Source organism: Anabaena subtropica FACHB-260 (assembly GCF_014697105.1).
Lineage (GTDB): Bacteria > Cyanobacteriota > Cyanobacteriia > Cyanobacteriales > Nostocaceae > Trichormus > Trichormus subtropicus.
The window spans coordinates 1-57,671 of record NZ_JACJRF010000024.1 but is presented as its reverse complement, the minus strand read 5'-3'; the positions used below and the strand labels follow the sequence as shown (position 1 = coordinate 57,671).

The window sequence follows — 57,671 nt, the reverse complement described above, 5'->3', positions numbered from 1 at the left end:
GGAACTTGGCTTCACTGCGTTGTAACGCAGCAGTTCGTTCTGCGACCTGTTGCTCTAAAGTGCAGTTGTAGTCGGCTAGGAGTTTCTCGGCTTGTTTGCGCTCTGTAATGTCCTGAAAGGTAGCGATCGCATAAGTGATATTGCCCTGTCGATCAAAAACTGGTGTTCCCCGTGCCTCAATTAGAATTGTGACATGATCTCGACGAATTTCTATATCTTCAGTCCTAATGCGTTCGCCCCTTAATGCCCGCACAATAGGCAAGCTCTCCGCTGGATAGATTTGATCCGTTCCCGCTACATAAAGCTGATAAGCCTCTGATATCTGCTCCGGTGCGATGGAAGTATCAGTTTCTTTGCCCGTGAGTTGATTGCCGCATTGGTTGGTATAGTAAGGGCGACCCGCCGCATCCACGATCGCAATTCCCACCGGAATCGCTTCGAGGAACTGGGTGATCTTGCTTTCCTTAGCCCGCAGTTCTGAGTAAAGGTTGGCATTTTCGATGGCGATCGCTGCTTGAGTCGATAATAGCTGCAAGACCTGCGATCGCTCTGGTGTAAATACTCCAGCTGCTAACCGATTTTCTAGATACAATACACCGACCAGTTTGGCTTGATTCAGCAGCGGCAAACAGAAAATAGATTGAGGCTGGTTCTGTTGAATGTATAGCTCATTAATAAAAGCACCTTCACGAGTCGCATCATTTAAGATGACAGGCTTCAGAGTCCGAATCACATATTGAATGATTGATTCTGGCAATTGCTCGGCAATTGGAATAGACTGTAACACCTGAGTCGCACAAGCATTCTCATCGGTATTGAGTTCACAAGCCGCTTCAATCGACCATTCTCCTGAGTTTTCTAAAATCAGATATCCGGTTTGTGCGCCAGCATTCTCAATTAAAATTTGCATCAGCGATCGCAGCAATTGCTTCAGTTCAATTTCACGAGAAATCGCCTGTGAAGCTTTCATCACTGCTGCTAAATCGAAAGCAGTATGTAAGGGATTAGTGATAGTTTCAGCAGTAATAGGAACTGATGCGGAAGCGGCTCTAGACGACGGAGAAAAGAACTGTGGATAGCGTTGTTCTAAGTCTTTAACTTTAGCGATCGCGCCCCAGCGATCGTAGCAATAGTGCGCCTCTTTCATGTAGGTTTGAGCAATTTTTTCTCGACCTCGCGCCAGATAATGTTTAGCCGCTAATTCATACGCGAGTGCTTCTTCCTGGATCAACTCATGCTCAGTAGCACCTGCGATCGCTCGTTCATAAAACTCTTCAGCCTCAAAAAATTGCCCTAAGACTCGTGCTTTCTCTGCCTCGACTAGATAAAATTCATGTAGATAATTCATTGGGGCGTGTTCTGCCCATTTCTTCACCTTTTCTTGGTTGGAGCTAACACAGTTTAGCCAGGCTGTTTTTTCAGAGTTTGAAGCATCAAGCAATAAGCTCAAAAGCGCTAGAGAATGATAGAAACAGAATACAGGTAAAAGCTTTATTGCCGACGCTTCTTCAAAATGTCGCCTTGCCAAAATAGCAGTCTTTACAGCTTGATGGTGTTCTTCAAATAGATAACACAACATGACTTTGTGCAAATAGAGTATTTGAATTGCAATTCCATCTTTAACTGCAATAGCGTGTGGTAACGCCTCCTCTTCATTAAACACCCGACCAACTAAGTGACTGGGATTAAGAGACCTATCTAACAAATTAAGAATGGTCTGCCACACTATCGCAATCCAAGTCGAGGGGCTTTCCCGTCTGATTCGATCAACCGCTTTGCTGTAGGTTGCCATTTTCTGTTCCAGTTGGGTGAGTGACTCACCGACGAAAAACGAGTGGTGGCACACGGTATATGCAACATAACTAGCGATTTCAAAGTCTCCGGTTTCCACTCCTTCCTGATAAACCTCAACCAGCAGTGGTATCGTCTCCTTAAGATGTACTTTCCATTGCATAACATGGTAACTAAATACGTGTAATGCTTTAACCTTGCCTTTTTTGGTATTCAATCGTTCCGCTAAGCTAAGAGCCAATTGACCAAATTTATAGCCGAGTTCAATGTCTTGAACAACTCCACATAGAACAAACCCGTAGCCAGCATAATTCAGTGGTGACCAGGTAGCATTGCCGTAGTTGATTGATAAATTCACCATTTTGCAAGCAATCAGTATCACCAGTGCTGGTAACGTTATAAATGCAGCAGACCCTATATTCGCTAGGATTGACATTGCTGCTAGCGGTTCTGGTGCAGTCATCTCTGGTAAATTAATCAAGTTTTCGATTTCTCGTTGGGCGAGTAATGCAGCCGTTGACTCCAATTCCCTTTGAATATCTGCCTGACTTGGATTTTCTATTAAATCTATTCCCAAGAGCTTTAACGCTTCCAATCCAGTTTTTAGTGCTTCTTTCAGGTTGCCCTGTGACAAATATCTTTGAATGCTGCTATCGTAAGCCTGCACTTTGTCAACCACTGTCTTAGCACGAGCGAGTACCACTTCCACCAACTGTTCCATCTCATCAAAGCGACCCTGGAGATACGCCGCTTCTGCTGCTTCTGAGTACAGCGCTAAGGTGAGGTCATATTCACTTTGCCAACTCTCTGAATTGAGGAGTTTAAGCCCTGTAGTGAAATACTTAAAAGCTGCTTCATAAGCCGTTGCTGCCTTTGCTTTCTGACCTGCCATTAAATTCAATCTGGCAATTTCAGTTCGTTCTGATCGAGCAGTGACTAGCTCAAGTCCTTGATTGAGATGATCGATGATTTCAAACAACCGATCAGATCGTTGCTCTGGTGAAGTTTTTTCGAGCAAATTGCGACCGATTTGGAGATGAACAACCTGTTTGTGCGATTCATCAATCAGAGCATAAGCCGCTTGCTGAACGCGATCGTGCAGAAACTTATACTCTTGAACTAACAAATCTTCGTCCAATTCAGACAGAGGTTGAATTAATCCCGCTTGTATTACTGCTAGTAGATCCTGGAAAATTGCTTTTGGTGATTTTTCGCAAACGATCGCCAACGTTTCTAAATCAAACTCAGACCCAACACAAGCCGCTATGCAGAGAGTTTGCTGTGTTGCTTCCGGTAATTTTTGCAATTGACGCAGCAGTAACTCCACCACATTATCAGTGATATCTTGAGCTTCAATCTCAGTTAAGTTCCACTGCCAACTCAACTGTTGGGCATCAAAGGTTAACAGGTTTTCGCTATGCAGCAGCTTCAAAAATTCACCAACAAAGAAAGGGTTGCCCTCGGTTTTACGCAACACGACTTGGGCTAAGGAACGAACGGTATCAGGATTGCGATGTAATGTCTCAGCCACCAGTTGAGTCAACGGTTCCAGTGTTAAAGGAGTCAGGGTAATTTCTTGAAGCGCTGCCCCCTGCTTTCGCAAGCTCTCCAGCATCAAAATTAATGAATGCGTTGGAGATACTTCATGATCTCGATAGGCTCCGATCAAAAACAGAGATTGAGTTTGCTCGTCAAGCAATATGAGTTCAATTAACTTCAGCGTCGCAGAATCGATCCACTGTAGATCGTCTAAAAAGACGACCAGGGGATGCTCTTTTGCACAAAACGCCCGCACAAACCTTTGAAACGTGAGATTGAAGCGATTGTGTGATTCTGTTGCTCCAACTTCGGGCACAGGTGGCTGCTTGCCAATAATGAACTCAACTTCGGGAATGACATCTACGATAATTTGTCCGTTGCTTCCCAAAGCAGTGAGTAGACGTGATCGCCACTGTTGCACTTGCTCATCCGGTTCCCCCAGAAGTTGCTGCACCAACTTTTGCAGGGCATCCACAATGGCGCTGTAGGGAATATTGCGCCTGAATTGGTCAAATTTACCCGATATGAAATAGCCGTGCTTTGCTGTGATGGGTTTATAGAGTTCTTGCACCAATGCTGTTTTGCCAACGCCAGCGTAACCAGCAACGAGCATGAGTTCGACATTGAATTGAGCATTTTCTATGCCTGACTCTAGTTGACAAATTTCGCCAAACGTCTGTTTTCTAACCACTGTGTCAAACGCCGCCAATAATGCTTTAGTCTCCGCTTCTCGCCCATACAGTTTCTGAGGAATGCAAAACTGTTCTGAAACATCTTGTAGTCCCAACGACATGGCGTTGATCTGACCCATTTCTGCCAGTTGCCCGGCGCAGTGTTCTAGATCCGCTTTGATGCCCCAGGCACTTTGATAGCGATCCTCCGCATTTTTCGCCATCAACTTCAAAATTATGCCTGAAATGGGTTTGGGAATTGTAGCGTTCAATTTATGCACAGGAATCGACGGTTTGGCAATATGACAATGAACTAGCTCCAGGATGTCTTGAGTGGGGAACGGTAGCTGTCCAGTTAACAGTTCGTAGAAGGTTACGCCTAGCGAGTAGAAATCGGTGCGATAGTCGAGCATCCGGTTCATTCGCCCGGTTTGCTCTGGCGACAGATAGGCAAGCGTGCCTTCTAACACATGGGGACTTTTGAACGTCGGATTCGTGCGGTTAAATTGGGTTGCAATCCCAAAGTCAATAATTTTGACAACGCCAGTATCTAGATTAAAGACTATGTTTCCAGGGTTGATATCTTTATGAATGACATTGGCTGCATGGATTCTGCCTAGAATGTCTGTGAGGGCGATCGCAAGTCCTAGAAAAGTGGATAAAGGCATGGGGCAAAAGATATCTGGGCGCTTATGCATCCATTGCTCTAGGGACTCTCCCCCAAAATCTTCTAAGATAATCACCAGAGTGCGTTGATAGTCTTGCTGGCTGTATGCCTTGACAACTCCTTCCAGATTGAGGGAACGAATAATTTTATATTCCTGTCTGTAGCGAGTCAGTTCTTGAGGTGAGGGATAATCAAACTTTAGCATTTTTACGATGATCCCTACTCCATCCTCTCTAATGCCTCGATAAACCAGAGAATTAGAACTTTCGTATATCTTGTCTTGGATGGCAATACCAGTTAGAGCAATCATAGAGCAACTCTTGGGAGTATAATCTGGCATAACTCAAACTATACAGCAATCCAGCTATCTACATTTCTCATTTTTTGAGGTTCTATTTGGTTTTGTTCATTTCTAGCCAGTTGTAGAGCCTTAACTGAACTCTGTTGAGCGCTGTATCAATCATGTAGAGGGGTTCTACAGCACTCAATTAAACAACTGGCATAGCTGGATGTCAAGAAGCGGGAAGTGAAGTTTTATCTTTTCCCTCGTACAACTTCTTCACTGTCCCGTTGTGTTGGTATCTCCATTGGAACTGCAACCAAAAGACATTAGTTGCCAAATTGCCAAAATTGCTTAGGGTGTTATCTCTCTGCCATATTCAGACTCCAGAACACTCAACAATTTTTCTTCCACCGCCGTAAGATAAGGGCGATTCAGCTTACCCAACGACTGCAACAGACTTTTGACTGTTTCCTCTAGTGATTCTGAGTATATTCGAGCGATGCGATCGCAAATCACCCGCATCTGCTCACACTCGGCAGGCAAGCAGAGAGCGCCTTCCTCGCCTCAAAAAACGCCCGTTCTACTTTGCGTTCTAGGTGAAGGCGATCGCGTTCTTCTTCCTCACTCAGTTCGGGAACCTCAACAGCAGATACATCAATAGTTACTGAAGCTGGATCGCCTGGGTTTACTGGTCGCTGTAAATTACTGGATGCGGCAGAGACGGCTTTGTTGCGCTTGTGGGATGGTGATCTGCTCATGATTCCACCTATTTTGGTTCAATGGTGTTTGCTCAAAGGCAATCACAAGTGGATTCTTGGTTTTGTGGATAGTTGCGATCACTTGCTCAGAGAAATATAAGAAAGTCTATTAAAGCTTATGGCAGCAGGATCAATCATCAAACTGCACCCCTAAGTTCATACCCAGAGCTTGTTCAATTCCACGCAAGGTTTCTTCAGATATCCATTGCCTTTTATCTTGTTCTATTTGATACCAATAAGCAGTAGAAATTCCTGCAAGTGTTGCTAGCACTTGAACTGATCGTAAGGATTCAGGTCTAATATTGCGGAAGCAAAGAAGGGCTAGACTGATAATTATTAGAGCCAGCAATTAGAGCTTGTGCAAAAAAATCAATGACAGATCTGCCTTGACGGCGACAAGTCTGCACCACTGTCAACAAATTGGCAGTGTGTTGAAACCGCTCCATCGAACGGGAACCACCGCTAACTTTGCGTTTCGTGACAGCCAAACGTAGCGAACGTTCAGCCTGATTGTTATCAGGGGGAACTTCAGGGTTTTCAAGGAAATACCACCATTGATGGGCACAGCACTCACACTGGCACGTATGGCGTTGATACTCAACTATTTCAATGGGACGCTCCACTAGTTGCGCTACAGACTGTTTTTTTACTTTTACTGCCGTGTGAGCAAATGCTTTTTGACCACAACAGGCACACTCAGTCGGTCGTAAGATTTCATAGCGATCTACTCTACCAAAACCCTTACGAGTCTTACCTTGATGTCCTGGCTGCCCACCTGGTTTCTTTTTCGGCTGGTTTGATTCCTCTTGGGGAGGAACTTTTTTGTTTTCGCTCTTTTTGTGAATGTCTCCAGATGGTGGCTTTGATGAGTTAGAACTGTCTAAATCTCTACTGACTTTTAAACGTTCTATTTCTTGCTGTAGTTCGTAGATGATTTTCTGTAACTTACGTATTACTTTGCTCTGCTCAATGATTATCTCTACCAGTTCTTCCTTCGACAGCTGGTTCAAGCTTTCTCTATCTAGTTCTTGAGGCAGGTTTTGGTTCATATTTGTGATACTCTACCTCCAATGTCCCCTTTGTCAATACTCTTTTACCTGAATCCTTACAAATTACCATTGAGTTGCTGAAGCAATAAAATTCATCACCAAGTTTTGGGGAATGGGTTTAGAAAACAGATATCCTTGAGCAAAATCACATTTTAAAGTTTTCAGTTGTTCTAATTGCTCTTGGGTTTCTACTCCTTCTGCGATCGCCGCCATTCCCATAGATCCTGCAATGCTAATCATTGCAGGCACTAAACCCATATTTTCTTGATTGTCCAACATCCTATTGACAAATGATTTATCAATTTTCAAGGCATTAAAAGGGAATATGTGTAAGTAACTTAAAGATGAATAACCTGTGCCAAAATCATCCATAATTAGTTTAATGCCACGCTCTTTTAATTGCTGAAGAATTATTTTGATTTCATTATTGTTTTCCATAATTACAGTTTCTGTAATTTCCAGTTCTAAGCTCGATGGATTTATATTAGTTTCATGAATAATTTGGTCGATTTGTGATATAAAGTTAGACTGCAAAAATAATTTGGCACTTAAATTGACACTAATAGTTAAATTTTTGGGAGTTGCTGGATGAGATTGCCAGATGCGTAGTTGCTGACAAGCTGACCGCAATACCCATGTGTTAATAGCATTAATTAAACCTGTTTCTTCTGCTACAGGAATAAATTCTGTAGGAGAAATTAAACCATTAGTTGGATGTTGCCAGCGAACAAGTGCTTCAAATCCAGCAATTTTCCCGGTAATTAAAGAAATAATTGGCTGATAATAAATGACAAATTCTTGCTTTTCAACAGACCTCCGCAAATCATTTTCCATTTCTAAAGCTTTGATAACTTCCTGGTGCATTACTGGATCAAAAACATGATATCTAGCTCTTCCTAAGTCTTTAGCTCGATACATAGCAGTATCGGCATCTCGTAACAAATATTCTGGTTGTTCATAGCCGCTATGACCCCAATTAATGCCAATACTGACATTCATAAAAACTTCGTATCTGGACAATTTAAAAGTTATAGATAATTGTTGTAAGATACGGTCTGCTATTTGAATTACCATGCGGATATCTTTCATGTCTTCTAGCAAAATACCAAATTCATCACCACCCAATCTTGCTAGAGTAGCGTCTGGTGTAAGGCAGGCTTGGAGACGTTGAGCAACGGCAATCAGTAATTCATCTCCTACTAAATGTCCTAAAGAATCATTGACAAATTTGAAGCGATCGCAGTCTAAAAAAAGCACTGCAAACTGATAATTAAATTCTTGTTTAGCACGATTTAAAGCTTTTTCTAATCGCCTAATGAACAAAATTCTGTTCGGTAAACCAGTAAGAGCATCATGCAGCGCCATCTCTAGCAGTTTATTTTGCAATTTTTGACGCGCATTAACTTCTATTTGCAGTGTTTGTAAAGCTTTTTCTAACTCCCAAGTTCGCTGTTTTACCCGTTGCTCTAATTCAGCATTGAGAGTTAATATTTCTAGTCTTGCCGTTCGCAATTCTATTTGATTTTTGACACGTACTAATACCTCACCCAATTCAAAAGGTTTAGTGATGTAATCTACTCCACCAACTTTAAAAGCCTTAACTTTATCAAAAACATCATCTAAAGCACTAATAAAAATCACTGGGATATCAGCAGTCAGTTCCCAAGCTTTGAATTTTTGACAAACTTCATAACCATCCACCTCTGGCATCATGATATCAAGTAAAATTAAATCTGGTAATAATGTTTGACAAGCAGTGTAAGCCATTTGCCAGTTTAAAGCTTTGCGGACGTTGTATCCTTCCCTAGTAAGAATTGACGATAATACACGCAGATTATCTGCCATATCATCAATAATTAAAATATCTTTTTTGTATGGGTCTAACTGCTTATAATTCATTCTGGATTTGTTCTAGTTAGTGCCATAATCTTCTCAAACTGATAGTTATTGGCTAAATCCTTAAAAAAATGGAAAATCAGATTTTTCTCTGGAGAAATTTGCTGGATTAACTCTACAATTAGGTCATCACTACAGCTTGCTACAGGATAGTATATATTTTTACGCTAATCTACGGACATTTGCTATACATACCATAGAACTTCGGCTTCACTGGGTAATGCTGGGATTTTTGAATCCATATCTGTATTTTTAGCAATAGCTTCTTGGCATACATATTTTACGCCTAGATGTTGTTGGATTTTATTTAGTAATACCTCCTGTACAAACGGTTTGCAAATATAATCGTCACAACAAGTTGGAAGCATTGCCTGGCGTTGTTCTTCAAAAGCGTGAGCAGTTAAAGCATGGGGATTGGAAATTGAGAGATGAGTTTTTTTCTCTCCTCTGTTCCCTCTTTTGGATTCGCGTAGCGTCTCCGATAGGAGAATTTGCTCCTCTTGGGTGGCATTGAAGACCGCACGCACCTCGCGCTGCTCCCTGGCCTCCTACCTCTTGAGACTCCCCTGCTCCCAATTTAACCCGTAATGTCACACTGCCAGTTTCGGTAAACTTAATGGAATTGCCTAAAATATTGAGCAAGACTTGACGTAGTTTACTTTCGTCTGTTTGGATGTATTTTGGCAAATTGGCTAATCTGAGTTCTTTGGTATGCCTATTAACTTGAGTTTTTAAGATATGATCATATTGTGCTACTAAATGCTCTGTTTGCTCGCATTTGGTGATGTCACTAAAATTAGCGATCGCCAAGACAATATTGCCAGAATCATCATAAATGGGAATTTTTAAGAGTTTCACAAGTATATTCTTTCTGGAGAATCCCATTTCTAATTCATTATTGCTAATTTGCATTTTTGGCAATAGTTTTAATCTCTTTAGCTGTGAGCGATCGCTACAGATAAATTCAATTTTCTTGTTTATTTCAGTATTGAATAATCTTTGTAAATCTCTAGATATAATATTAAATGAATTAGCAAATATTCCCAGTTCATCATAGTATTTGATTAATATTTCCTGTTCATTTTTCAACACTAGATATCTCACTAGTTCCACTGCCAAACACATTTGCAACGCAAATGGCATAATAAAAACTAATCTGAGGGATATTCTGGCAAAGTTTTTGCCAATTGAGTAGTAGCAGAAGTTGATGGACGGCAGTTTGGCGAACATGATTTATAAAAATTTCCCCAATGCTAATTTCAGGGAATCTACGATATATCAGCTACCTTCAAATTAAAGGTTAGTACTATTTACAATAGCAAAAAGCATCAAGCAAATAGCTGATACTTATATAAAAAACACTAGAGTATGTATAAATATATTCCTATTTCTGGGGTATTTATTCCTGATATAAAGGCTTAGACTTTGTTATAACACCATAATTTGTTCTATTTCATCTGACAATACATGAATATGTATTATTGAATGAAGTCCAAGATATGTTTACACTGATTAATCGAAAACTTCCGTACTAAAAAATTGTCTTTATTATCACTAAATAGCAGTCAGTAAACAACGATGAAAATTTCTCTAAATCTGGACTCTTACTCTAGAGAGAAATTCATTATGAATAATATTGTAGTTTTATGTTTTTTTTTAAAGAAAAAGCTGATTACTATAAGCTAATTTCAACTTTTTCACCAATTCTGATAAATTTTCCTGCTTCTGATTTGGGTAATTGTGTATTGACGCTTAAATTATAAAAATGCTTAAACCGAGATGAAGCAGCCCACTGTGGCAAAGTAGCTTGTCGCTTTTGGACAAATATTTTTTGAAAATTTGGATAAGCGATACCTGAAAAAGAATCTCTTGTTGGAACTACACAACGCTGACAGGGGTTAACTCCAAAAAATTGCACATCTCCAACCCTAAAGGAAATCATCTCACCTGATTCGCTAAATAATTGGTCTTCCCAAAAAGCTGGTACGCCGCCAATTTCCAGATTGGCACGCATTCGACGGCGTATTTCATCGACGCTGACACCGGGAAACCAAGAAGCTACTTCTGACAAAGTTGCAGTGCTAATTACTGTTGGACCTGGTGATTTTAAATCATCAGGGAATCCTGTCAGAGAATTCTGCTCTAAGGTGACAGTAAAACCAAAAAAATCACTCAATATGGACGTTAGTGCTGTTCTTTCCCTATGTAAATCAAATATATATTCTGAATCTTTACCAGGAATTTGCAGGGAGAAGGTTTGACAGGAGATGTTAAAGTATGAGCGCAATTGGTGAATTGATTGATGGCGTTTTCCATTCACCACCCTGGAATGTTCGTCAAAAATAGCCAATTCCCGGTCATACTCTAGTGCGCCACTGGCAAGGATTCGCGTTTGCTCTACTGCTACCCCATCTAAGGATTTAATTGGGTAGATGAAAATTTTGGCTAAGTAAGGCATTTAATTTTTTAGTCAGTAGTCAATAGTTATTAGTTATTAAACAAGAATTCCCGACTATGGACTATTGACTACTGCTTTGTTTTATTTTTTCATTGTGGATATAGCGGTGATTTATCAATTTCTCCTACATTGTTGAGTGGCCAAAAGCGAAGCACTGCACGACCAATGATATTCTGACGAGGGACAATACCCCAACAACGGCTGTCGTAACTGCTATTACGGTTATCTCCTAGCACTAGATAGGAGTCGGGCGGTATGGTTTGGGGTTTTGCTAAGAAAGCCGGCTGTTGACCTGATGTACAGACATCAACGAGGGTAGCTTGTTTTGAACCTAAATATTTCTCTTCATTGAGGGGTTTTTGGTTGATGTAAACTTTACCGTTTCTCAGTTCTACTGTTTCTTCAGGTAAGGCAATCACCCGCTTAATGAAGGCATCTTCATATTGTTCTTTGCGTAACTCTTCTGTAGGGGAAAAAACTACAATATCTCCCCTCTGCGGTTGAGAAAATCTATACTTCAATTTATCAACAATAATCTTGTCTGCTTCCCACTGATTTGGAGTACCGTGGAGAGTTGGTTCCATCGAGCCAGAAGGAATCCAGCGTGCTTCAGCCACAAAGGTACGGATACCTAAGGCGAGAACAATACTTAATACAACTGTTCTACCTAGCTCTGCGATCCAAGAATTATCAGGTTGTTTACTTGAGTTGTTGTCAGACACTTGATTTTGCATGAAATTACTGAAGTAAGAAAAGTGTAAGTAATTAACTCACCGAGGGAGACTATATTTGTTAATCTTAACGGGAGAAACTAGGTTAGGTGATCTTTGGTTAATGATTATGAGTCATTAGTTATTGCTTTCTACTCTGGATTGTTGAGTTTTGACTCAGCAAAATAGCGTGATTCATAAGATAAAAATAATCTTTTTTGTAAAGAAGTGCAAAAAAATATTACAAAAAATGCTGCTGAGATTGACCTAAAAGCATAGTTTTTTATAGTCTACAGTTCCTCTTTGGAAAATCGTTAACCTCATGTCATCCCCGTTAAGTTTACTAATTCGCCGCGCTGGCATCATCTTACCGAATGGTGAATCTATGGTAGGAGATGTGTTGACACGCGATCGCCAAATCGTTGAAGTAGCCCCGGAAATTGTCAGCACTACACCAGTTATAGAGATTGACGCTGAAGGGTTAACTTTGTTGCCAGGAGTCATAGACCCGCAGGTGCATTTCCGTGAACCAGGACTAGAACATAAGGAAGATTTATTCACGGCCAGTTGTGCTTGTGCCAAAGGTGGGGTGACTTCTTTTTTAGAAATGCCCAACACTCGCCCCTTAACCACTAACCAGCAAGCTTTAGATGACAAGTTACAGCGTGCTGCCAACAAGTGCTTGGTGAACTATGGCTTTTTTATTGGGGCAACAGGCGAGAACACACCAGATTTACTAACAGCGCACCCAACGCCAGGTATTAAGATTTTCATGGGGTCGATGCACGGTCAATTGTTGGTTGATCAAGAGACTGCATTAGAATCGATATTTGCCCAAGGTCAGCGCTTAATTGCCGTTCATGCCGAAGACCAAGCCAGAATTAATCAACGCCGTCAAGAATTTGCGGGGATTCAAGACCTAGCAATTCACTCCCAGATTCAAGACAATCAAGCGGCACTGTTAGCGACCCAGTTAGCATTAAAACTTTCTAAAAAATATCAGCGTCGTTTACACATTCTGCATATGTCCACCGCCGACGAAGCAGAATTACTACGTCAAGACAAACCTAGTTGGGTAACAGCAGAGGTGACACCACAACATTTGGTGTTAAATACTAGTGCTTATGAACGTATTGGCACATTAGCACAAATGAATCCGCCATTGCGATCGCCCCACGATAATGAAGTCTTATGGCAAGCCTTGCGGGATGGGGTGATTGATTTCATCGCTACAGACCACGCCCCCCACACTTTAGAAGAAAAAGCCCAACCCTATCCCAACAGCCCCTCTGGAATGCCTGGGGTAGAAACATCCTTAGCCGTCATGTTAACTGCGGCGATGGAGGGTAAATGTACCATTTCTCAAGTCGTCAACTGGATGTCCAAAGCTGTAGCCGTAGCTTATGGTATCCCCAATAAAGGAGCGATCGCTCCTGGTTATGATGCTGATTTAGTACTTGTTGATTTGAATACATACCGTCCCGTCCTGCGAGAGGAATTATTAACTAAATGTCACTGGAGTCCCTTTGAAGGCTGGAACCTCACAGGATGGGCAGTGACAACTATAGTTGGCGGTCAGATTGTTTACGACAAAGGTAAGTTAAACACATCAGTGCGCGGTCAAGCTTTAAGTTTCGTGTAGCCAATAATATTCTCTCTTTACGTAGAGTACAAATGTAAAACAGTATAGATACTGGGCTGGGTAGATTCTTTCTGGAATTATTACCCAGTACCCAATCTTAAATACGAATTACGAATTAACTAATCTACTAAGGAGAAGTCAAATGTCTTTCAAAATCTTGAGTTTGGATGGTGGTGGTATACGCGGCATTATTACCGCACGCATCCTTCAAGAAGTAGAACGACAGATTCAACAGCAACAAGGTAAATCTTTACACGAATACTTCGATTTAATTGTTGGTACTTCTACGGGATCAATATTAACAGCCGGAATCGCCGCAAAAAAAAATAGTCATGAGTTAGTTCAACTTTATAGAGAACAGGGTCAGCAAATATTTCCCCTTGAAAGAAAAGAGCGTTACAAAAAAATTCCTGGTTGCTTACAACCGATTATTGAAGCATTTTCTCCACCTAAATATTCTCATCAAGGGCTAACTAATGTCCTAAAAAATGTATTAGGTGATAGAAGAATTAAGGATATTGAAAGTCCGATTATCTTGATTTTGGCTTACGATACTCTTTACCGAAATACAACATTCTTTACTAATTGCCATCCTGATTTAGGCGATAGATGGTATGACGAATGCTATCTATGGGAAATATGTACCGCTTCAGCTTCGGCTCCTACTTTCTTTCCACCATATAAATTAGAGCCTGTGGATAAAGAAAAATATGGACATTGGGTATTCCCTCATATTGATGGGGGCGTTGCTGCTAACAACCCAGCACTAGCGGCACTCAGCCTAGTAATGCGGTTGTCGCAATCTTCAATTTCTTCCACAATTAAACAACAATATAATCTAGATGGTATCAAATTAGAAGACATTTCTATCCTTTCTATTGGTACTGGTCAAACTGGTGAACCATACCAATTTGAACAGGTAAAGAATTGGCGAGGTATAGATTGGGCGCAGCATCTTGTTAATATATTTATGGAGCCGACATCAGAAGTCAGCAATACAATTTGCCGTCAAATTATGGGCGGATTTAATTCTCACAGATATTTACGTCTTCAGTTTGATTTAAATGAAAGATTTCAACCGAAAAAAGAGGAATCTTATAAAGATACTCGCCAAGTTCTCAAACCAACAGAAAGAGTTAATAGATTTACGCAAACTCCACTTAGTGAAGAGATGGATGATGCTAGGGATAATATTCTTGAATATTTAATTGATGCTACATCTAAGTTTATTGATAAAGGTTGTACTTTTTATACTAGAAATGATTGCGGGCCTGAGGTGAAAAAAGCGATCGCATCTTTTATTAGAGCTAATTAGTATATTTACGTAAAAATTTCTAGGGATAATTATTTCTTAATCTAAGAGCCAGCATTTATACTGTGATTTTTTCATGTCAATACTCAATCACTCACTGGAAACAGCTTTTCTTTAAGCGATGGCGTTCCGCCCACCGGAGGTGATCACTTTCCTTGATAAGAAAAAATTTCATAAACTTTTTATTTGATAAATTTAATTTATAAATTAATAATTAGTAACTTTACGGGTATAGATCCTAAAGTTGTTTTGGGAATACTTAAGTACGAGGATGAGCTAGGCAATTAGTACGGAAAGTAGTAAGCCTTTTGCTTCTCACCTTAGTTTTTTGCGTTTAACTATCCGGATTTTTTACCAAATAAGTGTAGAGAAAAATAGGGTTAAGTAAACGGGCAAGTTTCTGTGAAAAGAATGTTTTATACATATAAAAATTTTATATGCACTTAATTTGTACGTTCTAAAAACCTATTTCTTACGTTTCTGATTGTTTAGTGCTTCAGGGCGGTTGATTGCTAAGGATCTTAGCATTACTTAGCAAAACCTAGCAAGAAACGATAAACCAGTATTTTTTCTTGCACAATAAAGAACAAATTTTACAGAGACAATCCAAGAAGTAGGTCAATAGGAATAACCATAGTGCAAACAAATAAAAAGACTTTACCAGTATTGACTGGTTTAATCAAAATCTGCTGTAAGCCTTATCAGTTAGATGATCTGCCAGAGGACAAGTTTATGCCAGTTTTAATGTCAATCTAATTTTTAGAAAAGGCAGGTATTAAAAACATCTTGCAGCTTGCTAGATATCACCTGTACAAGATTCTTGAAGACACTGAGATTTCAGTTTTCATCCATCTACACCAAGATTGATCTTGAGAATAAGCAATCCTAGCTAACCTCAGTAAATAACTCAGTAGATGGCAAAAGTAAGCAAATGTTCTATTGAAGAGTAATTCACCGATTTTAAGATTATGAAGGCAATTATGTTAGTGAATTTCTGTGATGAGCGTGGTAGTGGTAGATAGGACGAGTATGAAACTCTTTCTCGACTATCGGTAAAAATTTTGTCGTAATAATGTGGAGAGTGATTGGGTATGACGCTGATGTGCTGGTAAATTTAGGATAATACTAATGTAATTTGGGGTAAATTGTTTACTGCTTCTACTCAGTGCCAAACAACCCTGATACGACTAAAGTGCTAGGCAGCGTTTTTACCCAATTTGGAGCTAAAGCTGTTCACATAGTAGCAATGAACTCGCTGATGGTGCAATTGAATGGTGTAATTTCGGCTTGACGACTGCCCTCATCGCCATAAGTCAAAAGCACGTTAATATAAGTACTTGGCTTGTAAGGCATTCGTTCGGACCACTCGATCGCTACAATACCCGGAATCACCTCAATACCATCCCAGTAAGTTTCTAGATTTAAATTTAATACTTCTTGCGGCTCTAGGCGATATAAATCCAAATGATACAGGGGGATACGTCCTTCCGTATACTCATTAATTAGAGTGAAAGTAGGACTGACAATGGGTTCAGTGATACCTAAACCTTGACCCAAACCTTTTACTAAAGTAGTTTTACCAGCACCTAAGTCACCTTCTAATAAAATGACACTACCAGGCTTTAAAGTTTGTCCCAAAGACACACCCAAATTTAGAGTCGCGTCTGTATCTATAAGAGAAATTTTCATAATGTAGTCAGTAGTCCATAATACTTAATCAGTTTCAATATCCAAAATTGAAAATCTAAAATTTGCACAGTCAAGAATGAAAATATGCGGTAATCTTAATACCTTCTACATCAAAAATGTGGTTTTGAATACGCTATTTTATCAAATTAGTAAAATAAAATGACTATGTGTATGTCATCAAAATACTGATTTTATTTATTAACGAACCAGGAAAAACCAATGAGCAGAGAAGTAGCTAAAGTCATTGTATGGGAAGAAAACCAAAAAGATTTTCTCAAAAAGTTCTATGATTTACAATTTACTCCCAGAATAGGCGAGGAAATTTATCTCCAAAAAGAGAGATGGAAAGTAAAAAGAGTTGAGCATGATGTAGAAGTTAGTGAAATTAATGTCTACGTAGAGTTAATCAAAAAAATCAAACAAGATAAACCATCTAATTCAGAAACAAAAGGGAGTCATTAGACAGATTCAAGTCTTATACCAATTTGAAAAATAATAGCAACAGATGGACACAGAAAGCTCAGATAAACCAGGCAGTGTTCTATCCCCAATCTAAAACAAAAAATGGTATTAGACGCGCTTCACATTTGACACTAGTAACTTGGAAAACCAACGCCTCTGTTACGCGAAAACCCAGTAAACAAGCAGATTTCAAACATACTGCTTCAGGGTAGAAATTGGCTAGACTCCACCGTAGGCTATGACTCATCAGATGGAGATGAATTATCGCCTCATTTTCCGTGATGTGCGCCGCCATACCACTTCAGTAGGACTTTAGCTAACTTTTGAGGATTGTGACGCACAAAACCTGTTTCATCTTCGTACAAAACGTTAGCTAAAACAATTCGTCTTCCCAATTGGGATACAGCTTCTCTGTCTAAAAACACAGGATGGGAGTGTTGTTGAGCATAACGGATGAGTGATTGGGCGGAGGGGGATTTTTTGTGTACTAATACAGCATCAAACAATTGTCTTTCGCCACAAGCAGCATCAATTGCGCGAATGTGGTCAGCCACAGTATAACCTTCAGTTTCGCCTGGCTGAGTCATGACATTGCAGACATAAATTCGTGGGGCTTGAGATGCAGCGATCGCATCAGCAATATCTGATACTAATAAGTTAGGAATCAAGCTGGTATAGAGGCTACCAGGGCCAATAATAATATAGTCAGCTTCTTTTATAGCCTTAATGGCAGATGGCAGAGCCGGAGGGTTAGCAGGAATGCAACCAATCTTGACAATTTTACCACCAGCCTTGGGAATGCTAGACTCACCCTCGATTCGGCGACCATCGGCTAATTCTGCCCAGAGACGAACATCACTGAGAGTAGCAGGCAAAACTTGTCCTCTCACTGCTAGCACTTTAGAACTAGCAGCAACAGCTCGTTCCAAATCACCAGTGATATCACTCATCGCCGTTAAGAACAAATTGCCAAAACTATGGCCAGTCAAGCCATCCCCAGCCCGAAAACGATATTGAAATAACTCCGTCAATAACTTTTCTTCATCTGCCAAAGCTGCTAAACAGTTGCGGATATCTCCTGGTGGTAAGACACCAAATTCCTGACGCAACCGCCCAGAAGAACCACCATCATCTGCTACCGTGACAATAGCAGTAATATTAGCACTGTAAGTTTTTAGCCCTCTGAGTAAGGTAGATAGCCCAGTACCACCACCAATGACCACTATTTTTGGCCCCCGGTACAAGCGACGATGGGCTAACAGTACGTCAATAAGTTCTTCTTCCCCATGTGGCCTTAAAACCTGAGTAATCGAGCCGACAGTGCGAGTTTGTCCCCAAAGCAACAATAACAAACCACCCAAAATCACTACAGGGCCGCTGATATAGTTGGGTAAAATGTTGGCTATGGCTGCCAAAAAACCCCTAATCAACTCCAACATCCAAAAAATGGGGGTCAGCTTCACCCAAATAGCTAACCCCAGAATTGCCAGTAATACACCCCCAACACTAATTAGCAACCAACGTTTGATCGATAATCCAGGAGATAACCATTTAAACCACTGGTTCACCCTATGGGAAGTTCGACTGCGCGATTGCTTCTGCAACGCGTTAAGGGCTTGTCTGAGAAAACCGATTGACATACCTGATTCGGAGCCGTGGTACAGAGAATAACTAACAGAAAATGTACACTAACTGGTTTTAACACCAAGTATGAAATTATGGAATCTTTTAGTTCCATTGAAACTAAAAGCAAGTCATCAAGGCTGCCAGTGTTATCTATAAAACTGTAACTTGCTAACAGAAAATTTAATGGAAAAGCGAATTTTAGGATTAGATCCAGGACTGGCAATTTTAGGATTTGGGGCAATTACTTGCCAACAAAGTTCTACCCAAATACAAGATACGATAGTCAATGTCTTGGATTTTGGGGTGATCAGAACCTCAGCAGATACAGAGGTCGGACAACGCTTGTGTACCTTGTTCGATGATTTGCACACCCTGATTGACAATTTACAACCTGATTTAGTTGCAATTGAAAAACTGTTCTTCTATCGTATGTCAAGTACTATCCTTGTGGCACAAGCTAGAGGTGTAGTTATGTTAGCCCTGGGACAGCACCATTTGCCTTATGTCGAATTTACTCCAGCGCAAATTAAACTAGCTTTAACGGGTTATGGTAACGCCGATAAATCTGAAGTGCAAGAGGCGGTAGCACGAGAGTTGGATTTAGCAGAAATTCCTCGGCCTGATGATGCTTCTGATGCGTTGGCTGTGGCTTTGACAGCTTGGTTTCAACTGTAAAAATTTTACATACGTAATTGGGTTTTCAAGTCACCTGTCACACGTCCCTGTAACCCTTTACCTATACCATCTCCATTGGTAGTGATAATTAAAGGGATAGATGATATTCGCTTACCGCGAAACACCTATCCCCAAATAGCTGCCCAGATGACGAACCTGGAACCCTATAATCTGGTATCTAATCAACCTAGTATCAGACGAGATATGTAGATTGTCACTGGGATAGATACGGATTTAAAAAATATTTGTGAACAAATCATACTGATCTGAGGTGAAGATGCTGAATTAGGAGAATCTGGGAGTTTGTGATAGGGAGTAATCACTAACTCCCAGATAAAGGAAAATTGGCGTTGCTGAATGATAGCGTGATTTACTGACGCAGAGACTCAGGGAACACAAAAAACAAATTATTCCAAATTGACGGTTAGTAGGGTGCGTCAGTATGAATAATTTCTTGGTACAGCTAGGTTTTCTTGCACTGACGCACCCAACCTAATTGGATATTTTTTTATCTGGAAGTCCATCAGCAAAAAATTTGTAGCTTGCTTTCAACGATGCTCCGCTCCAGTTTAGGAAATAGAACTTTTTAAGAAATATCCACTCCTTTCATCGCTAGCAACGCTGTACCATAAGCTGCTTCCGTATTCACAGACGAAACTACAGATACTTTTAAATGTCTTTGACGAATTGCAGTCCAAGTGGGATTTTTTGCCCCACCACCTGCTGTATAAACCTGATCTAAGCTATCTGCACCTAATTTTTGTAATAATTCATATCCTTGGGTTTCTATGCGGGCGATACTTTCTAACAAGCCATGCAAAAACTCGACTGGATTATCTGGGCGTGGTGTGAGGCGTGGGGATAAATTGGGATCATTGATAGGGAAGCGATCGCCAACTCTCAACAAGGGATAATAATCTAACTCACTGGCTTTTGTCGGATCAATCTCATGACTCAAGTTTTCTAACTCAGCATCAGTAAAAAATTCTTGTAATACTGCACCCCCAGTATTCGACGCACCGCCAGTCAACCACAAATCACCAAGGCGATGGCTGTAAATTCCATATCGCGCATCTTCTACACGGGTATGACTCAACAGTTTGAGTACTAGCGTTGAACCCAAGGAAGTCACAGCTTCTCCTGGAGATTTCGCACCACTCGCTAAAAACGCCGCAATGCTATCTGTTGTCCCAGCACGTACCAAGCAATCTTGAGGTAATAAAAACTGTTGGGAAATTTCGGGACGCAATTCCCCAATTGGAGTCCCAGGGGGTACTACTTTGGGTAGCTGAATCGGTATTTGCAGACTTTCTAACCATTCCGGATATTTCAACTTTTCTACGTCATACCCCAGCTTTAAAGCATTGTGGTAGTCGCTAATTCCCAACCGTCCATGCAGTAAGAAACTTAACCAGTCGGCTTGATGCAAGAAATATCTCGCCTCACCAAAAGATGGTAATTGCATCATCCACAGCAGTTTAGCCAAGCTGGAGGTAGCACTTATAACGGTGTGATTTGCTGGTGCGATATTTTTCAACTCCTCCAGTACCAATGATCCCCGTGCATCGTTGTAAAGTAGTGGGGTATCTACAGGGTTGCCAATCGCATCGCATAATAAAACAGTAGAGGAAGTGCCGTTGATGGCGATCGCTTTCATATCTCGCCGCAACTCTTCAGGGATTTGCCCTAACAGAGTCAACAAAGCCTTCTGCCAACTAGACACTAAGGAATCAGCCCAAAGCCAAGGATACCGCACTTGTGTCTGGATTTGGGCTGACTCATCGATTACCACTGCCCTAGCGCCAGACGTACCAAAGTCGATTCCCAGATAACAACCCATATTTTTATAAATTTTTTTAATGAAAAATAACCAAGACTACTGACTAAGAAGTGCTTTTGTTGCATCTTGTAACAAGATGTTCCAAAATCCTGGGAAAACAAGGAAAAGTAGTAAACGAACTATTCAACATCGATTTGAGTTTAGGAGGTTTTCAATCATGCCCATCTCAGATACTCAAGTGTACATCGCTCTAGTTGTAGCCCTGATTCCAGGTATTCTAGCTTGGCGTTTGGCAACAGAACTTTACAAGTAATGAAGCCCAACATCAAGTCTGCTTGAATGCTGATCATGAGAATTTCTCATGATTCAGTTATCAGATGGACTTGATGCTGTGTCAAGCTTCATACTCCTAAACACAACAATCCAAAATATCTGGATTGTTGTGTTTTGTTTGTTAGATAGTCATTTATACAGTTGGTTATTGATACAAAATCGTAATCTTTTATAGTATAAGTTTATGTATATATACTTAAATAATGACTCAAGCCATATACTGCTAATCAGCCAAAATATCACCTAAAAAACTCATTAACGGTTAAAAGTATCGAAAAATTGGCAGATATTAAAAAAATGAAATTGACAAATGCAAGTTTTGATTGATACTTTAGAGTAGTTTAATTTTTCTAAAAATCAACACATACAAAACTAACAATCATACAGTAACTTGGACTTCACAAGTGAGAATGCAATTCGGAATTGACATTAACCCTTAAAAGAATAATAATCCTGGCAGACAAGGCGCAGTTTCCAAATACTGGTGGCTGAATCCCCTAAAGTTGTGCCAACCAGTTACCTACGTGTCTTTTGTGTTCTTTTGACAAACAGCACACGTGTAGCAATTTGGAAAAAATGAAGTAATATGTCAGCTAATCTCAGCCGTCATCACTCCTAGTAGGCTCTTGACACTTCGGCTGTTCAATCAGGTCAATCAGGAAATTTTCTCTAGAGCATCATGAACGCTTTTCAACCTTCCCAATTTCCGCAACAACCCACCACACCACAACATCGGGCTGTTCCTCGCCCAAAAAGGCATCTACGCCAACGTTCTTATCGGCTAATGGCAGTAGAAACTACAGCCAAGATAGCAGTTAATATTGCAATTACATCAGCCGCCGCAGCTGCTTTGATGCAACTTTTACCTCATCACTGGTCACAGCAAAGTAAATTGCGCGAAGTTAATGTTGAAGTCAAACAAATGGAAAGACGCGTCAGTGATTTACAAGCTCAATTGAGCCATAATCTTGATCCACGTCAAGCTAATAGTATCAGACAACAGCAAGGATACCGATTCTCTCCTAATCAAATCCCCATTGTATTGACGAATGAAGAGCGCCCAGACGTGGAAGCTTCAACACCCTTACCCTAAGGAAAATATTGCCTTGGAGTGGGGATAATATATATTATTTATAGATGCAGTGGCTTATAAATACAGGGTTTTGGTGCAGAGTGCTAACAGCTAATAGTTAATAGCTAGTTTGGTCTGATTTTTTTAGCTATGATCTTTTAGCCGTTAGCCACATCACTTTAACGAACTCAAATTCAAAATTATTCCTTATTTTTAAATTGTTAATTTTGAATACCAGTAATTGCAACAGATAGTTTAAAAGCTACTCCTGTACAACACTAGGCGAACCAAAAACAAACAAATTACGAATTACATCGAGGGTAGCAATTCATTTAACCAAATTTCTAGCTGTAAACGCAAACGATAGCCAGGAACATCTCTTTGACCATGCAATGCAGGTAATTGAGTCACCGCGCGACGATAGTCAGCGATCGCACAATTCCAATCACCCCAAATATGGTAAGTTCTGCCACGTTCAGCCCAGATATGACCCTCTAACTGACCGAAAACTAAAGCAATATCAAAATTCTCAATTGCTTGGTCATATTCGCCCAAATCGCGGAGAGTAATGCCTCGGTTAATCCATGCTCGCACATGACGAGGATTCAAATCAATAGCGCGATCATAGTCAGCTAGTGCGGCTGCTAATTCTCCAGAGGCTGCGTAATAATTGGCGCGATTATTGTAAGCACTAGCCAAATGAGGATCTAACTGCAATGCCGTGTTGTAGTCTTGTAGTGCTTGTTGGATATGACCACTTTGAAAATAAATCAACCCCCGGTTGCTGTAATCGACCGCGTTGTAGGGGTGGCGATTAATCAATTGGTTAAGTAGAGCGATCGCTGCCGTATAATTTCCCTGTTGTGCTGATCTTAAGGCACAAGACCGTAAGTAGCTGTCACCTAACCCCAATTCATCGTCACCATTATCACTATGTTCTTGAGGGTCAAGTTTAGTCTTAGCAATAAATTGGTGACAATTATTTTGCTGATCGCCAGAGGCTAAAAATGGGTGACTGTTCATGTTTTTCTGCCTTAGCTGCTTGGTCTGGGAAATCAATTGATAGTCGTTGCGGTAGCTTCTTCAGAAATTCTTTTGAAGACAAGCACACCTGATACAGACTATTTACGCTCCAATCTAGTAATAGATACGTCATCCCCAGGGTAAATTCCTGAAACAAGAAATATTAATCTCTAAGACTATTCAAGTAGTAAGAGTGACAAATTCGGTAAAATGCCAGGGAAGAGGCAAGGGAGCAAGGGGGAGAAACTTACACAAAGATTTCTCCCCACTCCCCAATTCCCACTCCCCATTTTCCCGACGCCCCACTCCCTATGACAACTACAATTTCTGAACAAAACGCAGCCGACCTCAATGCTGATGATTATATTGTCATCGGTCTAGCGACTTGCTTCATCAAGGAAGATGGAGAAGTTCATCAAGTCGATGTAATTGAACCGATTCCCTCCGCTTCTTTGGAAGCGATTTTGAAAGGTATTCCTACCTCATATAAGTTGGCTTGTGCAACTAACTTGGGTTCAGTGGTGAACGGAGATGAGCCAATTTTACCAGCAGGCTTTCCAGATACGGCTCAGTTCGCAGATGAATTTACACAACGAGTATTTGCAGCAGCCCGTACATACAAACGTCGTGAAAGTGCAAAATCTTTGATTCCTCTAGGTACAACCTATACAGATTTTAAATATTCTCTTGACCGCAAGCGGGTATTAAATGCTAATAGAGTAGTGACAAAAGACGATAATGTGAAACAGCATTCTCATACTCACAAAGTACTTTAATCCCAGGTAATTATGCTGAAACTCTATGGAGGCGCTTTTAGCCGCGCTTCAATCGTCAAGTGGTACTTAGAGGAACTAGAAGTTCCTTACGAATTTGTCTTGATAGATATGCAGGCTGGAGAACATCGCCAAGCCGATTACTTGAAAATTAACCCTTTTGGAAAATTACCCGCGATCGCAGATGGTGATTTTCAGCTTTGGGAATCAGGAGCAATTTTGCTCTATCTTACAGATAAGTACGGTAAAAATTCTCTATCACCAGATGAGAGGGGAATACTTTCTCAATGGGTACTTTTTGCTAATGCCACCCTTGGGACTGGTATCTTTGTAGAAGCCAATCGAGAAAAGGAAATGCCTCGTCTGTTGACTCCTCTAAATGAGATTTTTGAGTGTCAACCTTTTTTACTGGGTAATCAATTCAGTGTTGCTGATGTTGCGGTCGGGTCTATGTTAGCTTACATTCCCATGATGCTCAAACTAGATTTGAGTGAGTATCCAGCTGTGGTGAACTATATCAAGCAAATAACTGAACGACCAGCATTTAAAAAAAGCATTGGCGGACGGTCTTAAACAATTCCAAAAAAAAGCGGGGAAGGTATATTATCCCCGCTTTTTCATCAAAAAATTGCATCTAAAACCCCGTCATTCTACGACGACTTTAAAGTAATGAGCAATGAATCAATTCAAAACTCAAAATAAGTAATACGTAAATATTTCTTACTCATTACTCATTACTCATTACTCATCACTCATCACCCACCTGCTACATCAACGATAATTGGTAAACTGTAGCGCCACAGGATAGTCTTCTTGCTTCAACCGTTGGATGACTGTTTGCAAATCATCTTTATCTTTAGCAGACACTCGCACAGCATCACCTTGAATGGAAGCTTGGACTTTTTTGAATTCATCCCGAATCAATTTAGAGATTTGCTTGGCGATATCTTGACTGATACCTTTTTTCAGGGTAATTTCTTGGCGGACGCGATTACCACTGGCTGATTCTACTTTGCCAAAATCAAAGATTTTTTGTGATAGATTACGCTTGGCGGCTTTTTCCCGGAGAATGTTGTGAACGGACTCTAAGGTAAACTCGCTATCCGTACCAATAGTAATTTTTTCTTCACCCAACTCAACAGTGGTCTGAGTATCTTTGAGGTCGTAACGACTTTTTAGGTCTCGGATGACTTGATCAACAGCGTTAACTAATTCCTGCCGATCAAAATCGCTCACAATGTCAAAGGAATAAGTAGAAGCCATAAAAAATGTCAAATTTGCGATTTTAGATTTTAGATGAAGGACAGGATATGGATTGAGAATAATCTCACTCCTGCTTCAACTTTGGATTTGCGCTCTTTGTAGTGGATGCAGCGAGTATTTTAAATTTTAGATTGTTCAATCAAAAATCTACAATTGCTCATTCCCCAATCAACCATTAGCTTGAATGATACTCAGAAAAATCAGAGTACCAGAACTAAGAAAGCCGATAGCATACATCAGCGATCGCAAAGGCGGTATATTCAAAATATAGAAGATAGAGTATAGCAGACGAGCCACCAGAAAGGCGATCGCTGTCCATGCGGCTGTGGGAGAATTCACACCAGTAACATAAGCCATTAGTGCAGCTGCGGCAAAAATCATAAACGCCTCAAAGGAATTTTGGTGCGCCCATGTAGCTCGTTGCCCATAGGGTGGTAATTTATCAAACATAGCGCGGGGAGCAGAAATATCATATCCAACACTCACACGGGCATAACCCACCACCAAAAATGGTAGATAAATTAACACCGCAGCTGCGGCAATAGAATATAACAAAATAATCATGTTTTCTGGTTAGTTAGTCATTAGCCATTAGTCATCAGTCCATAGTCCAGATGTTGACTATTGACTGTTGACTAATCAAAGTAGAAAAGTGTTACCACTTTTCTTTGTTCTTCCGCATCACCACAGGTTTGTAGGAGAGTGCGGCTGTCATGAAATGCAAAGCAGATGAGCTGCTGACATCGGGAGACAATTTCTTTGTTGCACAAGTAACTAGCTTCAGCAAGAGACAAGTTATCATTACTAGGATTTTCTACTAGGTGCATCACCTGTTCTAGTTGCTGGCGGGATTCCTGAGGCTGACGTTCCAAACTTTGGGGTAAAATTACCGTGAGCAAATTGGGGTCAGCACGCATCGCTCCCTTAATGGCAGCTGAGTTAGTACCTGTAGCACCAGAGGTAATGACTCGATTCCCTGACAAAACCAGGGCGTAAGTCATCATTTCAATCAGATTTTGATGCGTAATCGGCACATGACGAGAACCCAACAAGGCAATTCGTTTAGAACCTGTTTGTTGGATTGTCGCCAATTCTTGCGCTAACGTATCGAGGTTAATAAGGTCTGTTGACTGGCTCAAAGACGGAGGTATTCAGATTAAACAACCAAGTTATTCTACCAAAGAGCGTGTAAGTGCGAAGCGAACTTGAGTCATATACTGCTAATTTTTTTGAGTTGGGGACTAATGAGTAATGACAGGCGTTAAACCAAGCTTAGATAACAGGCGATCGCAGTCAAAATGGTCAGCCATTAATTGACGAATGCACTGTACTTTAATTGGCTCGTGGACTCGTACTTGACCGAAGGTGCGGTCAACAATTTCTACAGTGGTGAGGGTATCTAAGTCAACAGACAAGATGGGGATTTCTAATTCTTCAGCACGGCTGAGAATAAACTGCGGTGGTGGTAATTGTCCGGTGAGGATGAGACATTGGGTAGAGGTTTCTAAGGCTGCTTGCTGAATTTCTACGCGATCGCCTCCTGTGACTACTGCCATATTGCGACGTTTGCGGAAATACTTTACCGCAGAATTGACATTCATTGCGCCAATGGCTAGACTCTCGACCATTAAATCTAGGCGATCGCTACGACAGAGAACTTCGGCGTTTAGCTGTTTGACTAATTCACCCACGCTGACACTACGGAGTAAATCATTTTTCGGTAACATCGCCAAGACGGCGATACCTTGCTGTTCTAGATAGGGACGGACAAAGTTCTCAACGGTTGCTAACTGTGCAGGCGGGATATCGTTGATCACAACTCCAATTAGGCGATCGCCCACACGTTTTTTAGCAGATAATAAAGACTCCACAGAAATTAGCGAGCTGTATCGGCTGACTAATAGTACAGACGCATCTAAAACATCTGCCACTTGCAGTAAAGACAAATCAAATAGATAACCTTCAGCTAGATCCCCAGGGCCTTCCAGCACAATTAAATCCCCGCGAGGAACTTGCAAGTACTCCTGTACTAAAGTCTGCCGATAATCAGTTTTGTCTTCACCAAACAGACGTTTCTGCATACTGGCTTCATCTAAAGCCAGTAGTGTGGGAGTAATGCGGTTTGCCGACAGGTTGAGACTAAGAGCAATAAACTGGACATCTTCTTCAACTACAGTACCGTCAGAGGTACTCAAACTATTGCCTAATGGTTTGCCGTAAGCAATGTCTAATCCCTTTTGCTGTAACTGATGAGACAATCCCAGTACAGTTGCGGACTTACCGCTATAAGTCTCAGTTGAGCCAATCAGCAAATACTTAGCAGATTTTGGCACACACGCACTCCTAATTTCAAAAGGCAGTAAAACCCAGCCAGGTGTTTACTAATTTTAGTTGGTTCTGGCAGAAACCTCCGGCGCTCTCACAGAGGAATTTCTCGACTTGTACTTCTTTTATATAATTAAATTAGTGCAAATGAGGGATAATTTTAATAGTAAAATTATCCCTATAGTAATCTGATTTGATTCTTGTTGGCATAGTCTGAGCTTGTGCCTGAAATTCTGTTTATCTGTGGATCGAGAAATGGCTACTACAAACGTAAAACGTTAGTTATTGCCCATTTTAACTATATTTCAAAAATAAATTCTGAATCTTATATTATTATTAAATGCAAACAAATAATTTTTCTTAAAAAAGATATTTGTCAATTTTTAAATTGACGGAATATTTTAGAAAAAATTAATAAATAAGAGTATAAGAGCATAGTTTCAAGAATGTATCTCTTTATCTACACTCCTACACTCATGCACCCCAACAGATGTTCATTCATCTATACGCAGAAGCTTGCGGTAAAAAGATTGTGAGAAATCTGTCAGCTTATAACGTCTGTGATTTTCCATTAATTCGATTAAAAAACTCATAAATTCAAAACTTGCCATCATAATTTCGTAGCTTAGCTCAGCGTTACCATCAAATTGCATTCGGCAACGGGTCAAATCTGATGGTAGAGTAGCAACATTCCAAGAGGCGACAAAGGGAACGTTTTCACCTGCTTCTATTTTGCGTTGCCCTTCTATAATGCCTTTTTGATAAAGACTGATAGCTAGGGGCAAAGAATTACGTTTAGTGCCTTGAATATAAGGCAAGTAGACGCTTGCTTGTTGTTGAGTGGCAGGCTGGAGTTGCTCAATAGACATTTTTGGATATTCCTCAAGTTAATTGACAACTAGGGATATTAGTAGTTGTCAATAGTATTCCCAAAAAATTTGGGTTGTACACATGAAGGGTTTAGAGGTAAATCTTTTTCCCTTACACCTTCATACGCCTATCCCCCAAGAATGATAGTGGTAACACAAGTTACTGCTAAGAAATATTAAAATGTCAGTTAAAATAAGGCTGCATTAGCTTTTTTTGAAGCTGGGCGCAATAACATCTAAAATCTTATCCGTAAGGTGATGGATACTGGTATTGCAGTTTCTGCCAACAATAAATTGTTGTTAACCGATTCCCAGCTTCTTTTGAGGTGTAGACAAATAGTGGTTTTTGAATCAAGTAACTTATGCCAGCGAATTCCTGGCCCGATAAAGATTCCTACGAAGAGCTTGATCCACTCAATTCCTTGTTGTCTGACCTATCAGCAACTGAGGAATCAGTGGTAGAAACACGGGATTTGTCTCAACCATCCCGTTTTCAAGGACGTAGAGGGAAAGCTGCTCTAGTTTTAACAATCGTCTGGAGTAGTACAATCGCTCTACATTTGGTTTCCTGGGGGTCTATTTTCGTACTAGGGTTGACTACCATTTTGGGTATTCATGCTTTAGGAGTAGTTTTCGCTAGACCCCGCCACTATCAAAAAGAGATTCAGGGTAGTTTACCTTTTGTATCTATATTGGTAGCCGCGAAAAATGAGGAAGCTGTCATTGCTAAATTAGCTAAAAATCTTTGTAATCTGGAATATCCCAACGGGCAATACGAAGTTTGGATAATTGACGATAACAGTACCGATAAAACCCATTATGTTCTAGCAGAACTAGCAAAAGAGTACGACAAACTAAAAGTTCTCAGACGTTCTGCTCAAGCTACTGGTGGTAAATCGGGAGCATTAAATCAAGTTTTACCCTTAACTAAAGGTGAAATTATCGTCGTGTTTGATGCTGATGCCCAAGTTGCATCAGATATGCTACTCCATGTAGTACCTTTATTTCAAAGGGAAAAGGTGGGGGCGGTGCAGGTGAGAAAAGCGATTCTGCAAGCAGACGCTAGCGCGAACGCCAACGCCAAGGAAAATTTCTGGATCAAGGGACAAATGGCGGAAATGTGTCTGGATATTTGGTTCCAGCAACAGCGTACAGCCCTGGGAGGAATTGGAGAACTGCGGGGTAACGGTCAATTTGTACGCCGTCAAGCCTTGGAAAGCTGCGGCGGTTGGAATGAAGAAACGATCACTGATGATTTGGATCTAACTTTCCGCCTGCATATTGACAAGTGGGATATTGAATGCTTGTTTTACCCAGCAGTGCAGGAAGAAGGCGTAACAACAGCGATCGCCCTTTGGCATCAGCGCAATCGTTGGGCAGAAGGCGGCTATCAGCGCTATTTAGACTATTGGGATTTAATTCTCAAAAACCGCATGGGGACGCGGAAAACTTGGGATATGTTGGTGTTTATGGTGACAATGTATATCCTGCCAACAGCAGCAATTCCCGATGTACTAATGGCAATTACCCGCCATCGTCCACCAATATTAGGCCCAGTGACAGGCTTATCTGTAACTATGTCCGTTGTCGGTATGTTTGCTGGTTTACGGCGCATTAGACAAGAACAAAAGTTACAAGTTAATACCCCTTTTGTATTGTTGCTACAAACAATGCGTGGCACTTTATATATGCTGCACTGGTTAGTAGTCATGAGCAGTACCACAGCGCGGATGTCATTTAGACCAAAGCGGTTGAAGTGGGTAAAAACGTTACATACAGGAAATGGAGAATAGCCCCTTAGGGTAATTAAAAATTAAAAATGCAAAATTCAAAAGGTATTTTTGGATTTTGCATTTTTTATATTAATCATTAGTCAACAGTCCATAGTGTCTTCTCTTTAGTCCCTTATTCATCATCTAAATCGGATTCCTCTGCCCACTCAGATGTAGCCATTTCGGAGAATCCTTCGCCATCATCGGTAAATCGGACGATTTGCCCATCAAAAAATTGTGCTAGACGCTGGGCGGCGATCGCAACTTCATCTGTTTCCCACTCAGCTAGAGGTGCTTTGTTCGGGGTTGGAGGTGGTGTTGTTGCGCCTCCTGTATTTGGGGTTATGGGTGCAGTTTTTGGTGCAAGGTTAGGTGTAGCCTGTTGTGGTGGGGGTGCGGCTGGCTTCTGGTTGTAGGTTGGTGACGGTGGCTGTTTTACAGTGGAGGAGCCGTTATGACCATTACTGCTACTGTTATTGTTGGCTGGGACTACTTTCCTGACTGTAGAAGGATTTGAGGCGTTACCTTTTTCTAAAGTTACCTGAATTTCCCGACTAAAAGTCTGTTGAAAGGCTGCCGTAATCATTGGTACATCTGATTTTACTTTGTCATACCACATACCTTTGACACCAATACGAGCTACAGCGCCATCAAAATCGATGAGATGACACATTTGACCCAGTAAGGCACGTCTGGGCATTTGCTGAATATTACTAAGTACTTGCTGCCAAATTTGAGCAAAGTCAAATTGTGGTGTGTCGATGACTTCCTCTGTGGGAGGGGGAGATGGGGGGGGGGTGGATCCGTTAGCGGTTTCTTGATGGTTGGAAGATGGAAGGGATGGGGGAACGGGGGGAGATGATGGGGGGGTGGTGGATGTGTTAGCGGTTTCTTGATGGTTGGAAGATGAGGGGAGTGGGAGAGTGGGGTGTGGGGATGGGTTTTTTTGTGTTGCTTTTTGGGAATGCGGCTGAGTTGATGATGGGCGGTAGTCGCTTGGTGCAAAGGCTACAGATGTAGGTTGAATATTCGCACTGGGTAATAATCCCAGTAATGTCACTTCCAGCCATAAACGTGGTTGGGTGGTGTTTTTTATTTGCAGTTCTGCTTCTTGTAGGTGTTTTTGCCCAAGCAATATTGTATTCATGGGCAAAGATTGAGCGGACTCAACTAGTGCTTCCCAGGTTTGCTGGGTACAAGCAACTAAATCATGACGATTCGCTGCTGTTTTGGCTATGAGTAAATCGCGGTAGAAGGCGGCTAGATTTTGCAGAATGGTTAGGGGTTCTCGACCACGATCTAAGATTTTGCGGGTACAGTCTAATACTAATTCTGGGTTATCTTGGGCGATCGCTCCCAACAATAACAATAAGTCCTGTTCACTAACGGAACCAACCAAATCCCATACTTTGTCTGGTGTGACTCCATCAGGTAACAAGGCTAATTGGTCGAGCAAACTTTCCGCGTCTCGTAATCCCCCTTGAGATAATTGGGCTACTAATGTTACTGCTTCTAGTGAAATATTAATGTTTTCTTTAGAGGCGATCGCACTCAAATGCTTCACCATCGCCTCTAGTTGGATACGTCTAAAATCAAACCTTTGACAACGAGAAATAATTGTGGGTAATACTCGTTGTGGGTCAGTTGTCGCTAAAACAAAGACTACGTGCTTAGGTGGTTCTTCTAGGGTTTTAAGTAGCGCATTGAATGCTGCACTACTAAGCATATGGCATTCATCAACCACATACACTTTATAACGACACTGTACAGGCGCAAATTGAGCTTTTTCAATCAATTCGCGGATGTTGTCTACACCTGTATTACTGGCGGCATCAATTTCAATTACATCGAGGGAGTAGCCTTTGGTGATTCCCTGACAGACATCACAAACTCCACAGGGTTCAGCAGTGGGCTTGTCACTTTTAAGACAGTTGAGGGATTTGGCAAGAATTCGGGCGCTAGAGGTTTTACCTGTACCTCTGGGGCCGGTAAATAAATATGCTGGGGCTATTTTAGCTGTACGGATAGCATTTGTAAGCGTGGTAGCGATCGCCTCTTGCCCCACCAGTTCAGCAAAACTCTTTGGGCGATACTTGTGGTGCAGGGGTTCATAAGACATGGGTGAAAAAAAGTCAATACCTTCTAGGATTTATTTACTAAGTTGTTCTTAAATGTGTCTACACCCAATCATGAGAATTTTTACCCCTAAAGAGTCTTGCCATTTTGAATCGTGAATGAAGTTAAACCATTTTAAACTTTGCCACCCATATTGTGAGCTGTGACATACCCTAGAAGAGATTGTGAAATTCACTGATATACATTTATTGACTTGGCTAAAGCAATAGTGAGCTTTGCGCTCGCTACAATCTTAGGGGAAACAATAGTAAATGGTACAGCAAATGCTCAGGCGGCTAGTCCAATGGCTTAAAAGGTTTTTTCAAGGCTTGTTTGGTAGGGGTAGGAAACAGACTGCGGTTAAAACTAGTTCTAACGTCACAGAAAAACCGGCTCCACCCCTCAGTGACACAGATTTAGAATTTCTGTTCACTGAACTTCTCGAAGGAGTGCATCAGGCGCGAGGCCAAGCTTGGGCGGAAAAGTGGCTGCAAAATATTGAGCATCGTGTAACGACCGCACAATGGATAGAGTGGTTAAAGCGCTTTGGCGAAAAATTGCTAGCATCCTCCTCACCAAATAATGAATTAGCTGCTCGATTAGTCCAACTGGGTGAATTGGGCGTTGGGCAAGTAGGAGACTTTGCCTATGATATTGGGATGCAGGTATTAAGCCGCAATCAAGGCGAACCCATTTGGGAATATGATGGCCCAGATATGGATAGTACTGATGTATTATACCCAGAGGAAAGCATTTCTGCAACTGAGGAAAACCCGGAAGGAGATTACCAAACTGTCACCCTTGATCAGTTGTTTGTGATGTTACAAGAGGACGAAAACTTACGCCAACAGATTGCAGAACAGCTAGCGATTGAGACAGATGATCCTCAAATTATTGTTGAGGCTTTGATGAATCAATATTACGCTGCTAGTCAGGGATCGGGAAGTGGGGAGTAGAAGGCAGGGCAATACGGTTCGGATAAGCAGGGGGTGCAGGGGAGGCAGGGGAGGGAAGAGAGTTATTATTAAGCAATTTCTCTTCCCCTGCTTCTATTCTCCCCCTGCACAAGAACAGCTCGCCTCAACAGATAACTCTGTTAACCGAACCGTATTGGAAGGCAGGAGAGGGGAGCAGAGAAAGAATATCTTACTCAGTCCTCCCTAATCTCTCAAATACTGAAAAATCTGTTAATTTTACTGGATTTCACGTAAATCATGAATTATCATGAGTTGTTTAACACAACGATCGCTACAATCTAGGGTAAGTAAAATCCAAGAGTATGGCAAATGCTCACTCGGCTATTTCAGTGGCTTAAAACTTTTGACAAACACTCTGTTGATGATCAACAAACTGATTATTTCAAGGGTGTCAGAGAACAGGTGGCAGAAGAACCACCTGAACTAACTAATGCGGATTTGGAATTGTTGTTCACTCAGCTGCTGCAAGGTGTGAATCACGGGCGGGGTCAGCAGTGGGCAATTAAGTACTTGCAACGGATGGAAGACCGGATTAGTGTTGAACGCTGGATAGATTGGCTATTAGTGTTTGGCGAAAAATTACTGATGTCACCAGCACCAAATCATCATTTAGGTAGACAAATGGTGCAGTTGGGCGAATTGGGGATTGGGAAGGTGGGAGAACTGTCCTATGACATTGGTATTCGTTTGCTAAACAGGGAATTTATCGGAATAGATGATTTGGATGAGGAATTAGAAGCATCTTCCACTAAAGTCGCAGAACCTAGCGAAAATATCCCAGATTCTCCAGGGCAGGAATTAATCCGCAGTTTGGGAGACTTATTATGGGAGTCGGAAGAACCAGGAACGACTCCTTTGAGAGCAACATCAGAATTTTCTCCTGTTGATGAAGACACAATTGAAAACTTGCAGGAATTGAGTTGGGAATATCAAATAGCTCCGACTGAATCGGTGTATGAAGACACAATCGAAAATTTACAGGAATTGAGTTGGGAATATCAAACAGCTCCGACTGAATCGGTGTATGAAGACACAACAGAGAATTTACAGGAATTGAGTTGGGAATATCAAACAGTCCCGACTGAATCAGTGGATGAAGACACAACAGAGAATTTACAGGAACTGAGTTGGGAATATCAAACAGCCCCGACTGAACCAGTGGATGAAGACACAACAGAGAATTTACAGGAACTGAGTTGGGAATATCAAGAGGCGGAATTTGCGACGACAGCACCAGCCTTACTGATGCCGGCTCAGGAAGATGTCATCAGTAATTTAAGCGAACTGGTATTAGACTACAGAGAACAAAACTCAGCAGCTATAGTATCAACTCAAAGTAACTGGGATCAGTCTTTAGTCAATTTAGACCCCAATGTAGCGTATACCTTGGATGAGTTGATGGTGCGGTTGGATCAAAGTGCCAATTTAGTCCATCAGTTGGCGGCTAATCTGATCGTGCAGACAAATCAGCAACCAGTGATTACCAGTGAACGATCAAATGCCTTTATCCAGGCACAAGCATTATTTTATCAAGGGTTGCAGCAAGCCAAAAGTGGTGATTTATCAGGAGCGATCGCTACTTATGAGCAAGCCATTCAATTAAATCCCAATTCCTATGAATACTGGTTCAATCGTGGTTTAACTTTATTCCATTTAGAACGGTTTGTGGAAGCGATCGCCTCTTACGACCAAGCGATAGAACTGAAGCCCGATTACTACAAAGCTTGGTATAACCGGGGTGGGACTTTAGGACAATTAGGACTGTATGAGGAAGCGATCGCCTCGTTTAAGCAAGCGATCGCTGTTCAGGCTGATACTCCAGAGGCTTGGTCTAGTAAGGCTTGGGCGGAGTTGAAGTTGGGACAAATTGGGGATGCGATCGCCTCTTATGATGAAGCCTTAGTTTTGTCACCCGAAGACCAAGAAAATTGGTATTACCGAGGAATTGCGTTAGGTGTAGATGAACAATACGAAGCGGCGGTTGCATCTTATGACAAAGCTTTAGAGATTCAACCAGATTTCCACGAGGTTTGGATTGACCGGGGTGTAGTCTTATTCAATTTAAAACAGTGGTCTGAAGCGATCGCATCTTGGGACAAAGCATTATCCATCCGAGCAGATTTTTACTTAGCTTGGTATAACCGGGGTGTGGCTTTAGAAAACTCAGGTCGCCGAGAAGAAGCGCTCGCCTCCTATAAGCAAGCCATAGGGATTAAACCAGATTTTCACCTAGCTTGGTACAACCAAGCGGTGGCGTTGTTTTATTTAGAACGATTTTTAGAAGCGATCGTTTGTTATGATCACGCCTTACAAATCAAACTCGACTACTGGGAAGCTTGGATTGGTCGAGGGACGGCTATTGGTAATTTAAATGATACAGAAACACCGTTAAATTTATTGACTGCTATAGCCGCAAATAATTCTGCCTTAAAGCAGGCTGGCTATGAAGGTAAATTAGCTAGTTATCAGGAAGGTTTAAAACATATTCGCCCAGATACTCACCCAGAAGGTTGGGGGAGATTGCATCTGGCGATCGCTAATAGTTATTACGAACAAGGTAAACAGTATTCTACATCCCGTAACTATTGGCGCAAAGCAGTAACCGAGTACAATCAAGCCCTATTAACTCTCACAAGTGCAGGTTTTCCTCAGTTACATTTAGAAGTTTTACAATCCCTTATCAAATCATTGCTAGGGCTAGGACAAACAGCACAAGCCCAAGAATTACAGCAACGCGGCTCAAATTTATTACAACAATTACTAGGTGAACCGACTCGCACCACAGAAATTAAAAAACAACTAGCGCTAAAATTTGCAGGATTTGGACAATTAGCTGTTGATATATCTGTAGAATATGGTGATTTGGTTGAAGCTTGGGAAATAGCAGAACAGGGAAAGAATGCTGGTTGCACTTGGCTATTATTTGGGTGGAATGCAGATATTCCATTCCTCAATTATCGCTCGGTTCAAAAATTGCTAAATCCCCACACCGCAATTATTTATTGGCATATTAGCCCAGTCGCATTACACACTTTTATTATCAAAGACCAAGCCCCATCACCAATTCTCGTTTTTACACCAGTTCAAGATGTGGAAACAATCAACGCTACACCACTGCAAGATTTACCTTTACCTGAAGCTAGCAGACGGCTGATTGCATTTGAAAATTGGCTAGAAGATTGGCAACAAACCTATCAAGACTATCGCCAACAAGCCCAAGACCAACAAAGCAAAAGCAATCATCCCTGGCGCGTGGAGATGGAAGATAAGTTATTACAGCTAAGAAATATTCTGGAAATTGAGACAATTCAACCAGAACTTGAAGGTATTACTCAACTCATTTTAGTTCCCCACCGTGATTTATTTAAATTACCTCTCCATGCCTTGTTCCAAATCTCTGCTTCCACTGAAGAAATACCAGGTGTCAACATTACCTATCTGCCGAATATTCAAGCAGGGTTATCAGCGAGAAATCCAAATATCGGACAGTTTGCTAATCAAACATTATTAAGTGTGGAATACCCTGATAGTAAGGCTTATCCCATGCTAAGGTTTGCTAATCTAGAAGCCGAAGTTGTGAGCCAGATGTTTAAAAATAAACATCGTCTCCAAGGTACGGAAGCTACTAAAAATAATTTTGAAGATGCTTTATTTGATAACTATAATGTATTTCATTTTGCAGGTCAGGCAATTAATAGTTGCACTGAGCCTAAAACATCAGAATTAGCACTAGCGGGTGAAGATAAATTTACTTTAGAAGAAATCAGCGAAACAAATTTATCAACTTATAACTTAGTTACTATCTCCGCTTGTGAAACTATTAATAATACTAACCAAATCACTAGTAGTGAATATGTGGATTTAGTTAGTGCGTTCTTCCATAGAGGTGTTTCTCACGTAGTCAGTACTCTTTGGACTGTAGAATCATCGGCTAGCGCTTTAGTTATCATTGAGTTTTACCGCCGATTACAAGAAAAACCAGCAAATATTGCTTTAGCTGAAGCCACTGTTTGGTTAAGAGAATTAACGGCGATAGAATTAACGAAATGGTATGAAGATTTACTCAACAATCTTGATCCAGAAGAACTAAAACTGAGGGCTTATTTAGCAACACATTTATATAGAATCAGTAAAATGCCTGCGGATAAAAATCTATATTCTCATCCTTACTATTGGGCAGCTTTTATAATTACAGGTAAGCCTTAAAGCAGGTAAATCAGATGAAAAAAGTTCCACAGCAAATCCTGAAAAAGGGGATAGGGTAAATAAATCGCTCTTAATGTGGTTAAATATTTTGAGACGTTGCATTGCAACGTCTCTACTACTGAGGCTTTTCCAAAACACCTTTAGAAATCACCAAGCTTAATATGTTCCGAGAGTAGTTTTTTTAACTCCACTATGTTTTTCTTCTCTTGTTCCTTAACCTTTCTCCAAAATGCTTGTAATGAATCATACCCCTCAGCATTAGCAAGATATTGATCATACCTCCATAGGGCATCCAATCTTCGACTCAGATCGTGAACTATATCATGGTCGTGGTCTTTAACACCCCGCGATTCTCCCAGGTGTTCTACTTCCTTATTGTAGGTTTCTAAACTCATTTTTCATTCCTCTAGAACTTGATAAAATGCTCCAAACCCATCCTTTATAGCTATTTGGCTTGTAATTTCAGTGATTACAATCGCTTCCATTCTGTTGTGGTTACAGTTTGAAAACACACTATAGTCCTAAATTACTCAAGTCCTATCAATATTTACTCTTCCTATTTGTAGATACGAATATTTATCAACCGACTGAATTTTGTAGCTACAACATCTATTTTTATGCTCGACTACCCAATAAGGATGATCTACATTCAATACGGTTCGGTTAAAGTTATGAGTGGGTAGAAACTTTGCAATGCAACGTCTCTACTTAGGTATCATTGCATTAGGGAAAACTTGTAACCAGTTGTAGATGCTTTGTTTGGGTGAATTTTTACTAAGATGGCATCGTTTTTGAGATAGCGATCGCCTGATTGGAAAAAGCGAATTTTGCCAGTTGCACCAACTGCATAAAAGTTAGGATTACGCAAAACTTTTTGCAATCCTTCACGAGTTTTACTTTTTTGTAAACCAGTAATTACAGCTACAGTTGCATCATAACTGGTGGCAGAACGCCAAGTTACGGAATTTCCCCACAGACGTTGGGAATCCTTGCTAAAATGATTCTGCGTATTGGCTTCTGGATGCCAAGGTACAGCTAACATTAAACTATTCACATCGGCTTGTCCTTGTTGTAAGGTTTGGGATGTGTAGAGTGTGGGACTAGCAAAGAGCCTCAATCTACCTTTATTAGCTGCGGCTATATCTAAAGCTTTGTTAATTCTATCTACATGAGGCGCTAAAACTAAGCCATTAGCACCACTACTAATCGCTTCCGTAATTACTTGGCTGGGATTAAAATCATCTGCGGATAAATCGCAGTTAATATTCACAATATTACCCCCAGCTACACGAATAGCATAGTCAAATTGATCTCGAAATGATTGATTATCTATAGCTTGCTCATCTACACAAATTGCTAAATTTTGCGTGCGAATTGTTTTGATGGCATAGTTAGATAAAACATCAGCAAGTAACCTAATATTAGGTGCAGTCCGGAATATATAAGCACCACATCCCGCTAATTTTAAAGAAAAGCTGGTGGGGGAAATATTAACTAATTTACCTGCTTGATAAATAGGACAAGCGGCGACAGAAACATCTGAGGCATTGTGACCGATTACCGCTAAAATTTGCTTATCGGCAACAAAGTAACTTGCTAGTTGTTGAGAAATTTCTGGGTTGTTATCATCGCTGGCAATTTCTACTTGCAGTAAGTGTCCTTGAATCCCACCTTTTCGATTGATTTCATCTTGAGCTTGCGCCACACCTTGGAGTATTTCTTTGGCAACATTCAGGTTACTACCGATGGGGACACTAACCGCAATTTTTAAGATTTTACCACTACGAGCAGCTAAGGAATTTTGTAAATATATGTGTGTTTCTGGGTCATTAAATACTTTTTGCAGAGATAGTTCAAATAGGGCGATCGCTTGCTGATAATTCCCCATCGTAAAGGCTTCTACACCCGATTGTTTCTCACGACTAGGGTTATCTTGGACTAAGATTTTATCTCCCAAACTGATCCTGTGTTGCAGCGAGTTTTTCGGTACGAAGCTGTAACCACTAGGTGCTTTGAGATCAGGTTTCACTTCTACTAAGATAGCATTGCCCACGCGATCGCCTTTGCGATCGCCCCAAGATAAAAACTGAATCGTCCCTGTAGCACTTTGTAGAGAGAAGTTTTGAGCGAAGGCTTTTTGGATACCAATTCTGGTGTTATCTTCCTGTTTCAGTGCTACGGCGATAGCCTTAGTTGCATCAAAGGCTGTAGCTGTACGCCAAGTAATTAAATCTGGTTCACGCCACAAATTTTTGGCATTCTGCACAAATTCTTTATTTGGAGAAACATCTGCTAGCCAAGGAGTTGCTATCACCATTCCCTGGACTGCATTGCCTGCATCGAGTATGGTTTTAGTCTGTAAGCTGGGATTTCCTAATAATCGCAACTTACCTTGATTAAGTTTCGCCACATCCACTGCTTTACTCATTCTATCAACTTGAGGATTGAGTAAAATAGCGTCTACATTCTGAGCGATCGCATTGCTCACAATAGTTTCTGGACGAAAATTTCCTGAAGCGAAATCACAGTTAATATTATTTATATATTGTAAGCGTTTATAAATGATCGAATTCACAAATGCTTGTTCAAAAGACTGATCTGTAGCTCGTGAATCACTACAAATCATTATTTTATTCATACCAGTAGTTTTGGCGTATTCAGCCAAACTCTCAGCAATCACATTAAAGCTGATAATTGTTCTATAAATATAGTTACCGTCACTGTCAGGGCGGGGGCGATCTGTTAATCTTGTAGAACTGCTAGTTGGTGAAACCATCACTAATTTTCCTGCCTGATAAATATCAGACGCAGGCACACTTGCATCACTACTGTTATGCCCTACTACTGCTAAGATATCTGCATCTTGGACAAATCTCTGGGCTACTTGTTTGGCAATTTCCGGTCTATTATCGTCATTGGCAATGGTAACTTTTAAAAACTTGCCGTGAATCCCACCTTGCTTATTTATTTCTTGCTGCGCTTGTGCAACTCCTCTCAAAATTTCTTGGGCGACATTGGAGTTATTTCCAATAGGTACAGCAACGCCAATTTTTAGTCCTGCTTGATTGGCGACCTTAGCATTATTTAAATAGATTAATGTTTCTGGATCATTATAATGCTCGCGCAAAGAATCTTGAAACTTTTCTTGAGCTAACTGGTAATTACCCTGTTTAAATGCCTTGATGCCATCTTGTTTATGAGTAGTTATAAATGTCTTAACTAAAATATTATTGCCATCACTAAAGCGTCTGTGAAATTTCCATTCATTAATAATCGCTGTAGAAATATAGCTGAAAGTAACTACTAAACCTGTCAAAATAGCTGCTCTCACCCCTATTTTTGCCCAATTACTTGGTTGGGGATATTTTAATTCTGCTGCTGCTGGATTTTGAAAAATTACAGGTAGCCAGGAAGCACAAGGATAATCGTTTTCCAATTCCTCTTGTAAGCGATCGCGACTTTGTTGTACGGAGGCGTATAATGATTCACCAGATGCAAAAGCTGTTAAAAAATATCTCAAGAAATGTTGTGCTACTACATCGGGTACAGGCTCCCGCATCACAATTGTGTAAGGAATTCGCACATCAGCTAAATTGCGGGCTAATCCTATACCATCGCAGGAATTAAAGATGGCTAATTTTAATCCTTTATTAACAGCATGGCGGAGTGTGTGACGCAGACTATCTAGAGATAAAGTTTCCTGAGGATTAATTTGAATTTGCCCAGAAATATCATCATTATGGCTACAACTATGTCCAGCAAAAAAGAAAATATCCCAAGCCTGAGTCCATAATTTATCTCTAAGTTGTTGGCGTGATGGTTCTTGCAACAGTTCAATAATTGCGCCAGGCAATTTTTTGATTGTTTCCAAATCTTGTTGAATATCAATACCTTGATTGTTGCCGAGAACTACCAGAATTTTGACAGGATTTTTTAATTTTTGTTTATTAGGTTCATATTCAGAACTAACTATAATTTCTGGGCGATTATGACTATCCTGAAAAATATCCCATAGATGCCAAGGAATGCGGCGTAATAAGACATCTTGTGTTTGCAAAATAAAACGCACATCCTGCCAATCGCCGACTTTTTGTAATAATTGCCGTTCTAATTGTCTAACTACTGGTTGATTTAACCATTCGTTGAAACTAAATTGAAACCTTTGAGCAGCATAATGACAAGTCTCTCTGGTGGATACATTGGTAATTTGAGTTTCGGGAACAGTGATTAACCAATTTGCAGGCAAGTGACGATAACTTGATTGCCATTCATAATAATGTTGAGGAATTGTTAATGCTGGTGGCAATCTGCCGAGAATTTCCTGAGAATGGGGTTGACGTTCTTCCCCAATTCTGATTTTCACAGGAAATCCCTGCTGAAAACTGCCTTCTCCAATCTCGAAGATAACCAGCTTACCCACTGTTTCTTCCTTGTAATAATTTGTCTATTAAATGACAAAATTTTCTGTAAAACTTATATTATTTATCGTAACTCGAACTTGAAATTTTTCGCCGAATTCTGCACAAAATTTGCACTGAATGTAATCATCTTTATTTTCTCGCGCTTGGACTTCTAAAAATGATTTTTTATGTTCATCTAGTCCAACTAATTGTAATCCTGGCGGTAGATAAGGCTGATTTCCCATTGGATAGACACGCAATAAGACAGCAGCATTTCTATCTGGTTTGGATAAAATTGCTACCATTAAAGCTACAGGATGTCCTGCCAGTTGCATTCCTAAATCGATGATGCGTCTAGCACTGATAGCGGGATGATTAGGTTCAAGAGTCCATAATATTTCGGCTAAAGTCCAGCGAGTTTCTTCCTCTGGAGTTGTTTTTAAAAGATGAGCGATCGCCTCAGTAAATTTAGTGTAATCATCAGTAGTGGGAGATACTTCTATATTTCCTACTTTCCTCCAAGTAAAACTTTCTAATAGTTCCATAGGTAAACTTTTTTCCCAACTGCGAGCAGGATATAATTGCTCAACTACTTGCCAAGCTTTTTCCGGAGTATCCAGTTCCCAACCCCGCACACGTTTGGAACGAAAGGCTAATTGAGTGCTTCTTTGGCTTGATAATTCTTCTACACTTTGCCAGTTATTTGTATAGATACCTTCTAGCCATTGCCGTAAATGTACTAGATGGGAATGTTCGATTAAGACTGTTAATGATTGCAGTTGTTCAAGGGTAATTTCTGGGGTGGTGACATTGGCAATAAATCCCCGAATTTTACCTTCCTTGCAAGTGTGATTGATTTCTACAACTACACAACCAATGCGATTATCCCAAACTTCTGGGGGAATGTTACAAGAGCGATCGCCCATCCGCATCGGCCGACATTCTAAACGTCCCACACCAGTTAGTAGTAAATCTGCAACATCAGCAACTAAGCGTCCTCGTGGATGCCAACTATAGCTAGCTTCTAGTTCTGTCGGGATATCCAGCATCGTCAAATAACTATGAACTACCTGTATCGCCAAGGTATTCAGATATACTTGTTTAGCTTTTTCCGCAGTTGGTTGTTCTTGGGCAAATTCCAGGGCTGTTTGGCGAAACTTTTCTGGAATGGGTATGGAGATGATTTGCTGTTCACTAAGGTAACTCATACTCATGATCAAAATAACCTTGGGATATGCCAAAATCGAGGAGCCGGGGAAAGCAATGACGTTGATAGAAGCCGCTCAGAGTGGCGATGGAAACACCAAACTCTTGAGATAATTCCTTCCAAGAAGTTTCTGGTGGTAAACGACGTTCAATTAAGACCAAACAATTGATATCTGGGCGGTTACTTACATAAATACGGCGTAAATTCTTTGCTTCCTGTTTTAACCATTCCTGAATTTCTTCGAGAATGAGTGGTGGTTCTGGTCTAGAGGGAATGAAATCTGTGGGGTCTATTTCTTCGCCATTTTCATCTGACAAATGATAAATAATTTTTTGATCAGGAATGCTGATATCTTTAAGCCTGTACCGCAAGTACGCATTTAGCCAAGTAATCACACTCCCTTGACTGGAATCGTAGGGTTCCTCAGTAGTTGTGGCTTCGCAGAGATTGAGGCAAAAATACAGCCAGGTTTTTTGTATCGCCTCTTCTGCATCAGGCACACCCACACCCCGTAATAGTTTACCTGTTCGCTGAATCCGCCAGATAATTTCATGCAATCCTTTCTGGCGTTCAATGCTACCCCTTGGATGCTGGCAGGTTTCTTTAACAAGTGCGGTTAATTCATCCATACTCTTAGATAAGTGTATTTTCTTCTCTGTGTCTTTGCGCCTCTGCGGTGAAAAAACACAGAGACACAGAGAGACGCTAAATTCCCAGGACTTATTCCTTACCAGACTTGATCTGATTGATCACTTGAGCAACATCAACACCAGTAGTTTGACGCAACTGCTCGATTAAAGAAGCCATTTTAGGCACACTACCACCATTATTGGCATCAATCACAGTTAAATTTTCTACTGTCACTTCTGGTACTCCCGCCACCATCATTTTCAATAGGGGTTCGAGTTTTTGGAAGATAAAGATTTCCCGCGCCGATGTACCTGCATTTTGCCAGGATTCCGCTAGACGCTGGGTTCCTGCGGCTTGGGCTTTACCCTCCTCGATGATTTTGGCAGCATCTCCCTTAGCTTGAGCGATCGCACCATGACATTCTGCTTCGGCTGGGGCGACAATATCGGCTAGTAGTTGATTTTCTACCTTTTTGATCCGTTCGGTTTGGACTGCTACTTCTGCTTGCACTTTGGCAATCTGGACGTTAACGACCGATTCTACCTCTGCAATCACAGCTGTGCGTTTGGTGAGTGCATCTCTAACTCTGCGTTCGGCTTCGGCTTTAGTAATTTGCAAATCTCGTTCGATTTGTCTGAGTTTAGTAATCCGGTGATTTTCGGAAGACTTAATTATAGACTGGGCTTTGGCTTCAGCTTCTGCTATCCGCGCATCTCGCAATAATTCTGCCTGTTGCTTGCGCCCAATAGAATCTAGATAACGTACCTCATCAAAGATATTCTGGATTTGCAGGTTGTCTAAAACCAATCCCAACTTTTCTAAATCATCCTCCGCCTCTTCCAACAAAGTTTTAGCAAAGGTGATTTTATCTTCATTCACCTGTTCCGGTGTCAGATTCGCCAAGACTCCCCGCAGATTTCCTTCCAATGTTTCCTTGGCTAATTGTTCAATATCCTTACGACTTTTACCCAACAGTCGCTCAATAGCATTGTGAATTGTTGGTTCTTCACCAGCAATTTTAATATTCGCTACCCCTTCCACTGTTAAAGGAATTCCACCTTTTGAGTAGGCGTTAGACACCCGCAACTCAATAATCATGTTAGTCAAATCCATGCGGAAAGTTTTTTCCAACAGAGGGATTTGAATACTACTACCGCCTTTCACCAAACGATAACCAACTGATCGCTTATCATCAATCACAGTCCGACTACCTGCAAAAATCAGCACCTCACTGGGCTGACAAATATAGTACAAGTTGCGAATCACCCACCAACCTGCGGCGGTTCCTGTACCAAACATTCCTAAAAGTAAAACGATAATTTCCATAATTTTTAGTCAATAGTCAGTTGTCAGTTATCAGTAGCTAATAGTTTTCTTCTCTCCCTACTCCCTATTACTTAAGGTTCCTGCAACATCAATACCCAAGGTACGATTGACGTTTTCTAGGAATTGCAGCACGATTTCGGGGTAAACGCTGACTAGACTGGCTACGGATTTACCATCGCCGTTATCAATTACATTGACTTTTTCTAGTTGAATGCGTTTAGGAATCTGCACCGCTTCTTGGAGGACGGCTTCAATTTGTTGAATCAGGAACAACTTAGAAGCATCGCTACCGGTTTGTTGCCAAACTTGGGAAAGAATATCGTTGACTAAAGCGGCTGCTTTGGCATTTTCTTCTAGGAAGGCGGCTTCCCCTTTGGCGCGGAATTCTTGGGCTTGACGGCGGGCTTCGGCTGGGAGGACTTCATCTGCTTGTAGGCGTAGGCGTTCTAATTCAGCCCTGAATGCTTGTAGGACTTGTTCGGCTTTGGCTTTCTTTTCTTGAGCTGCTGCTGTGGTAATTTCTTCTTCAGATTTGGCTTTTTGTTCTAGCTGGGCTTTGATTTTGCGGAGTTCGTTTTCTTTCTCCAGCACAATTATTTGGTCTTGGGTTTTGGCGACTTGGGCGTATTCTTCAGATTGAGCTTCGATTTGTTCTGCTTGGGTGAGTGCATTGGATTCAGCAATTTCTGCGTCTCGAATCACTAAGGCGATTTGCTTACGTCCCCAAGATTTGAGATAGTCCACATCATCGGAAACACTTTGAATTTTTAGAATATCTAGTTGCAATCCCAATTTGCTGAAGTCACGACTGACATCGGAGGCGATACGCTGGGCAAAACTCAGACGGTCTTCGTTGAGTTCTTCTGGTGTGAGGGTAGCAACTACACCCCGGAGATACCCTTCTAGAGTTTCGCGGGAAACACGAGTGAGTTCTGAGCGATCGCGGTCTAAAAAGCGTTCAATTGCGTTACCCACAACCATCGGATCTGAGGAGATTTTTACGTTGGCGATCGCCTGAATATTTAAAGGCGTTCCCCCTTTGGCGTAAGCGTTTCGCACTTCCACCCTGACCGGCATAGTCGTTACATCCATGCGCTTGACTGTTTCCACTATGGGAATCCGAATGGCGCGTCCACCTAATAGCACTCGATAACCCATCTCTTGTCCATCTTTAGTCCGCCATTTGCGTCCCGAAAGAATTAAGATTTCATTGGGTTTGCAGATACATAGAAAAGACTTGACAAACCACACAAATACAACTGCACTAAAGATAGATAGAGCCACAGGAAGAGCGCTATAAAGCAGACCTTCAAGAGCGTTGTTTTCTTTGTTAGTAACAGGTGGATTTACATCAATCTGCGCTACTGTAACAGTTCTTAATTCTTGTTTAAGTAAGTTCATAGTTAGTCAATAGTCAATAGTCAATTTCTTCTAAACAGAAACTACCCAAACTTTATTACCATCAATTCGGACAACAACAACTGAATCGCCTTGATTAAATTGATGAACTTCATCACTGAAGGCGACAAAATCTACTAGAGAACCTTTGAGATTGACACGTACTTTCCCCGGACTGTTGTGGTTTAAAGGGACTTCCACTACACCAAAACAACCAACTACATTATCAATACGTATCAGGCTATCTACTGCTTGTCGTCGCCGTTGGACATAAATTAATCCCACAATGAAGACACCAACAATAAGTCCTAATACAACGGCAATACCTGCAATTACGAGAATTGAATTATTCATTGCCTCATATCCAAGTTATCCATCATGATTAATTCCCATTTATTCATGACATAAAATCATAGAGTATTAACGAACATTTGCCCCACTCCTCACTCCCTACGCACGTAATTAAGTATGACTGCGACACGGCGAACAAAATCAAAGCCAATTTCTATATAAAGAAGGCAGAGAAAACAGCAGAAATTCTGCTATATCCCTGCTGTTATTGAACGCGGTATATGGAGATTACAGTTGCGGTTCTATCAGTATTTCTGTAGCAGTGGGACAAAGTTATCTAGATTGTTACAAAAGTTCACAAATTAAGTCTTTCCCAGTTCTGAAACTGAGTGTGGCGAAAGTTTCATAGAGATGCTCACAGAGAGTAAGTTTGTGAGCATTATCAGGGTAAAGTTAGGCGATCGCTAAACTGCTATCTTGAGTGATGAATATAGGAAATCTATAAATCTAGATACTATACCTATCTCTTCTGGTAGAAGGAAAAATTAATAGGAATTAATACATTACTATTAGGTTTTTACATAATAAAAATATGAACATTATCGCTTGGATTATTCTTGGTTTAATCGCTGGAGCCATAGCTAAGGCTATTTACCCTGGTCGCCAAGGTGGAGGCATTTTAGGAACTATGATTTTAGGTATCATTGGTGCTTTAGTTGGTGGAACCATCGTCACACTTTTAGACACAGGAACACTACAATTAACAGCAGCAACTCTCAGTATTTCTGGAATAATTGTGGCTATTATTGGGGCTATAGTTGCTATCTTCCTGTGGAACTTAATTACTGGAAGTTCCAGAAGTTACTAAGAAAATGAAAACAATCATGGTTAGAGTGGATTTATTCAAAACTAACCTTTTTTTAATCAAAAAAATCAAAATATAAATACTCCACACTTTTACAAGTAGTGGAGTAATAAATCATAAAATACCAGTTTATAAAAACTAACTTGGCACCATGTGAATTTTAAGAATTGGAAAGTCTGTTGAAAATTTGTTATTCAATTATTTTCTTCAATTCATCCTTGATATTTTCGGTAGTATGAATTACTTGAGCCTCTGCCTGTTTAGCTTGACCCTCAGCTTTATCTGATGGGTTTCCACTGATTTCGCCAATCACTTCTTGTACTTTACCTTCAATATTTTTAGCAGTTGCTTCAATTCTTTTTTCAGTACTCATATTTTTATTCACTTAATTAAAATCTCAACATAAAATAACTTATCAGGATGTGAGTTTTTATGTCTCTATCAGGGGAAAGATATTACTTGTATTCCCTTTGGTCAAAGTAGAAGATAGTCAATTGATAGTAGCCTCAGTATCCGTGTAGCATCCGGTAAGGAACGCAAAAAATAGCTCATAAACTGGCTGACTAACCTGTAAGGTAAAGTGGAGTAGAAAACCTTTCAGTATTAGGAGCAGCCATGTACGTGCTAATTGGTGGAGCAGGGCTAGTGGGGCTGAGTTTGGCTAAAAAACTAGTAGAGCTAGGTCATACTGTTGCCGTGATTGATATTGATCCTACCGCTTGTCGTTATGCTCGTGAACAAGTGGGAGCTATGGCTTTTGAAGGTAGTGCAGTGAGTACAGAGGTATTGTTAGAAGCTGGTATTCGTAAAGCTAATTCTTTAGCAGCTGTCTTACGCAGTGATGCTTTAAATCTGGCAATGGTAACTCTTGCCAAGCACTATGGTGTTCCCCATATTTTAAGCCGGATGCGTCACCCTGATTTTGCCGAACCGCTTCGTCTATCTGGAGCCAATCATATTATCAGTACCGTCGAACTATCAGTTTCAACAATGGTGAACGCTATTGAGTATCCCCAAGTAGAATCAATGATGCACTTTGAGCAAGGACAAATTGAAGTTTTAAAACTGGGTATCTCCAATAATTGTTATGTAGTTGGTCATAGTGTTGCTGAAATTGCTCAAGATTTTCGCTTTCCTACTGGCTCCCTAATTATTGGTTATCAACCCCATCCCCATGATGATCTAATGATTCCTAATGGTAGTACAGTACTAGAACCCGGTTCAACTGTACTGATCGTCACAAAACCACACTGTTTACATCAAGTTATTGATTTTATCGAAGGCTGTAAATAGATTAGTCTGCGTTGATTTCTCAACATACTTATATAGGCGGGAACAGGTAAAAAAGACAGGAAGCAGGAAAGAATGAATATGAAGTGTAATAAATTTTTAAGGGCAAAGCGTAGACCATGCCAACAAAAATTCAATAAAAGTTCCATAGCTCCATTAAAGCTTTATCGACCTTTGTATTTATCAATTACATTTCTTATTCTTGTATCTTGTCAATCCACGGATATTCAATCAAAGTCAAAATCTAATAATTTTCCGGTAAACTCACATCCAAAAACAGTGACTTTGGATGAAAATTTTCAGATGGCAATGGGACAAACAATTTATGTTCCTATTTATTCTCATATCTATCATCACAATAGACAAGAAGATTTTAAATTAGCTGCAACTCTGAGTATTCGGAATACTGACTTGAGCAATCCATTGATCATTACTTCTGTACGCTACTATGGCTCTAACGGTAAATTAATCAAGGAGTATTTAGAGAATCCTATTCAACTTGATATCCTGGCTGCTTATGATGTTTTTGTGGCAAGAGATAATACAAGCGGAGGAGTAGGTGCAAGCTTTATTGTGGAGTGGGTAGCGACAACAGAAATCTCTGAACCAATAGTGGAAGCAGTGATGATTGGTACTGACTTTCAGCAAGGAATTTCTTTTATTAGTCCTGGGAGAGTACTGAAAAATCCAAAAAAATAATAAAAAATTAAAAATCTCTCACTTCTTTGTAAGAGACTGATAAAAAATAAATTCCCCCATTTACGGAAAACATCAGGATTATCAATCATCTTCCAGTTGGAGTAATTGTTCATCGAGGTTTTGTATCATTTTTTGCACAATTTCTTCGGAAAGAATTCGCTTACGCATTGCTTCTGTAAGCGCTCCTTTCTCCGCTAATAGTAACCGACGACGAATAGCATCAAGTTTGCTCAACACATCACTTTTGCTATCCAACTCATCTGGACGATGATTATAAAATTCACGTAATGATTTTTCGGCAGCTGCTATTTGCACTTGGTAAGCTGAACGCATTTCTTCATAAATAGCTTTTGGTAATACTCCTGTTTTAAATAGAATATCTAATTCATCTTGTGCAGCTTTAGCAGTGATTAATTTAGCTTGTAAATTCTCAATCTCCTGATAAAGTACCGATGAACTAGATAAGCGCAAACGTTTCACTAACCAAGGTAAACTTACTCCCTGTCCCAATAAAGATAACAAGACTGTACCGAAAACTATAGCAATTATTTGCTCTCGTCCTGTTACTGTTGCAGGTATACTTAGCGCCAACGCCATAGAAAGGGAGCCTTTAATATTACCCAAAAACAGGACGTGTTGCCAACGCCAAGGTATGGGACGGTCAAAATATTGTACTAAAGCTAACAGAGGATAAACAGATAATATACGTCCTATTTGATAAGCAACTATTGCCAGTAGAACTGCGGGAAGAACTCGCCAAAGAGTGAGTAGGTCAATTTCTAAACCAATTAGTAAGAAAATAAAACTATTAACTCCAAATGCAATAGATTCCCAAAAACTAAGTAAAGTTAATCGAGTAGAAGCGGATACATTACCGGAAAGTCCTAAAGTTCCTACTATTAACCCAGCAACAACTACAGCAACTACACCGGAAACACTAAACCATTGCCCAACTTGAAAGGCTCCTAATGCTACAGCTACAGTCAGTAAAATACTACTAAGCGGCTCATCTGAGCGAACAAATAAATCAGCACTCAAATAACCAAAAGCCAAGCCTACTAAAGTTCCACCAACAATCACTACAAATAGCTCTTGCAGTCCATCTAAAACAGGTAAGGAACCATCTGCATTAATTTTCAAAATTAAGCTAAATAAAACTAGCGCTATACCGTCGTTAAATAAACTTTCTCCCTCAACAATACTGGAAAGACGAGATGGAACAGACACCTCCTTAAACACAGCAATTACAGAAACGGTATCGGTAATTGCCAAAATTACCCCAGCCAAAAGTGCTGCTGTCCAATTGAGTCCTAGTACCAATTTCAACAACAGTGCTGTTACACCTGAAGAAATGACAACACCTGGCCCTGCTAATAAGGCTATGGGTTTAACAATGCTGCGGAGGCGACTGACATCAGTATTTATGGCTGCCCCAAAGACGAGAATGGGCAGAAATAGGTTTAAAATCAGCGAACCGTCCAGCCCAATACGACGTGGTAAGAGTTCAGTGATGGCTAAACCTGCTAAAACCAAACCTATGACATAAGGGACGCGCAGCCAACGAGTCAGCAGTGCTACAACAGTAGCAACTAGCAGCAGAATAATTGAAATACTTACTAATTCAGCTACATTCACTTTGATTTAAAAAATTGAAGGTATCAGTCAAGAGGGTCAAACCTATTTACTATAAGTGCTACGGGAATCATTGGTAAACCTACAAGTAAACAGATTAACCATTGAGTTAAATTTAGTGGAGCAGTAGCAAATAAAATATTCATCAAACTCCATTGACTGAAAATTATTTGCAAAACTATGGTAGTGGCAAGACCAATTGCAATAGCTGAGATATCGCTAAGTGGCTGCCTAACTCCCCGCAAGAAATTAACTGCGGCAATTCCTAGTTGACTAATACTTAATAGATAAAACAGTCTACCGGATACTAAAGCTTGAATTGCCATTGTTCTGGCTAAATCGATGTTGCCTGTGGAGCGCCGTATCCATTCAAATACACCAAAAATTAAGATCCAGTTAAAGATAGATATTGCCAAGATGCGCTTGAGTAAACTTTTGGAGAGTAATGGTTCACGGGGACTACGGGGGGATAATTGCATTACCCTTGGAGACTTCGGTTCAAAGGCTAAGGGTACAGTCATGGCAATGGAATTAACCATATTTAACCAGAGAACTTGTAAAGATAAAATTGGCAAATCTCTGGCAAGTAATACACTAATTAAGATGGTCATCGATTCGCCGCCATTCACAGGGAGGATAAAGGCGATCGCTTTCAATAAATTTCGGTAAACAGTCCGTCCTTCCTCAACTGCCGCTTCAATGGAGGCGAAGTTATCATCAGTCAAAATCATGTCGGCGGCTTCTTTGGCTACTTCTGTACCCGCACCCCCCATTGCAATGCCGATATCGGCTTGTTTCAAAGCTGGTGCATCGTTGACACCATCACCCGTCATCGCCACAATCTCGCCCTTCGATTGCAGTGCTTCCACGATACGGAGTTTTTGTTCTGGCGCAACACGAGCAAATACTGCCCCATCTTCTATGGCTGTAGCCAGTTGTGATTGTTCCATTTGGGCTAGTTGCGCGCCAGTGAAGGCGAGAACTTCCCCATGTTTATTAAAGCCCATGCGTTGAGCGATCGCTCGTGCTGTCACCGCATGATCGCCTGTAATCATTTTTACTTGAATCCCGGCATTTTGACAGGCAGCCACGGCGGCGATCGCTTCGCCTCTTGGGGGATCAATCATCCCTTGTAATCCCAAGAAAACTAAATCGTTTTCGATATCTGCATGATCCAGGGAATCTTGAGTAGGCGGGACAGATTTCTGTGCAAATGCCAACACCCGTAAACCCTGATGAGCCATTGCATCTACTTCTTGATGTAAAGTTTGGGTATCTACAGGAGTAGGATTACCATCCGCATATAACATTTGCTGACAACGTTGGAGGATGGACTCAACCGAACCTTTAACGTAGATAGTTCTGGTTTCTAATGAGTCTTCCCGACTACCTCCTTCATGCAAAGTTGCCATGTATTGAAACTCAGACTCAAAGGGGATGACATCCAGTCTGGGCATTTCTGGTTCTAAGCTATTACTAGCCAGTCCAACTTTATTAGCAACAACTGTCAACGCTCCCTCTGTGGGATCGCCGATCACTTGCCATTGTTCATCCTTATATTCTAAGTGAGAGTCATTACATAACAATCCAGCTTTGAGACATTCTGCTAACACTGGAGAATGAAGCCAATCTACTGGCTGTTCATCTAATAAAATTTCCCCTTCTGGGATATAGCCCGTACCTGTAACTGTATAGTATTTACCACCTGCATAAATCGCTTGTACAGTCATCTGGTTTTCTGTGAGAGTACCAGTTTTATCCGAACAAATGACTGTAGCACCACCGAGGGTTTCCACGGCTGGTAGTTTCCGCACGATCGCGTGTCGCCTCGCCATCCGGGAAACACCTATTGCTAGCGTTACTGTTACTACAGCAGGCAATCCTTCAGGAATAGCACTGACAGCAAAAGCCACCGCCGCCTCAAACATTGCAGCCCAGGAATTACCATATCCCAGTCCGACGGCAAACGTGAGCGCCGCTATGCCCAGAATCACATATAGTAATGTGCGGCTAAATTTATCAAATTTCCGCGTTAGGGGGGTCTTGAGGCTAACGCTTTCTTCCATAAGTTGGGAGATGCGCCCGGTTTCTGTAGCTTTTCCAATCGCTACGACAATCCCTTTACCAGTCCCAAAGGTGACAAAACTGCCAGCATAAGCCATGTTAGCCCGTTCTGCTAACACTGCATCTGCATTCACAGGTTCAATATTTTTTTCAATGGCGACAGATTCACCCGTGAGTGCTGATTCATTAACTTGCAGATTTCGGGACTGGATCAAACGCAAATCTGCTGGTACTTTATCACCAGAAGTTAGTAACACCAAATCCCCTGGGACTAACTCTGTTGAGGGAACTTGCAACTTTTGACCGTTGCGAAAGATAGTTGCATTAGTTTGAACTGAAGAAGCTAAAGCAGCGATCGCACTTTCGGCTTTTGATTCTTGAATAAAGCCAATAATGGCATTAATTAAGGTAACACCCCAAATCACCCAAGCATTCACCCACTGCCCAATCAAGGCCTTGATTGCACCTGCAACCAACAAAATATATAGTAACGGTTGGTTAAATTGCAGCAAAAATCTGATGATTGGGTTGACTCCCCGTTTCCCCTTGAGTTCATTAGCGCCAAAACTTTCCTGGCGTTTTGTCACTTGATCCAACGTCAAACCTGTCTCTAGATTTGAGTCCAAATGTTGAGCTACCTTTGATGCGGGTAGATTATGCCATTGGTATGACTGTATGGTTCCTTCAACTGTTGTTGTCATTTTGTTTGCCTCAAGATTTACCATAGGCACGCTAAATTCAGATTATTAGCTGTTTGTTTTGAGCTAATGCCTAGAAATCATAAAGAATAAATGTGATACAAAAGTGACAGTAAATAAAACCAAACTCTTTTCCCTTGCTCCCTGCCCCCTGCCTTATAATTATTTCACCTTGCTATCTCTGCTTAGTGCTTTTTTGTTGTAGGAGCGATCGCCAGTCTTGGAGAATTTCTTCTGTCCAGAGCCAATTTTTGCTCAATTCATCTAGCTGAAAATTAATAGGATCTTTTTCTAGGACTGTTTGACGTAATTTAATGGCTTCATTTATATATTGTGCCTGTTTTGCAGGTGGTAAACCACGAGCAGATTTATACATCCCCAAGGCTAAACCAGCATAAGCAGGTAAAGCTTCTGGAGGTACATCTGATTGGGGAGGTATTTCTGTAGAAAAGAATGTATTGCCTTGTTTGAGAGCTAAATTTAATGCTTGAAACCAAGAATCATTTGCTCGATTGATATTACCTTCAGCATAATAAGCAAATCCTAAAGCATTAATATATAACAGCGAATTTGGGTTAGCTCTGACCGCAGTTTCCCAGTAACGACGGGCATCATCAATACTGTATTGTTTATCACCTGTTTGGATAGACTGCCAAGCTAATCGCCCTCTCAAGAAGTTAACCGATGCTTGTTTTTCTTGGTCGGACGAAACCAATTGTAAGGCTGATTGAGCAGGTTGTAGTGCGTTGCGATCGAGTAATTCTTCCACAGAGGCCAATCCAGCATCTAAATCGCCTTGATTCAATTGTTCTGTAGCCGTGGCTGTTACCATTCCTGTAGACATTTCCCGTAAATTAGTGGGGGGTTGAGTCTCAATTGGTAATGATGGGGTGGGAATTCCTGGTATGTCGCGCACGAAGAATATCTGGCGATTTTGCCATAACCAACTAAAGATCAACATAATGGCGATCGCACTAGCCCCAATTATCCCCATAATCTGCCAACTTTGGCGACGTTGGCGGTTTCTCGATGCCAAACGACGGAAATTTTCTAAATCTTGGGACAAGTTTTGAGGAGTATGATTCGTTGCTGGTGGTACAAATACTGAGATATCTTCCCTCGGTGCAGTAGACATCTGCTGTTCTACATAACTATTTTGTAGCAGTTGTCCAACTTCTGGAGGTAGTTCAGGTTCTTCATCTTCTATGCTTTGCTGATCTAGTTGACGAAATATATCCGAAACAAAAGCAGAATCCTCTGCATAACTTGGGTCATCATACTCAATTTCATCTACAAGATCACCCCAAGTTTCTTCACCTAACCAGTCCATTCCCGAAGAATCACGAATTAAGCCAGAGGGGATCATATCCTCAATTGGCAAAGACATCTCCGTATCATCTAGTACGCCAGAATAAGTAGCTGCGGTATTTGTTGCCAATGGTGAACTATATTCATCCAGTAAATCAACACTTGTAGCAGTAGAAACCTTAGGGCTGAGGAAACCGTCAAATTCCGGCTGGAGATAGAGAATTGGTAATGCCCAGTACAATTGGTGTGAGCCATAGGCAGAAATTAATCCTTGGCGTACCCGACTCACACACAAATCTACAGGATAACCCTGACTCAAGTTGCGGTAAAACAATTGTGTGAGAGTCAACGCCACTTCATCGGGAATACGTTCTGACATAGCCAAAACGCTTTGAATACCGAGCTTAACTAAGCTATCTGTGAGGTTGCGTTCTCCTGTGTCACCAGTATTATCAAGAGTAGCGCTGTATGCGCCCCAACAGGAGTTAAAAACCGCCATTTGGATATTATTGTTAACCAACAGACCCGCCAAATCATCACCACTCAAGGTTTCTGTTAAGCCAGTCCGACTACTTACCAGATAAATCTCACCACCGTTCGGCCCTAAGTTGCTATGACCGGAATAGTGTAAAACATGATATCTTCCTTGTTCTAGGGCTTGGGTTAGTTCTTCTCTCCCTGGTTGGTTGAGTAGGGTGAGGTCAATTTCTGGAAGATAATTGTTGCCTTCTATTGATCTGGGTAGGCGACGGTGTAGTTCAGCTTGCAGTCTAATAGATTCTTGTTTAAGCAGATCCAAACTTGCTTGATCTGTGGGTGATGCAAGTACCATTAAAACTCTGACCACACCGTCTTCTAAAAGTTTTTGTCTACTAGCTGAAAGCAAGCGAGACGCGGGAGAAATACCACTTTGGTAGCGAGAAAAAGCAATATAAGGGCCTGTTGCTAGGGGGCGATCGCCTGCGTGCATCACTTCCCAAGGCAGACGTGCTAACCTAGTATCCTTGAGACCCAGCCTTAGACGCAGTACTTGTTGTTGATTTTGAGCAATACCTTGGGCAGTAATTAAGCTATCTCTAAGAGTGCCTTGAAACAGTGCGTTATACAACTGTTGACCCAGTGCAACTAGGTTAACAGAATTTCTAGCGATCGCACTTTCCCGCCCACCAGAGATAAACGCATCTCCCAGCAATACTGACTTTAATGGGTCATTCATCAAATGCCCAGCCGCCGCCAACCAATCAGCTACAGGCCATGTCACCAGTTCTTCTGCCAAAGGAACTCCAGGCGCGACTTGTTCCGTCCGCACCAAGTAGTCATTCTGCCCTACTGGGGTTACAGAAATGTGAAATTCCTGGGACACAACTTCTCCTACTTGCCTCCTAAATCTATTTTGAAACGCGAAAGTTTCAATTCGATTTCTCGCTCCTGCTGATATTTGAGATGCACCAAACTACTGAATGTTTCTCTAGTCAATCGTTTTGCTTGCTCTACATTTACAACTTTATCCGGATTGATTGGCATCCGCCCAGAAAAGTTTAATGGTAGATGCACCTTGATCTTCAACTCCTCTAGTTGGATGATACCGACTGGGAGTTTTTTCTATAACTAGCATATACTTAGATTATTCTACTGTCTTGGGCTGGGAAAATTTACCAATTCCCTATCACAACCTTAACAAATTAGTATTTCACGTAACTTATAAAAAAATATTTGATAACTAAATACTTACTTGGCAAACACCAACTAGGTATTTTTTATGTCTAGCAAAGAGCGATCGTCATTCTGCTACATTTATCCGGAAATAGCCAATTATAGTTGGAAAGACTAGTTGGTAGATGCACCCTGATAACTGGCTCCTCTAGTTGGCTGCCACCACTAGGGGCTTTTTTATGCCTAAATTCTGACAAATTCATCCGGAAAAGGTCACATATCGGTAGAACAATTAATTGGTAGATGCACCCTGATAACTAACTCCCCTAGCTGGCTAACACCGACTGGGGGCTTTTTTATGCCTAGCAATCACCCATCAGCAATTCTGACAAATTCATCCGGAAAAGGTCACATATCGGTAGAACAATTAATTGGTAGATGCACCCTGATAACTAACTCCCCTAGCTGGCTAAC

47 protein-coding genes (1 of these 47 running past the window's edge) are annotated in these 57,671 nt (G+C 41.0%); 15 read left to right on the top strand and 32 right to left on the bottom strand.

Annotated elements, in window-relative coordinates:
- The 9 genes from H6G18_RS14765 to lepB all read right to left on the bottom strand — a co-directional run.
- On the bottom strand, window positions 1-4,978 hold the 5' portion of the coding sequence (locus tag H6G18_RS14765) for a PAS domain S-box protein (RefSeq protein WP_190407858.1). The gene continues 1,703 nt to the left of window position 1, outside the view; only the first 4,978 of its 6,681 coding nucleotides appear in the window; the start codon lies at window positions 4,976-4,978; its stop codon lies beyond the left edge, outside the window.
- Between the two features lie 324 nt (window positions 4,979-5,302).
- Complete coding sequence (locus H6G18_RS24765) at window positions 5,303-5,473, bottom strand: hypothetical protein (protein ID WP_242040321.1); 171 nt, start codon at window positions 5,471-5,473, stop codon at window positions 5,303-5,305.
- Window positions 5,464-5,709: a hypothetical protein gene (locus H6G18_RS24760; protein ID WP_242040320.1), complete on the bottom strand. Its 246-nt coding sequence runs from the start codon at window positions 5,707-5,709 to the stop codon at window positions 5,464-5,466. The genes H6G18_RS24765 and H6G18_RS24760 overlap by 10 nt, the downstream gene beginning before the upstream one ends.
- Window positions 5,710-5,839: 130 nt before the next feature.
- On the bottom strand, window positions 5,840-5,980 hold the full coding sequence (locus tag H6G18_RS24550) for a helix-turn-helix domain-containing protein (RefSeq protein ID WP_199311698.1): 141 nt from the start codon (window positions 5,978-5,980) through the stop codon (window positions 5,840-5,842).
- 25 nt (window positions 5,981-6,005) lie between these two features.
- Window positions 6,006-6,758 (bottom strand): DUF6444 domain-containing protein, encoded by a 753-nt coding sequence (locus H6G18_RS14750; RefSeq protein WP_190407856.1) that lies wholly within the window; start codon window positions 6,756-6,758, stop codon window positions 6,006-6,008.
- Between the two features lie 63 nt (window positions 6,759-6,821).
- Window positions 6,822-8,657 (bottom strand): GGDEF/EAL domain-containing response regulator, encoded by a 1,836-nt coding sequence (locus H6G18_RS14745; protein ID WP_190407855.1) that lies wholly within the window; start codon window positions 8,655-8,657, stop codon window positions 6,822-6,824.
- 381 nt (window positions 8,658-9,038) lie between these two features.
- A complete protein-coding gene (locus tag H6G18_RS14740; protein WP_190407887.1) occupies window positions 9,039-9,884 on the bottom strand; it encodes a hypothetical protein in 846 nt (281 codons plus the stop codon).
- A 445-nt stretch (window positions 9,885-10,329) separates the two neighbouring features.
- Window positions 10,330-11,112 (bottom strand): MOSC domain-containing protein, encoded by a 783-nt coding sequence (locus H6G18_RS14735; protein ID WP_190407854.1) that lies wholly within the window; start codon window positions 11,110-11,112, stop codon window positions 10,330-10,332.
- An 89-nt stretch (window positions 11,113-11,201) separates the two neighbouring features.
- Window positions 11,202-11,846: a signal peptidase I gene (gene lepB, locus H6G18_RS14730; protein WP_190407853.1), complete on the bottom strand. Its 645-nt coding sequence runs from the start codon at window positions 11,844-11,846 to the stop codon at window positions 11,202-11,204.
- A gap of 298 nt (window positions 11,847-12,144) precedes the next feature.
- Here lepB and H6G18_RS14725 point away from each other — a divergent pair, with 298 nt between their 5' ends.
- The 3 genes from H6G18_RS14725 (at window position 12,145) to patS (ending at window position 15,798) form a co-directional block, all read left to right on the top strand.
- Window positions 12,145-13,464, top strand: coding sequence for a dihydroorotase (locus tag H6G18_RS14725; protein ID WP_190407852.1), 1,320 nt, complete (start codon window positions 12,145-12,147; stop codon window positions 13,462-13,464).
- A 142-nt stretch (window positions 13,465-13,606) separates the two neighbouring features.
- Window positions 13,607-14,779, top strand: a complete 1,173-nt coding sequence (locus tag H6G18_RS14720) for a patatin-like phospholipase family protein (protein ID WP_190407851.1) — start codon at window positions 13,607-13,609, stop codon at window positions 14,777-14,779.
- A gap of 965 nt (window positions 14,780-15,744) precedes the next feature.
- On the top strand, window positions 15,745-15,798 hold the full coding sequence (gene patS / locus H6G18_RS25335) for a heterocyst-inhibiting signaling peptide PatS (RefSeq protein ID WP_395939658.1): 54 nt from the start codon (window positions 15,745-15,747) through the stop codon (window positions 15,796-15,798).
- 211 nt (window positions 15,799-16,009) lie between these two features.
- On the opposite strand, the gene tsaE is transcribed toward patS, so the two are convergent.
- Window positions 16,010-16,465: a tRNA (adenosine(37)-N6)-threonylcarbamoyltransferase complex ATPase subunit type 1 TsaE gene (tsaE, locus tag H6G18_RS14715; protein ID WP_190407850.1), complete on the bottom strand. Its 456-nt coding sequence runs from the start codon at window positions 16,463-16,465 to the stop codon at window positions 16,010-16,012.
- Window positions 16,466-16,684: 219 nt separating this feature from the next.
- Between tsaE and H6G18_RS14710 the strand changes: the two genes are divergently transcribed.
- Window positions 16,685-16,927, top strand: coding sequence for a hypothetical protein (locus tag H6G18_RS14710; protein ID WP_190407849.1), 243 nt, complete (start codon window positions 16,685-16,687; stop codon window positions 16,925-16,927).
- Window positions 16,928-17,006: 79 nt separating this feature from the next.
- On the opposite strand, the gene H6G18_RS14705 is transcribed toward H6G18_RS14710, so the two are convergent.
- Together H6G18_RS14705 and H6G18_RS14700 are read right to left on the bottom strand one after the other, a co-directional pair.
- On the bottom strand, window positions 17,007-17,222 hold the full coding sequence (locus H6G18_RS14705) for a hypothetical protein (RefSeq protein WP_190407848.1): 216 nt from the start codon (window positions 17,220-17,222) through the stop codon (window positions 17,007-17,009).
- Window positions 17,197-18,567 (bottom strand): gluconeogenesis factor YvcK family protein, encoded by a 1,371-nt coding sequence (locus H6G18_RS14700; RefSeq protein WP_190407847.1) that lies wholly within the window; start codon window positions 18,565-18,567, stop codon window positions 17,197-17,199. The genes H6G18_RS14705 and H6G18_RS14700 overlap by 26 nt, the downstream gene beginning before the upstream one ends.
- 169 nt (window positions 18,568-18,736) lie before the next feature.
- On the opposite strand from H6G18_RS14700, the gene ruvC reads away from it, so the two are divergent.
- Complete coding sequence (gene ruvC / locus H6G18_RS14695; protein ID WP_190407846.1) at window positions 18,737-19,228, top strand: crossover junction endodeoxyribonuclease RuvC; 492 nt, start codon at window positions 18,737-18,739, stop codon at window positions 19,226-19,228.
- A gap of 586 nt (window positions 19,229-19,814) precedes the next feature.
- On the opposite strand, the gene H6G18_RS14690 is transcribed toward ruvC, so the two are convergent.
- Window positions 19,815-21,068, bottom strand: coding sequence for an FGGY-family carbohydrate kinase (locus tag H6G18_RS14690; protein ID WP_190407845.1), 1,254 nt, complete (start codon window positions 21,066-21,068; stop codon window positions 19,815-19,817).
- Between the two features lie 157 nt (window positions 21,069-21,225).
- Between H6G18_RS14690 and psaM the strand changes: the two genes are divergently transcribed.
- Entirely contained in the window at window positions 21,226-21,321 is a 96-nt protein-coding gene (gene psaM / locus H6G18_RS14685) for a photosystem I reaction center subunit XII (RefSeq protein ID WP_027404816.1), read from the top strand.
- Between the two features lie 699 nt (window positions 21,322-22,020).
- Window positions 22,021-22,434 (top strand): slr1601 family putative cell division protein, encoded by a 414-nt coding sequence (locus H6G18_RS14680; RefSeq protein ID WP_190407844.1) that lies wholly within the window; start codon window positions 22,021-22,023, stop codon window positions 22,432-22,434.
- Between the two features lie 288 nt (window positions 22,435-22,722).
- Here the strand turns inward: H6G18_RS14680 and H6G18_RS14675 are convergent, their stop codons facing one another.
- Entirely contained in the window at window positions 22,723-23,436 is a 714-nt protein-coding gene (locus H6G18_RS14675; protein WP_190407843.1) for a tetratricopeptide repeat protein, read from the bottom strand.
- A gap of 311 nt (window positions 23,437-23,747) precedes the next feature.
- On the opposite strand from H6G18_RS14675, the gene H6G18_RS14670 reads away from it, so the two are divergent.
- Window positions 23,748-24,212 carry a hypothetical protein gene (locus H6G18_RS14670; protein WP_190407842.1) on the top strand — a complete coding sequence of 155 codons (465 nt, stop codon included), beginning with the start codon at window positions 23,748-23,750 and terminating at the stop codon, window positions 24,210-24,212.
- A gap of 12 nt (window positions 24,213-24,224) precedes the next feature.
- Window positions 24,225-24,782 (top strand): glutathione S-transferase family protein, encoded by a 558-nt coding sequence (locus tag H6G18_RS14665; protein WP_190407841.1) that lies wholly within the window; start codon window positions 24,225-24,227, stop codon window positions 24,780-24,782.
- Between the two features lie 198 nt (window positions 24,783-24,980).
- Here the strand turns inward: H6G18_RS14665 and H6G18_RS14660 are convergent, their stop codons facing one another.
- The 5 genes from H6G18_RS14660 to ebsA all read right to left on the bottom strand — a co-directional run bounded on the left by H6G18_RS14660 (window position 24,981) and on the right by ebsA (window position 28,666).
- Entirely contained in the window at window positions 24,981-25,472 is a 492-nt protein-coding gene (locus tag H6G18_RS14660; protein ID WP_190407840.1) for a YajQ family cyclic di-GMP-binding protein, read from the bottom strand.
- A 168-nt stretch (window positions 25,473-25,640) separates the two neighbouring features.
- The gene (locus tag H6G18_RS14655; RefSeq protein ID WP_190407839.1) at window positions 25,641-26,036 is read right to left on the bottom strand and encodes an MAPEG family protein; all 396 of its coding nucleotides are present in this window, start codon (window positions 26,034-26,036) and stop codon (window positions 25,641-25,643) included.
- A 71-nt stretch (window positions 26,037-26,107) separates the two neighbouring features.
- A complete protein-coding gene (locus tag H6G18_RS14650) occupies window positions 26,108-26,611 on the bottom strand; it encodes a DNA-processing protein DprA (RefSeq protein ID WP_011318792.1) in 504 nt (167 codons plus the stop codon).
- A gap of 102 nt (window positions 26,612-26,713) precedes the next feature.
- The gene (locus H6G18_RS14645; protein ID WP_190407838.1) at window positions 26,714-27,805 is read right to left on the bottom strand and encodes a phosphotransacetylase family protein; all 1,092 of its coding nucleotides are present in this window, start codon (window positions 27,803-27,805) and stop codon (window positions 26,714-26,716) included.
- A gap of 486 nt (window positions 27,806-28,291) precedes the next feature.
- Window positions 28,292-28,666, bottom strand: coding sequence for a type IV pilus biogenesis protein EbsA (gene ebsA, locus H6G18_RS14640; protein ID WP_190407837.1), 375 nt, complete (start codon window positions 28,664-28,666; stop codon window positions 28,292-28,294).
- Between the two features lie 362 nt (window positions 28,667-29,028).
- Here ebsA and H6G18_RS14635 point away from each other — a divergent pair, with 362 nt between their 5' ends.
- A complete protein-coding gene (locus tag H6G18_RS14635) occupies window positions 29,029-30,459 on the top strand; it encodes a glycosyltransferase (RefSeq protein WP_190407836.1) in 1,431 nt (476 codons plus the stop codon).
- A gap of 112 nt (window positions 30,460-30,571) precedes the next feature.
- Here H6G18_RS14635 and H6G18_RS14630 read toward each other — a convergent pair whose 3' ends face one another.
- Entirely contained in the window at window positions 30,572-32,557 is a 1,986-nt protein-coding gene (locus H6G18_RS14630) for a DNA polymerase III subunit gamma/tau (protein ID WP_190407835.1), read from the bottom strand.
- 268 nt (window positions 32,558-32,825) lie between these two features.
- On the opposite strand from H6G18_RS14630, the gene H6G18_RS14625 reads away from it, so the two are divergent.
- Together H6G18_RS14625 and H6G18_RS14620 are read left to right on the top strand one after the other, a co-directional pair.
- The gene (locus H6G18_RS14625) at window positions 32,826-33,509 is read left to right on the top strand and encodes a hypothetical protein (protein WP_190407834.1); all 684 of its coding nucleotides are present in this window, start codon (window positions 32,826-32,828) and stop codon (window positions 33,507-33,509) included.
- 330 nt (window positions 33,510-33,839) lie between these two features.
- A complete protein-coding gene (locus tag H6G18_RS14620) occupies window positions 33,840-37,736 on the top strand; it encodes a CHAT domain-containing protein (RefSeq protein ID WP_190407833.1) in 3,897 nt (1,298 codons plus the stop codon).
- A gap of 140 nt (window positions 37,737-37,876) precedes the next feature.
- On the opposite strand, the gene H6G18_RS14615 is transcribed toward H6G18_RS14620, so the two are convergent.
- The 7 genes from H6G18_RS14615 to H6G18_RS14585 form a co-directional block, all read right to left on the bottom strand.
- Complete coding sequence (locus H6G18_RS14615; protein ID WP_190407832.1) at window positions 37,877-38,131, bottom strand: hypothetical protein; 255 nt, start codon at window positions 38,129-38,131, stop codon at window positions 37,877-37,879.
- Window positions 38,132-38,451: 320 nt separating this feature from the next.
- Window positions 38,452-42,156, bottom strand: a complete 3,705-nt coding sequence (locus H6G18_RS14610) for an ABC transporter substrate-binding protein (protein ID WP_190407831.1) — start codon at window positions 42,154-42,156, stop codon at window positions 38,452-38,454.
- A gap of 27 nt (window positions 42,157-42,183) precedes the next feature.
- Complete coding sequence (locus tag H6G18_RS14605) at window positions 42,184-43,344, bottom strand: DUF1822 family protein (RefSeq protein ID WP_190407830.1); 1,161 nt, start codon at window positions 43,342-43,344, stop codon at window positions 42,184-42,186.
- Window positions 43,331-43,972 carry a sigma-70 family RNA polymerase sigma factor gene (locus H6G18_RS14600; protein ID WP_190407829.1) on the bottom strand — a complete coding sequence of 214 codons (642 nt, stop codon included), beginning with the start codon at window positions 43,970-43,972 and terminating at the stop codon, window positions 43,331-43,333. Before H6G18_RS14600 ends, H6G18_RS14605 begins: the two co-directional genes overlap by 14 nt.
- 91 nt (window positions 43,973-44,063) lie before the next feature.
- Window positions 44,064-45,299, bottom strand: a complete 1,236-nt coding sequence (locus H6G18_RS14595) for a flotillin family protein (protein ID WP_190407828.1) — start codon at window positions 45,297-45,299, stop codon at window positions 44,064-44,066.
- 57 nt (window positions 45,300-45,356) lie between these two features.
- Window positions 45,357-46,700 (bottom strand): flotillin family protein, encoded by a 1,344-nt coding sequence (locus tag H6G18_RS14590; RefSeq protein ID WP_190407827.1) that lies wholly within the window; start codon window positions 46,698-46,700, stop codon window positions 45,357-45,359.
- 30 nt (window positions 46,701-46,730) lie between these two features.
- On the bottom strand, window positions 46,731-47,051 hold the full coding sequence (locus H6G18_RS14585; protein WP_190407826.1) for an NfeD family protein: 321 nt from the start codon (window positions 47,049-47,051) through the stop codon (window positions 46,731-46,733).
- Window positions 47,052-47,580: 529 nt separating this feature from the next.
- Between H6G18_RS14585 and H6G18_RS14580 the strand changes: the two genes are divergently transcribed.
- Window positions 47,581-47,856 carry a GlsB/YeaQ/YmgE family stress response membrane protein gene (locus tag H6G18_RS14580; protein WP_190407825.1) on the top strand — a complete coding sequence of 92 codons (276 nt, stop codon included), beginning with the start codon at window positions 47,581-47,583 and terminating at the stop codon, window positions 47,854-47,856.
- Window positions 47,857-48,043: 187 nt separating this feature from the next.
- Here H6G18_RS14580 and H6G18_RS14575 read toward each other — a convergent pair whose 3' ends face one another.
- Entirely contained in the window at window positions 48,044-48,226 is a 183-nt protein-coding gene (locus tag H6G18_RS14575; protein WP_190407824.1) for a CsbD family protein, read from the bottom strand.
- A 242-nt stretch (window positions 48,227-48,468) separates the two neighbouring features.
- Between H6G18_RS14575 and H6G18_RS14570 the strand changes: the two genes are divergently transcribed.
- Together H6G18_RS14570 and H6G18_RS14565 are read left to right on the top strand one after the other, a co-directional pair.
- Entirely contained in the window at window positions 48,469-49,146 is a 678-nt protein-coding gene (locus H6G18_RS14570) for a potassium channel family protein (RefSeq protein ID WP_190407823.1), read from the top strand.
- A 78-nt stretch (window positions 49,147-49,224) separates the two neighbouring features.
- Window positions 49,225-49,842 carry a DUF3124 domain-containing protein gene (locus tag H6G18_RS14565; protein WP_190407822.1) on the top strand — a complete coding sequence of 206 codons (618 nt, stop codon included), beginning with the start codon at window positions 49,225-49,227 and terminating at the stop codon, window positions 49,840-49,842.
- An 81-nt stretch (window positions 49,843-49,923) separates the two neighbouring features.
- Here the strand turns inward: H6G18_RS14565 and H6G18_RS14560 are convergent, their stop codons facing one another.
- From H6G18_RS14560 to H6G18_RS24600, 4 genes are all read right to left on the bottom strand, one after another.
- Window positions 49,924-51,477 carry a cation:proton antiporter gene (locus H6G18_RS14560; protein ID WP_190407821.1) on the bottom strand — a complete coding sequence of 518 codons (1,554 nt, stop codon included), beginning with the start codon at window positions 51,475-51,477 and terminating at the stop codon, window positions 49,924-49,926.
- Window positions 51,478-51,500: 23 nt separating this feature from the next.
- Complete coding sequence (locus tag H6G18_RS14555; RefSeq protein WP_190407820.1) at window positions 51,501-54,239, bottom strand: cation-translocating P-type ATPase; 2,739 nt, start codon at window positions 54,237-54,239, stop codon at window positions 51,501-51,503.
- Window positions 54,240-54,411: 172 nt separating this feature from the next.
- Complete coding sequence (gene hetF, locus H6G18_RS14550) at window positions 54,412-56,907, bottom strand: cell division protein HetF (RefSeq protein WP_190407819.1); 2,496 nt, start codon at window positions 56,905-56,907, stop codon at window positions 54,412-54,414.
- Between the two features lie 8 nt (window positions 56,908-56,915).
- On the bottom strand, window positions 56,916-57,068 hold the full coding sequence (locus H6G18_RS24600; RefSeq protein WP_206757214.1) for a hypothetical protein: 153 nt from the start codon (window positions 57,066-57,068) through the stop codon (window positions 56,916-56,918).
- Between the last annotated feature and the right edge of the window lie 603 nt (window positions 57,069-57,671).

Bases quoted from the DNA above. Each gene is read 5' to 3' on its own strand.
- H6G18_RS24765 (WP_242040321.1), bottom strand. From the start codon at position 5,473: ATGCGGGTGATTTGCGATCGCATCGCTCGAATATACTCAGAATCACTA.
- H6G18_RS24760 (WP_242040320.1), bottom strand. From the start codon at position 5,709: ATGAGCAGATCACCATCCCACAAGCGCAACAAAGCCGTCTCTGCCGCA.
- H6G18_RS14750 (WP_190407856.1), bottom strand. From the start codon at position 6,758: ATGAACCAAAACCTGCCTCAAGAACTAGATAGAGAAAGCTTGAACCAG.
- H6G18_RS14745 (WP_190407855.1), bottom strand. From the start codon at position 8,657: ATGAATTATAAGCAGTTAGACCCATACAAAAAAGATATTTTAATTATT.
- H6G18_RS14740 (WP_190407887.1), bottom strand. From the start codon at position 9,884: ATGTTCGCCAAACTGCCGTCCATCAACTTCTGCTACTACTCAATTGGC.
- H6G18_RS14735 (WP_190407854.1), bottom strand. From the start codon at position 11,112: ATGCCTTACTTAGCCAAAATTTTCATCTACCCAATTAAATCCTTAGAT.
- lepB (WP_190407853.1), bottom strand. From the start codon at position 11,846: ATGCAAAATCAAGTGTCTGACAACAACTCAAGTAAACAACCTGATAAT.
- H6G18_RS14725 (WP_190407852.1), top strand. From the start codon at position 12,145: ATGTCATCCCCGTTAAGTTTACTAATTCGCCGCGCTGGCATCATCTTA.
- H6G18_RS14720 (WP_190407851.1), top strand. From the start codon at position 13,607: ATGTCTTTCAAAATCTTGAGTTTGGATGGTGGTGGTATACGCGGCATT.
- tsaE (WP_190407850.1), bottom strand. From the start codon at position 16,465: ATGAAAATTTCTCTTATAGATACAGACGCGACTCTAAATTTGGGTGTG.
- H6G18_RS14710 (WP_190407849.1), top strand. From the start codon at position 16,685: ATGAGCAGAGAAGTAGCTAAAGTCATTGTATGGGAAGAAAACCAAAAA.
- H6G18_RS14705 (WP_190407848.1), bottom strand. From the start codon at position 17,222: ATGGCGGCGCACATCACGGAAAATGAGGCGATAATTCATCTCCATCTG.
- H6G18_RS14700 (WP_190407847.1), bottom strand. From the start codon at position 18,567: ATGTCAATCGGTTTTCTCAGACAAGCCCTTAACGCGTTGCAGAAGCAA.
- ruvC (WP_190407846.1), top strand. From the start codon at position 18,737: ATGGAAAAGCGAATTTTAGGATTAGATCCAGGACTGGCAATTTTAGGA.
- H6G18_RS14690 (WP_190407845.1), bottom strand. From the start codon at position 21,068: ATGGGTTGTTATCTGGGAATCGACTTTGGTACGTCTGGCGCTAGGGCA.
- psaM (WP_027404816.1), top strand. From the start codon at position 21,226: ATGCCCATCTCAGATACTCAAGTGTACATCGCTCTAGTTGTAGCCCTG.
- H6G18_RS14680 (WP_190407844.1), top strand. From the start codon at position 22,021: ATGAACGCTTTTCAACCTTCCCAATTTCCGCAACAACCCACCACACCA.
- H6G18_RS14675 (WP_190407843.1), bottom strand. From the start codon at position 23,436: ATGAACAGTCACCCATTTTTAGCCTCTGGCGATCAGCAAAATAATTGT.
- H6G18_RS14670 (WP_190407842.1), top strand. From the start codon at position 23,748: ATGACAACTACAATTTCTGAACAAAACGCAGCCGACCTCAATGCTGAT.
- H6G18_RS14665 (WP_190407841.1), top strand. From the start codon at position 24,225: ATGCTGAAACTCTATGGAGGCGCTTTTAGCCGCGCTTCAATCGTCAAG.
- H6G18_RS14660 (WP_190407840.1), bottom strand. From the start codon at position 25,472: ATGGCTTCTACTTATTCCTTTGACATTGTGAGCGATTTTGATCGGCAG.
- H6G18_RS14655 (WP_190407839.1), bottom strand. From the start codon at position 26,036: ATGATTATTTTGTTATATTCTATTGCCGCAGCTGCGGTGTTAATTTAT.
- ebsA (WP_190407837.1), bottom strand. From the start codon at position 28,666: ATGTCTATTGAGCAACTCCAGCCTGCCACTCAACAACAAGCAAGCGTC.
- H6G18_RS14635 (WP_190407836.1), top strand. From the start codon at position 29,029: ATGCCAGCGAATTCCTGGCCCGATAAAGATTCCTACGAAGAGCTTGAT.
- H6G18_RS14630 (WP_190407835.1), bottom strand. From the start codon at position 32,557: ATGTCTTATGAACCCCTGCACCACAAGTATCGCCCAAAGAGTTTTGCT.
- H6G18_RS14625 (WP_190407834.1), top strand. From the start codon at position 32,826: ATGGTACAGCAAATGCTCAGGCGGCTAGTCCAATGGCTTAAAAGGTTT.
- H6G18_RS14620 (WP_190407833.1), top strand. From the start codon at position 33,840: ATGCTCACTCGGCTATTTCAGTGGCTTAAAACTTTTGACAAACACTCT.
- H6G18_RS14615 (WP_190407832.1), bottom strand. From the start codon at position 38,131: ATGAGTTTAGAAACCTACAATAAGGAAGTAGAACACCTGGGAGAATCG.
- H6G18_RS14605 (WP_190407830.1), bottom strand. From the start codon at position 43,344: ATGAGTTACCTTAGTGAACAGCAAATCATCTCCATACCCATTCCAGAA.
- H6G18_RS14600 (WP_190407829.1), bottom strand. From the start codon at position 43,972: ATGGATGAATTAACCGCACTTGTTAAAGAAACCTGCCAGCATCCAAGG.
- H6G18_RS14595 (WP_190407828.1), bottom strand. From the start codon at position 45,299: ATGGAAATTATCGTTTTACTTTTAGGAATGTTTGGTACAGGAACCGCC.
- H6G18_RS14590 (WP_190407827.1), bottom strand. From the start codon at position 46,700: ATGAACTTACTTAAACAAGAATTAAGAACTGTTACAGTAGCGCAGATT.
- H6G18_RS14585 (WP_190407826.1), bottom strand. From the start codon at position 47,051: ATGAATAATTCAATTCTCGTAATTGCAGGTATTGCCGTTGTATTAGGA.
- H6G18_RS14580 (WP_190407825.1), top strand. From the start codon at position 47,581: ATGAACATTATCGCTTGGATTATTCTTGGTTTAATCGCTGGAGCCATA.
- H6G18_RS14575 (WP_190407824.1), bottom strand. From the start codon at position 48,226: ATGAGTACTGAAAAAAGAATTGAAGCAACTGCTAAAAATATTGAAGGT.
- H6G18_RS14570 (WP_190407823.1), top strand. From the start codon at position 48,469: ATGTACGTGCTAATTGGTGGAGCAGGGCTAGTGGGGCTGAGTTTGGCT.
- H6G18_RS14565 (WP_190407822.1), top strand. From the start codon at position 49,225: ATGAAGTGTAATAAATTTTTAAGGGCAAAGCGTAGACCATGCCAACAA.
- H6G18_RS14555 (WP_190407820.1), bottom strand. From the start codon at position 54,239: ATGACAACAACAGTTGAAGGAACCATACAGTCATACCAATGGCATAAT.
- H6G18_RS24600 (WP_206757214.1), bottom strand. From the start codon at position 57,068: ATGCCAATCAATCCGGATAAAGTTGTAAATGTAGAGCAAGCAAAACGA.